The organism is Salipiger abyssi, from assembly GCF_017311415.1.
Taxonomy (GTDB): Bacteria; Pseudomonadota; Alphaproteobacteria; order Rhodobacterales; family Rhodobacteraceae; genus Salipiger; species Salipiger abyssi_A.
Genome location: NZ_JAEKIS010000014.1, coordinates 55279 through 110349 on the forward strand (window position 1 = coordinate 55279; position 55071 = coordinate 110349).

The following is a 55071-nucleotide window of genomic DNA, read 5'->3' on the forward strand; positions in this document are numbered from 1 at the left end:
TGCGGCGGAAATGCCCGAAACAGGCGGGCTTCTGGAACGGCTTGAAGAAGCGCAGCGGCTGGACGATCTCCAGACCGCAATCGAAGACCTGAGAGACCGCTACAGAGTTGATCATCTTGTCTATCATTGGGTCAGCGCCAACGGAACGCAATATGGCTGCGGCACCTACGATCCGGTCTGGGTGCAGCGCTATCTCGAGAAGGGGTATCTGCGCATCGATCCGGTGGTCATCGGCTGCTACCAGCACTTCCACCCGGTCGACTGGAAGCGCCTCGACTGGTCGTCGAAAGCGGCCCGCGCGTTCCAGAAGGATGCCATCGCGCATGGCGTAGGGAATCAGGGCTACTCGATTCCCATCCGGGGTCCGAACGGCCAATTTGCCGTCTTCAGCGTCAGTCACAACTGTGATGACGAAGATTGGGAAGAATTCACTGAGACCAATCGTCGCGACCTTATTTTGGTCGCACATTACTTCAATCAGAAGGCGCTGGAGCTCGAACCAGGCCGTACGCCAGAGCCCGCGCAGCCGCTGAGTCCGCGCGAAGTCGAGGCGATGACGCTGCTTGCGGTCGGCTATAGTCGTGCGCAAGTTGCTGAAACTCTTAGTATTTCTGAACATACGCTGCGCGTGTACATCGAAAGCGCCCGCTACAAGCTGGGCGCGATGAACACGACGCATGCGGTTGCAAGGGCTTTGTCGCGAGGCCTCATCGTCGTCTGAACGCCGCCACGAAATCGGGCATTTTTGTGGCAGAAGATTGTTTCAGGCGTGACCGAATTGCGGCTAAATTTTGCAACCTTAGCGAAAGTCGAGCAGCTTTCACTCCATCGGACCAAAAAGGAGTGAAGCTATGATCCGTTTTATCTACGCAGACCAACTGAATGCCTTCCCGCTGCTCAAGCGCACCATGTTCCTGGATCGCGCCGATCAGTTCAAAACCCGGCTCGGCTGGGACGTGCATGTCGATGCCAATGGCGAGGAGCGTGACGAGTACGATGCGCTCAACCCGCTCTATGTCATCTGGGAACGTCCCGACGGCACCCATGGCGGCTCCATGCGGCTGCTGCCCACCGTCGGGCGCTGCATGGTCAACGAGCACTTCCTGCACCTCACCGACGGCGTGCGCATCCAGAGCCCGATCATCTGGGAATGCACCCGCTTCTGCCTGGCGCGCGAGACCGATCCCGGCACCGCCGCCGCGCTGATGCTCGCCGGTGGCGAGGTCATGCAGGGCTTTGGCGTCGAGCATTACGTCGGGGTCTTCGATGCCCGCATGGTGCGCATCTACAAGCGTATCGGCTCTTCGCCCGAGGTGCTCGGCAGCGAAGGCGAGGGGCGCGAGCGCATCAGCGTCGGCCTGTGGGAGTTCAACCCCGAAGCCCAGGCCCGGGTCGCGCAGAGCGCCGGCATCCCGCCGATGCAGTCGCGCGCCTGGTTCGATGCCTCCTTCGGGGCCATGCCGCAAAAGGTCTCTGCTGCGGCGGCATAACGTCAGATGTGGCGGGGGCACGGCCCCCGCCCATATCGCTCGGGCAGGGGCATTGCGCGCTGGCGTCCCCCTGCCCGGAGCATTAGGGTCCGCCGCATGGATCTGCCCGCCCTCACATTTTCCGAAGATCAGGCCGAAGCCTGGGACCGCGTCTCGGCGATGTTGCGCGATGCGGGTGTCGATCTCGACGAGGGGCTCTGCCTGCCCGCCAAGGAGGGCAAGGGGCAGGTCATGGCGCTGATGGGCAAGGCCGGCTCGGGCAAGACGCTGCTGCTTTCGGAGCTCTGCAAGGCGCTCGACGCCGCCGGAGCTGAGATCGTCACGGGCGATTACGAAAGTCGCAAGCGCAAGGAAAAGCGCAATTTCGCGGTGCTGGCGCCGACCAACAAGGCCGCGAGCGTGCTGCGGCTGCGCGGTGTGCCGGCGACCACGATCCACCGCATCCTCTACACTCCGGTCTATGACCCCGAATATGAGCGCATCGCCGAATGGCTGATGGGCAACGACGAAAAGCCTGAGATTGAGGCGCTGACCGAAGAAGCGATGGACCGCGCCTTCGCCGCTTATCAGACCCACAAATCCGTGCCCGCGGCGCTTGCCGCCGCCGGCCTGCGCGGCAGCGATTTCATCACCGGCTGGAAACGCCGCGAGGAGCCGCTCGATATCGGTTTTGTCGATGAAGCCTCGATGCTCGATGATCGCCAGTTCGAGGATTTGCAGGAGATCTTCCCCAATCTCGTGCTGTTCGGCGATCCGGCGCAGCTCGCCCCGGTGAACCAGTCCGGCAAGATGGTGTTCGACGGTGTGAAGGACAGTCAGAAGCTCGAACTGCACCGCATCCACCGGCAGGAGGCCGACAATCCGATCCTCGATCTGGCGCATGCGCTGGCCGATCCCTCGCTGGAGTTCCAGGATTTCGAGCGCATGGTCGAGGACAAGGCCCGGCAGGACGACCGCGTGGTCTGGGGGCAGCGGGTCGAGGTCGATCTCATGGCGCGCTCTCCGGTGCTGGTCTGGCGCAACGCCACGCGCATCCGGCTGATCAACGCCTTCCGCGCCGTGCATGACGCCCCCGAGACCGAGCTGCTGCCCGGCGAGCCGCTCATCTGCGACGGCATCGAGCTGCCGCTGAAACATCGCAAGAAACGTCTGGATCTGGAGGCGCGCGGCCTGATCAAGGGCGCGCAGGTGATCTATCTCGGCCCGGGCCGCAAGCCGGGCTTTTCGCGGCTGCATGTGATGGGCGCGCCCGATCCGCAGGTCTCGGCGGCCTCCATCGTGAAAATCGAGAAACCCGACGAGGAAGAGCCCTTCATTCCCTTCGCCGCCCGCATGGGCGCGGCCTTCCTGCATGGCGCGGCGGTGACGATCCACAAGGCGCAGGGCTCGCAATGGGAGGCGGTGCAGGTCTTTGCGCCGGATCTGTTTGTCGCGGCGCGGATGGGGCGGATGGAGGCCGGCCAGCCGCTCTGGAAACGGCTCGCCTATGTGGCGATCACCCGCGCGTCCGAGCGTCTGCACTGGGTGGTACGCAACCGTCTGGCGCGTCCGACCGGGCCGCTGCGCGTCGACGACCTCAAGGCACCGGCGGCACCGCTGGAACTGGAACAGGAAGAACCTGGACTGATATGAGTGATTTCAACGAACCGCCGAGCCCCTTTTCGCGGCATCTGGGCTACGATCTGACTGACTGGCGCGAGGGCTATGCGCGCTATGAGATGCCGATCGTCGAGGCGATCGGCAACCGACAGGGGCTGCCGCATGGCGGGGTGCATGCGACGCTGCTCGACTCGGCCATGGGGCTCTCGGGCTGCTGGACGGGCGATCCGGACCGCCGCATCATGGCGCTGACCCTGTCGCTGAATGTGCAGTATATCGGCCGGCCTGCGGGCACGCGCTTGATATGCGAAGGGCGCAAGACCGGCGGCGGGCGCAGCACCTTCTTTGCCGAGGCGACGCTCACCGACGACACGGGCGTGCTGCTGGCAAAGGGCACGGGTGTGTTTCGGTATCGTTGATGAAATGGTGGGTTGGAAACCCACCCTACAGCACGACGATGCCGCTATGCTTGGCCTTGTGTTCGGGTTCCACATGGATGGTCACGCGGCTGCCTTCGAAGGCGCTGTGCAGCGCCGCCTCGATCCGGTCGCAGATCTCATGTGCTGCCTCGACGGTCATCCCGCCCGGAACCACCAGGTGAAACTCGACGAAGAGCGCCCGCCCGGCGCGGCGTGAGCGCAGATCATGTGCCTCGACGGCGCCCTCGGCATTGGCCGAGATCAGCGCGCGCATCTGCTCGATCTCGTCTTCCGGCGCGGCCTCGTCCATCAGCCCGCCGACCGAACCGCGCACCACCTGCCAGCCCGACCAGAGGATATTGAGCGCCACCAGCGCCGCAAGCGCCGGGTCGAGCCACCACCAACCGGTCAACACCGCCAGTACCACGCCGGCGGTCACGCCGACCGAGGAGACGACATCGGTCAGCAGATGCCGCCCGTCCGCTTCCAGCGCCGGCGAACGCAGCTCGCGCCCCGCGCGCAGCAGCACCCAGCACCAGACCCCGTTCAGTACGCTGGCGGTCAGGTTGACGCCAAGCCCGAGCCAGGGCGCGGAGATCACACGAGGGTTTTCCCAGGCGTTCCAGGCCTCGCGCAGGATCAGGATGGCGGCGACGACGATCAGCACGCCTTCGAGCACTGCGCTGAAATATTCCGCCTTGTGATGGCCATAGGGATGATCGGCATCGGCGGGCTGGGCCGCGATGCGCAGCGCGATCAGTGCGGCAAGCGCGGTGGCGACATTTACGATGCTTTCCAGCGCGTCGGAGAGCAGCGCGACAGAGCCCGTCAGCCACCAGGCCAGCGCCTTTATCGCGAGAACCGCGAGCCCCACGGCAACGCTGCCATAGGCGATGTTCATGGCACGGCTCATGCGCCTCTCTCCGCGTTTGCGGGCCTGATAGCGAAGCGCCCGGGCCAGTGCAACCGATGCGGTTGCCGGCCGGAGCAGGCCCGCCGCCGAGGGCGGGCCCGGCATAGATCACTTTTTCAGCGAGTCCCGGATCTCGATCAGGATGTCGAGTTCGGAGGGGCCGGTCGGCACCTCGGGGGCGACATCGTCGGGCTTTTCCGCTGCTGACTTGATCCGGTTTACGGTCTTGACGAGCATGAAGACGACAAATGCGATGATCAGGAAATTGATGATCGCCATGATGAAGCTTCCGATGGCAAAGACCGGTGCGCCGGCCTCTTTCGCGGCGTCGAGCGAGGCGTATTCGCCGCCGTCCAGCGCATAGAACCAGCCCGAGAAATCGATGCCGCCGGTAAAGAGCGCGATGATGGGGTTGATGATGTCGCCGACCAGCGAAGTGACGATGGCGGTAAAGGCCGCGCCCACGATGATGCCGACGGCCATGTCCATGACATTGCCCTTGGCGATAAAGTCTCTGAATTCCTGGATCATTCCATCTGTCCCACTATTATGAAATCGCGAGCGCGGTTTGCGCTTGCCCCGACCTTGTGCAAGGTATCACGAAAATCCCATGACACAGCAGGCCGTTCAACCGAAAGGGAAAATCGCGGCCGTCCTCTCCTCCTCCGATATGACATGGACCCGTTATGACCGATTTGTCCGCATTTCCGATCACCAAACGCTGGCCGGCCGCACATCCCGACCGCATCCAGCTCTACTCCTTTCCCACCCCCAATGGCGTAAAAGTCTCGACCGCGCTCGAAGAGATGGGGCTCGATTATGAGCCGCATAAGGTGAGCCTCGCCGATGTCGACGTGAAGGGCGCGGAATTCACCTCGCTCAACCCCAACGGCAAGATCCCCGCGATCATCGACCCGAACGGGCCGGGCGGAGCGCCTCTAGGGCTTTTCGAAAGCGGCGCGATCCTGGTCTATCTGGCCGAAAAGACCGGCAATTTCATCGGCGAGTCGGCGCGCGAGCGCTATGAGATCCTGCAATGGGTGATGTTCCAGATGGGCGGGCCGGGGCCGATGTTCGGCCAGCTCGGTTTCTTCTGGAAATTCGCCGGCGCCAAGGTCGAGGATCCGCTCCCGCGCGAGCGTTATATCGGCGAGACGCGGCGGCTGCTGGGCGTGATCGAAACCGCGCTCGAGGGGCGCGACTGGATCGCGGGCGCCTATTCAATCGCCGATATGGCGCTGGGGCCGTGGCTCAACGCCTTCGATTTCTACGATGCCAAGGAGGCGGTCGGCTGGGAGGAGCATCCGCGCTGCGTCGCCTATCTCGACCGCTTCCTCGCCCGACCTGCGGTGCAGGCGGCGCTGAACATCCCGCCGCGCGACTGAGCGGCGTTGCAATGTCCGCCGGGGGCAGGACGCCTCCGGTGGGAGTATTTTGCGAAAGATGAAGGCCGGGGGCATCTGCTGCTTTCATCTTTCCGGCAAATACTCGGGGGAGCGCGCCCCGGCGCGCGAGGGGCAACGCCCCACTTTGGAGCGATGTCAGCCGGGCAGGGTGCCGGTCAGCACGTAGCGGAAGATCTCCACGACCTCCTCGGGCTCGCGCGCCACGGCGAGGGCGGCGGCGTCGACCTCCTTCAGCGCGTGATCGTGCTCCGGCGGTTGCAGGATGATCAGCGATTTCCCCAGCGCGGCGGCATAGCCCGCGTCGAAGGCGGCGTTCCACTGCTTGTATTTGTCGCCGAAGCGCACCACCACCACATCGGCATCGGCGATGCCTTTACGGGTACGGATGGCGTTTATCTGCGCGCCCTTGCGGTCGTGCCAGAACTTGTTCTCCTCTGCGCCGAGGATCGCGACGCCGCAATCGTCGCTGGCGGCGTGATCGGTCACTGGCGCGGAAAAGGTCAGATCGAGCCCCTGCGCGCCCTCGATGATCCGGTCGCGCCAGTCGGTGTGGATTTCTCCGGACAGATAGACATTGAGCCCCATGGGCGGCCTCCCTCGTTGCGTTTCCCATGAGGTATGCGACCCGGTCGCGGAAACAAGGTATCGCGGCGCGCATCGCGCAGCGAAGACTCCCATTGCGCGAGCGGAGCGGCTAGACTTCGCGTCATTGATTTTACCGAAGGAGATTTCCCGATGGCCAAATTGCCCGTGATGAGCGCGGCGGAACTGATCCGCGATGCCTATGCCAATGATCTAGGCGACCGCGTGCATACCGCCATAGATATTCGCGGCGTCCAGGCGTTTTACCTCAAGGACGGCACGCTGGTGATCCCCGGCACCAACGAGCTGTCGGACTGGTTCGATTTCAACTTGCAATTCGGCGGCAGACCGATGGACGGTCACGGGTTCGAGGTGGTTCCGGGCGACAGCGGCACGCTCTGGCATGGCGGGTTTCTCGAACACGCCCAGATCGTCTACACCTTTGCCAAGGGGTTGCGGCCGAAATTCATCGTTGGCCACAGTCTGGGCGCGGCATCGGCGCAGATCGTCGGGGCCTCGCTCTCGACGCCCACCATTGCCTTTGCCTCGCCGAAAACCTGCAAGTCGCGCGGGCGCATGGCGGGCGAGGGCTGGGTGCTGAATATCTGCCGCATCGACGATACGGTCTGCCACGCGCCGCCGGCTTTCCTGGGCTTCCGAAATGTCGGCAGCCTTTACTGGCTGACCCCGGACGAGGCGAACCCGGGCGAGGATCACAAGATCGGCAACTACATGGACCTACTGAAGCTCAAACGCGTGCAAGAGCGGGTGCCCGCAGCCTGGCCGGCCTGAGCAAAGGCGGTTTCACGCTGATTTGCGCGGTCCTGCCCCTTTCGCGCAGGTAAAAGCGGTCCTATAAGGGCCCCGGCTTGGGCTCGGGGAGAGTCGCAGGCCCATCCTAGTATTCGGGGCAGGACGCAGCATGTTTGGACTGGACAGACTCATGGGCGCCTTTTCGGCGGACATGGCCATCGACCTTGGGACCGCGAACACGCTGGTCTATGTCAAGGGACGGGGGGTGATCCTGTCTGAACCGTCGGTCGTCGCCTATCACGTCAAGGACGGCGTGAAAAAGGTGCTGGCCGTGGGCGAGGACGCCAAGCTGATGCTGGGCCGGACGCCGGGCAGCATCGAGGCCATCCGCCCGATGCGCGAAGGTGTGATTGCCGATTTCGACACCGCCGAGGAGATGATCAAGCACTTCATCCGCAAGGTGCACAAGCGCTCGACCTTCTCGAAACCCAAGATCATCGTCTGCGTGCCGCATGGCGCCACGCCCGTGGAAAAACGTGCGATCCGCCAGTCGGTGCTGAGCGCCGGGGCGCGCAAGGCAGGGCTCATCGCCGAGCCCATCGCAGCCGCCATCGGCGCGGGCATGCCGATCACCGATCCCACCGGCAACATGGTGGTGGATATCGGCGGCGGCACCACCGAGGTGGCGGTTTTGTCGCTGGGCGACATCGTCTATGCGCGCTCGATCCGCGTCGGCGGCGACCGCATGGACGAGGCCATCGTCAACTATCTGCGCCGCCAGCAGAACCTGCTGGTGGGCGAATCCACCGCCGAACGTATCAAGACCTCCATCGGCACTGCCCGGATGCCCGACGACGGGCGCGGCAGCTCGATGCAGATCCGCGGGCGTGACCTGCTGAACGGCGTTCCCAAGGAAACCGAGATCAGTCAGGCACAGGTCGCCGAGGCGCTCTCCGAACCGGTGCAGCAGATCTGCGAGGCGGTGATGACCGCGCTCGAAGCCACGCCGCCGGATCTTGCCGCCGACATCGTCGACCGGGGCGTGATGCTCACCGGAGGCGGCGCGCTGCTGGGCGATCTCGATCTGGCGCTGCGCGAGCAGACCGGGCTTGCCGTGTCGATTGCCGACGAGAGCCTCAACTGCGTGGCGCTCGGCACCGGCAAGGCGCTGGAATATGAAAAGCAGCTGCGCCACGCCATCGACTACGATTCGTGATCCGCGTTTTGTGACGGCGGCCCCAAGCCTGCTATAAGGGGTTGAATGGCCAAGCAAGGAACCAATTCCGAGGATTATGCCGGCCCGCTGAAGCGTCTGCTTCTGGCGGTGCTGCTGTTGTGCCTCGTGGGCCTTTTCATCTTCTGGCGCATCGACAGCCCGCGGGTCGAGCGCTTTCGGGCGCAGATCGTCGATGCGGTGATCCCCGGGTTCGACTGGGCCATGGCGCCGGTGACCGGCGCTGTGGGCATCCTGCGCGATTTCCAGAGCTATCAGCGCATCTACGACCAGAACCAGGAGCTGCGGCGCGAGCTGCGGCAGATGACCGCCTGGAAAGAGGCGGCGCTGCAACTGGAGCAGGAAAATGCCCGGTTGCGCGATCTCAACAACGTGCGGCTCGATCCGCGCCTGACCTATATCACCGGCGTGGTGCTGGCCGACAGCGGCTCGCCCTTTCGGCAGTCGGTACTGATCAACGTGGGCTCGCGCGACGGCATCGTCGATGGCTGGGCCACCATGGATGGGATCGGGCTGGTGGGGCGGATCTCGGGCGTCGGGCCCAATACCTCCCGCGTGATCCTGCTGACCGATGCCACCAGCCGCATTCCGGCGATCATCCAGCCCTCCGGGCAGCGCGCGATGGTCACCGGCGACAATTCCGCCGCGCCGCCCATCGACTTTCTCGAAGACGCCGATCAGGTACGTCCCGGCGACCGTATCGTGACCTCCGGCGACGGCGAGGTGTTCCCGCCGGGCCTGCTCATCGGGCAGGTGGCTGAGGATCCGGGCGGGCGTCTGCGGGTGCGGCTGGCCGCCGACTACGAGCGGCTGGAATTCCTCCGCGTGCTGCGTGATCACGGCGCGCGCCGGGTGAGCGCGCCTTCGGCGTTGATCCTGCCGGAGATCGCGCCGGGCAGCGACAGTGCCGGCGTGGCGGAGCAGCCCGATGGCTGAGGCCCGCCCCGCGCGCATCTGGATCATGCGCGGCACCTTTGTCGGGCTTTCGCTGCTGGTGATGTTCTACCACCTGCTGCCGCTCGACATGATGCCGCCGCGCTATGCCGGGCCCGACCTGCTGGTCGCGCTGTGTTTTGCCTGGGCGCTGCGGCGGCCCGATTACGTGCCGGCGCTCTCCGTCGCTGGGGTGATGCTGCTGGCCGATATCCTGTTCCAGCGCCCGCCGGGGCTCTGGGCGGCGCTGGTGCTGCTGGCTACAGAGTTCCTGAAATCGCGCGACCGGCGCGACCGCGAGTCGACCTTTGCGATGGAGTGGATTGCCGTCGCCACGGTGCTGCTGGCGATCACGATTGCGTACCGGCTGGTGCTGGGCCTCTTGATCGTGCCCTCGGGAACGTCTTTCCTTGCGCTCATGCGATATGCGGTGACCGTGCTGTGCTACCCGCTGGTGGTCATCGTCTCGCAATATCTGCTCGGGGTCCGCCGCATGGCGCCGGGCGATTTCGATCATGCCGGGAGAAGCCTGTGAGACGCACGCCCCGCGACAGCGCCGAGAGCAACCGCAAGATCACCCGCCGCGGGCTGATGCTGGGGGGCGCGCAGCTTGCCTTTGGCGGCGCGCTGGCGCTGCGTATGCGCTATATGCAGGTCGATCAGGCCGACGAGTTCCGCCTTCTGGCGGAGGAAAACCGTGTCAATATTCACCTCATCCCGCCCTCGCGCGGGCGCATCTTCGACCGCGAGGGGCGGGTCATCGCCGAGAACGAGCAGACCTATCGCATCACCATGCGGCGCGAGGATGCCGGCGATGTGGAGGATGTGATCGGGCGGCTCTCGGCGCTGGTCGAGCTCGACCGCGACGAGGTGGAGCGCGCGCTCGAGGAGATGCGCACCTCGCCGCCCTTCCTTCAGGTGACGGTCGCCGACCGGGTGAGCTGGGAGGCGATCAGCCGTGTCGCCGTTAACGCGCCGGCGCTGCCCGGCGTGACACCCGAGGTCGGGCTCAGCCGGGTCTATCCGCAGCACGAGACCTTTGCCCATGTGGTGGGCTATGTCGGCCCGGTCTCGGAGCGCGATCTGGAACGCTACGAGGATCCCGAGCCGGTGCTGCGCATCCCGCGCTTCCAGATCGGCAAAGTCGGGATCGAGTCGAAATTCGAGGACCGGCTGCGCGGTTCCGCCGGTGCCAAGCGGGTCGAGGTCAACGCCGTGGGCCGTGTCATGCGCGAGCTCGATCGCCGCGAGGGCGAGGCCGGCGCCGATCTCCAGCTCACGCTGGACAGCGCGCTTCAGGACTACATCAAGGCGCGGCTGGGCGAGGAGAGCGCCAGCGCCGTGGTGATGGATCTGGAGCATGGCGACATCCTCGCCATCGCCTCGGCGCCGTCCTACGACCCCAACAAGTTCGTCCGTGGCATCTCGGTGAAGGATTACGGCGAGCTGCGCGACAACAATCACCGCCCGCTGGCCTCCAAGACCGTGCAGGACGCCTATCCGCCCGGCTCGACCTTCAAGATCGTCACCGCGCTGGCGGCGCTCGATGCGGGGCTCATCACCCCCGACGAGACGGTCTATTGCCCCGGCTACATGGAGGTGGGCTCGCGCCGCTTTCATTGCTGGAAACGGGCGGGGCACGGCCATGTGAACCTGGAAAACAGCCTGCGCGACAGCTGCGACGTCTATTACTACGATCTGGCGCTCAAGGTCGGCATCGAGAACATCGCCGCCATGGGACGCAAGCTCGGGCTGGGCGCCGCGCCCGAGGTGCCTATGTCGGCGGTCACCGCAGGGCTGATGCCCGATAAGGACTGGAAGCGGCGCGAGCGCGGCGCGGAATGGCTGATCGGCGACACGGTGAACGCCTCGATCGGGCAGGGGTTCGTGCTGACCTCGCCCTTGCAGCAGGCGATCATGGTGGCCCGCGTCGCCACGGGGCGGGCGGTGACGCCGCGCCTCGTGCGCAGCGTCAACGGTATCGCGGCGCCCTCGGGCGGCGGCGAGGCGCTCGATCTCTCGCCCAGCCACCTGCGCTATATCCGCAAGGCGATGTTCGCGGTTTCCAACAGCCGGCGCGGCACCGCCTATCGCTCGCGCATCATCGCCGACAATATGCGCATGGCCGGCAAGACCGGCACCAGCCAGGTGCTGAACCGGGTGGTGCGCAACCAGGACGTGCCCTGGGAAGAACGCGACCACGCGCTGTTCGTCAATTTCGCGCCCTATGATGCGCCGCGCATCGCGGTATCCGTTGTGGTCGAGCACGGCGGCGGCGGCTCGTCTGTCGCCGCGCCCATCGCCCGCGATATCACGCTTCAGGCGCTTTACGGAGGCGATCCGCCTCTCGACGCCTATCCCACCGCCGACCGTGGCCGCATCAAGTCCCAGCAGGAGCGGCTCGAACGCGAACGTCAGGAACGCGCGGCCGAGCTGGGGAGACGCGCGTGAGCTATCTCGAATACACGGTCAAGACGGTCCCGTCGGGCTGGCGCAAGATCCTCTATCTCAACTGGCCGCTGGTGATCCTGCTCAGCGCCGTGGCCGGCGTCGGCTTCCTGATGCTGTATTCGGTGGCCGGTGGCTCGCTGAACCCCTGGGCCGAACCGCAGATGAAGCGCTATGCGCTCGGGCTCGCGGCGATGTTCGTGGTAGCGATGGTGCCGATCTGGCTCTGGCGCAACCTTTCGGCGCTGATCTATCTGGCGGCGCTGCTGATGCTGGTGGCGGTGGAGCTTTTCGGGTCGGTGGGCATGGGCGCACAGCGCTGGATCGATATCGGCTTCATGCGGCTCCAGCCTTCAGAGGTGATGAAGATCGCCCTCGTCATGGCGCTGGCCGCCTATTACGACTGGCTGCCGATGAAACGCGTGTCGCGGCCGATCTGGGTGCTGGCGCCCCTGATACTGATCCTGCTGCCGACCTTTCTGGTGCTGACCCAGCCCGATCTCGGCACCGCCATCCTGCTGATGACGGCGGGTGGGCTGATGATGTTTCTCGCAGGCGTGCACTGGGCCTATTTCGCTGTCGTGATCGCCGCTGGTGTGGGCGCGGTCTATACCGTGTTCCTGTCTCGCGGCACCGACTGGCAGCTGCTCAAGGAATACCAGTTCAAGCGGATCGACACCTTTCTCGATCCCTCCACAGATCCTCTGGGTGCGGGTTATCACATCACTCAGGCCAAGATCGCCATGGGCTCCGGCGGCTGGACCGGGCGCGGCTTCATGCAGGGCACGCAATCGCGGCTGAACTTCCTGCCCGAGAAACATACCGACTTCATCTTCAACACGCTCGCCGAAGAGTTCGGCTTTGTCGGCGGCGTCTCGCTGCTGGCGCTCTACGTGCTGATCCTGGTGTTCTGCATCGTCGCCGCCATGCAGAACCGCGACCGCTATTCCTCGCTGCTGATCTTGGGCGTCGGGCTGACCTTCTTCCTCTTCTTCGCGGTGAACATGTCGATGGTGATGGGGCTGGCGCCGGTGGTCGGCGTGCCGCTGCCGCTGGTCAGCTATGGCGGCTCGGCGATGCTGGTGCTGATGATCGCCTTCGGCCTGGTCCAGAGCGCACAGATCCACAGGGCACGCTGATGATCGAGATCCTTTTTTCCGCCGGCCCAGAGAGCTGGGCCGAATACGGGGCGCCGCTGCGCGAGGCACTGGACGGGCACGGGCTGTCCTATCGGCTGAGCTGCGAGGCGCCGCCAGAGAGCGTCGATTACATCGTCTACGCGCCGAGTTCCGGGCTCAAGGATTTCACGCCCTACACGCGGCTTAAGGCGGTGCTGAGCCTCTGGGCCGGGGTCGAGACCATCACCGGCAACGAGACGCTGCGCGTGCCGCTGGCGCGCATGGTCGACGAAGAGGGGCTGACCACCGGCATGATGGAATATGTCGCGGGCCATGTGCTGCGCCACCATCTCGGGATGGATGCCTATATCGTCAATCCATCGCATGAGTGGGCGCCGGTCGTGCCGCCGCTGGCGCCGGAACGCCCGGTCTCCGTGCTGGGGCTCGGCGCGCTGGGCAGCGCCTGTGCAAAGACGCTGGCTGGGTTGGGCTTTCCGGTCACCGGCTGGTCGCGCAGCCCCAAGGATGTGGCGGGCGTCACCTGCCTGCATGGCGAGGAGGGGCTGGAAACGGCGCTGGCACGCGCGCAGATTCTCGTGCTGCTGCTGCCGAACACGCCCGCGACGCAGAACATCCTGAACGCCGAGACGCTGGCGCGGCTGCCGCGCGGTGCCGCCATCGTCAATCCCGGTCGCGGGCCGTTGATCGACGATGCGGCGCTGATCGCGGCGCTGGACAGCGGCCAGGTGGGGCATGCGACGCTGGACGTGTTCCGCACCGAGCCTTTGCCCGCCGAGCACCCGTTCTGGGCGCATCCCGGCGTGACGGTCACGCCGCATATCGCCGCCGAGACCCGCGTGTCGAGCGCCGCCCGCGTTGTCGCCGAGAACATCCGCCGCGGCGAGGCGGGCGCGCCGCTGCTGCATCTGGTGGATCGCGACGCCGGGTATTGAGGCTAAGGCGGAACGCTAGCTGGGCCCGGGGATCGAGACCCAGCTCAGATCTCCAGCGCCTCGACCGGCGTGATCGCCTCGCGCGACAGCGCCTCGCCGACGGCGGCATTGGTCAGCCGGCCCGCATGCACGTTCAGCCCGGCCAGAAGATGCGGATCCTCGGCGCAGGCCTTGCGCCAGCCCTTGTCCGCCAGCGCCAGCACGAAGGGCAGGGTGGCATTGCCGAGCGCGATGGTCGAGCTGCGCGGCACGGCGCCGGGCATGTTGGCGACGCAGTAATGCTGGATGCCGTCCACCTCATAGACCGGATCGTCATGGGTTGTGGCGCGCGAGGTCTCGAAGCAGCCGCCCTGGTCGATGGCCACATCCACGAGCACCGCGCCGGGCTTCATATCCGCCAGCATCGCGCGCGTGACCAGCTTGGGCGCCGCCGCGCCGGGGATCAGCACCGCGCCAATCACCATATCCGCCTGCGCCAGCAGCTCGTTCAGCGCGCCTTCGGTCGAGTAGCGGTTGCGGAACACGCCGCCAAACACGTCGTCGAGATAGCGCAGGCGCGGCAGCGCGCGGTCGAGCACGGTCACATCGGCGCCCATCCCGGCGGCGATGCGCGCCGCATGGGTGCCGACATTGCCGCCGCCGATCACGAGCACATTGGCCGGCCCTACGCCGGGCACGCCGCCCATCAGCACGCCGCGCCCGCCATTGGGCTTTTGCAGCGCCCAGGCGCCCATCTGCGGTGCCAGCCGGCCGGCGACCTCCGACATCGGCGCCAGCAGCGGCAGCCCGCCCTGCGCGTCGGTCACCGTCTCATAGGCGATGCAGGTGGCGCCCGAGGCCAGCAGGTCGTCGGTCTGCTCGGGATCGGGGGCGAGATGCAGATAGGTGAAGAGCAACTGATCCGCGCGCAGCATGGCGCGCTCGGCGGGCTGCGGCTCCTTCACTTTCACGATCATGTCGCTCTCGGCGAAGACCTCTGCCGCGCCGGGTGCCAGTCGGGCGCCGGCGGCGAGATAGGCGGCATCGTCAAAGCCCGCGCCCAGCCCGGCGCCGCTCTGCACCAGAACCTCGTGGCCATGCGCCACAGCCTCGCGCACGGCATTGGGCGTCAGCCCGACACGGTGTTCCTGCGGTTTGACTTCGGTGGGGCATCCGATCTTCATTTGCGACTCCTCCCGTCTGCGTTCTTCGGAATTTTGCCAAGCGTCGCTTGCAATTTCCCAGCGGATTTGATGCGTTGATCTGCGCGCCGTTCGCAAAATCTTCGACAATTTTCCCAATCCTTGAAAGAAACCGCCATGGAGCTTGACGATCTCGACCGCCGCATCCTGCGGGTGCTCCAGAAACAGGGGCGGATCTCCAATGCCGAGCTGTCCGAGCAGGTGCATCTGTCGCCCTCCGCCTGCCACCGCCGGGTGCAGCGGCTCGAGACCGAGGGCTATATCCGCGGCTATGTGGCGCTGCTCGACGCGCGCAAGATGAACATGCCGACCACGGTCTTTGTCGAGATCACCCTCAGCGCCCAGGCCGACGAGGTGCTGGAGGCGTTCGAAAAGGCGGTGGCGCGGGTGCCGGATGTGCTGGAATGCCACTTGATGGCGGGCAGCGCCGATTACATCCTGAAGGTGGTGGCGGAGGATACCGAGGATTTCGCGCGCATCCACCGCCAATACCTGACCCGCCTGCCGGGTGTGGCGCAGATGCAGTCGAGCTTTGCCCTGCGCACCGTCTTCAAGACCACCGCCCTGCCGGTCTGAGCGCGGTTGCGCCATGCAAAAATCTCTGGGATATCAAGTATCAGGCAATTGAACCCCCGGTTGCCGGCGCAGGAGGAGGAGGGGCCATGTCCTGGGATCACGTCATTATCGGCGCGGGCAGCGCGGGTTGTGTGTTGGCCAAGCGGCTGTCGGAGGCCGGGCGGCGCGTGCTGCTGCTGGAGGCGGGTGGGCGCGACACCTACCATTGGATCCACATCCCGATGGGTTATCTCTACTGCATCGGCAACCCGCGCACCGACTGGTGCTACCGCACCGCCGAAGAGCCGGGGCTGAACGGGCGCTCGCTGCTCTATCCGCGCGGCAAGGTGCTGGGCGGCTGCTCCTCGATCAACGGCATGCTCTACCTGCGCGGCCAGGCGGCGGATTACGACGGCTGGCGCCAGATGGGGCTGCCCGGCTGGGGCTGGGACGATGTGCTGCCCTATTTCCGCAAATCCGAGGATTACGTCGAGGGTGCCAGCGAGATGCATGGCGCCGGCGGCGAATGGCGGGTGGAGAACCAGCGGCTGCACTGGCAGGTGCTGGATGACTGGATGGAGGCCGCGTATGAGGCGGGGCTGCCGAAGGTCGGTGATTTCAATACCGGCGACAATGAAGGCGTCGGCTATTTCCGCGTGAACCAGCGCAATGGCTGGCGGATGAACACCGCCAAGGCCTTCCTGCGCACCACCGAGAGCGACACGTTGCGGGTCGAGACCCATGCGCATGTCACGGGGCTGCTCTGGGAGGGCCGCAAGGTCGTCGGTGTGGCCTATGAGCAGGGCGGGCAGGCGCGCGAGGCGCGCTGCGGCGGCGATGTGATCCTGTCGGCGGGGGCGGTGAACTCGCCGCATCTGTTGCAGCTTGCAGGGGTCGGCCCGGCGGATCTGCTGCGCGGGCACGGGATCGAGGTGAAGCACGAGGCGCCGGGCGTGGGTGGCAACCTTCAGGACCATTTGCAACTGCGCTGCGCCTGGAAGCTCACCGGGGCGAAGACACTGAACACGCTGGCCAATTCGCTCTGGGGCAAGGCGGCGATCGGGCTGGAATATCTGGCGCGCCGCGCCGGGCCGATGTCGATGGCGCCCTCGCAGCTCGGGGCTTTCGCGAAATCGCGGCCCGATCTGGCGACGCCGGATCTGGAATACCACGTCCAGCCGCTGTCGCTCGACGCGTTCGGCGAACCGCTGCACAGCTTCCCGGCGGTGACCGCCAGCGTCTGCAACCTGAGGCCCGAGAGCCGGGGCAGGGTGACGCTGGCCTCCTCCGATCCGAAGGCGCCGCCGGTGATCGCGCCGAATTACCTCGCGACCGAGGGGGACCGGCGCGTGGCGGTGGACAGCATCCGCCTGACCCGTCGCATCGTCTCGCAGGGCTCGATGGCGAAATACGCCCCCGAAGAGATCAAGCCGGGGCTGACTTATGAGAGCGACGCGGATCTGGTGCGGGCGGCGGGGGAGGTCGGCACGACGATCTTCCACCCGGTGGGCACGGTGTGCATGGGTGCGGGCGATGAGGCCCCGCTCGATGCGGAGTGCCGGATGAAGGGGATCGGCGGGCTGCGGGTGGTGGATGCCAGCGTGATGCCGGCGATCACCAGCGGCAACACCAACGCGCCGACGATCATGATCGCCGAGAAGGCGGCGGATATGATCCTGCGGGGGTAATGGCGAAGCGGCGTTGCGAGCAAGGCCTGCGCGGAACAAGCCGAAGGCGCCGCGCATCGCCTGCCCGTCCCGGCGGGCTGGCGATTTGGTTCCGCCCGCGCGAAGTGTCGAGGCCTTTCGGATTTGGCCGGGATAAATCGAGAGGTTCAGATGGGGCATCGCCACCCCACGGGCAGGCGATGCGCGGCTCATGGCGCGCTGAGCCCTCAGTCCTGTTTCGGCGCGTCGTCGTACTGGCCCGAGAGGATGCGCTGGGCGTTGCCCTCGGGGTCGTCATATTGCTTGGTGCGCACGGTGATGACGAAGAACAGCAGGCCCATGCCGCCGAGGAACAGCGAGATCGGGATCAGGTAGAGAAGGATATTCATCGGATCACCTCAGCCGCAGCGCGTTCAGCGACACTGTAATCGACGAGGCGGACATGGCCAATGCGGCGATCAGTGGCGAACACAATCCCGCGATGGCCAGCGGAACGGCGATGACATTGTACCAGGTGGCGATGCCGAAATTCTCGCGGATGCGTCTGGTGGCGCGGGTGGCGGTGGCGATCGCGTCGGGGACCGGGGCCAGAGAATTGCCGAGCAGCACGATATCGGAGGCGACCCGGGCGGCGTCGAGCGCCGAGGCGGGGGAGATCGAGACATGCGCGCCGGCCAGTGCTGCTGTGTCGTTGAGCCCGTCACCCACCATCAGCACCTTGCGGCCCTCGTCGGAGAGCGCCCTGACGCGCGCCGCCTTGTCCTGCGGCAGCGCCTCGGCAATCCAGTGCGGGATGCCCAGCCGGCTGGCGAGCGTTTCCACCGCGCGGGTGGTGTCGCCAGACATCAGGATGACGCGGTGACCGGCTTCGATCAGCCCGCGCACCGCCTCTTCGGCGCCGTCGCGCAGGCTGTCGGTGAAGGTGAAGACCTGTGCCGGCCCGTCGCCCACGCGCAGCCAGGCGGAGGTCACGTCGGACTGCCCGCCGCCGACCCAGGCGGCGCGCCCGAGCCGCACCTGCTGGCCGCGCCAGAGGCCCCGGGTGCCGTGGCCGGGCACCTCTGCGATATCGCTCAGCGTGGCGGGGGCGATGCCGGCCTCGCGCAGGGCTGTCGTCAGCGAGGCCGAGAGCGGATGCGCGGAGCCCGCGGCCAATGCCAGGGCGATTTCCAGATCGTTGCGGGTGAAATCGCCGATATTGGTGACCTGCGGCGCGCCGGCGGTGAGCGTGCCGGTCTTGTCGAAGACCACCGTATCGACCTCGGAGAGCCGCTCCAGCGCGGTGCCGTCCTTGATCAGCAGGCCCTTCTTGAAGAGCCTGCCCGAGGCGGCGGTGGTCACCGCCGGCACGGCCAGCCCCAGCGCGCAGGGGCAGGTGATGATCAGCACGGCGGCGGCGATGTTGAGCGCCACGCGGAAATCCTGCGTGTAGAGGAACCAGCCGATGAACGCCAAGGCGGAGAGGATATGCACGCCCGGCGCGTAGAGCTTGGCCGCCTTGTCGGCGAGCGGCGTATAGTTGGCGCGGCCCGATTCCGCCACGGCCACCAGATCGGCCATGCGGTGCAGCGAGGTCTCGCGCCCCACCGCCGTGGCGCGCACCACCAGCGGACCGGTGAGGTTGACCTCGCCGGCGCTCACGCTTGTGCCGGGGGCGGCATAGACGGGCAGGGTTTCGCCGGTGAGCAGCGAGCGGTCGAGCTCCGACTGGCCTTCGGTGATCTCTCCGTCCACCGGCATCCGCCCGCCCGGGCGCACGCGCAGCAGATCGCCCACCGCCAGATCGGCGACGGAGACCTGTTCCTCGCCGTCCTGAGTGACCCGCCAGGCGCGGGGCACTTCCAGCGCCGCCAGCTCCTCGGCGGCGGAGCGCGCGATGGAGCGGGTGCGGTGGTCGAGATAACGGCCTGTCAGCAGGAAGAAGGTGAGCGCGATGGCGGCGTCGAAATAGGCGTGCTCGCCGGAAAGCGAGGTCTCCCAGAGCGAGGTGACCACCGCGAGCAGGATCGCCAGCGAGATCGGCACGTCCATGTTCAGGCGCCCGGCCTTCAGCGCGCCCCAGGCGTTGCGGAAAAAGATCTGCCCGGAAAAGGCGATGGTCGGCAGGGTGATCGCCGCCGAGATCCAGTGGAACATGTCGCGGGTCGGCCCCTCGGCGCCGGACCAGACCGAGATCGACAGCAGCATGACGTTCATCATGGCAAAGCCCGCGACCGCCAGCCGCATCAGCAGATCGCGCCCCGCCTTGTCGGTCTGCGTGGCCGAGAGCGCGCCGGTGTCGAGCTCATGCGCCTCATAGCCGGCACCGGCGACCACGGGGATGAGATCATCGGCGCTAAGGCCGGGATCGGCCTCGATACTGACCCGCTTCATCGTCAGATTGACCCGGGCGCTGTGCACCCCCGGCACCGCGCTCAGCGCCGTCTCCACCGCGCGCATGCAGTTGGCGCAGTGGATCGTCGGCAGCGACAGCACCACATGCGCATCCGACGGCGCCTGCGCGGCGGCGAGCGCCTCGGCGGCCGGGGCGGCGGAGCAGGCGGGGCAGGCCGAGGCCGGCGGGCGCATCGCGGCGGTCATGGGCTTATTCCTTGACGTAGAGTTCCAGGCGCTGCTCGAAGCGGGTGCCGTCGAAGGCCTCGGCGCTCAGCCATACATTCCAGTAGCCGGGCGCCAGATGATCCTCGGCCACATAGGCGCGCCCGTCGAAGGTGAAATCCGGCGTGCGGTCGTCCTTGACGTTGGTGGTGCGCCCGATCTTGGCGGAGAGCGTTTTCGGCTGCACCGGATAGCCCTTCTCGTCGGTGATGGCGAGCACCACATGGCCCTCGTCATGGCTGGTCTTGACCGTCCAGCCGAGCGCCTCCTGCGCCTCGCGGCGGGCGTCGAACGTCTGGCTCGCGACATAGGAGTTGTCGACCTCGAGCCCGGGGAAGGTGGCGACGGCATTATAGGCCAGCGCGATATTCACCCCGATGATGACGCCGAAGGCGCCCACGAAGATCGCCAGTACGTGCCAACCGGTAAGCCTGCGTTCCTTGGTCATCAGTTGTCCCGTCCGTTAAAGACCGTATCGTTTTCCGCCCGCGTGCCATTGGTCAGATCCTCGACCCAGAGGCTGAAGGCGGTGCGCTCGTCCTGCGCCTCCTCGGTGCCGTTGGGCGCGGTGACATAGACTCGCTGAAGGTAGGTCTCGTTGGCGGGCACGTCGACGGTGGTGTCGTCCTCGCCCTCGAGCGACAGGGTCAGGTTGTCATTGCCGGTGAGCGTCAGCTCGAAGGGCCGCGCCTCGCCGTGCTTGTTGAGCAGGCGCACATCGTAGGTGTTGCGCACCGAGCCGTCGGAGAGCACCACGAAGGTCGGGTTGCGCACCGGGGCGACGGTCATCTCGATCTCGGGGCGCAGGAAGAGCGCAAAGACCAGACCGATGCCCACCAGCGACCACAGCGCGGTGTAGAGGATGACGCGCGGGCGGAAGACGTGCTTCCAGACCGCGCGCGGCGTATGGCCCTCGCGCTCGCGGGTTTCGTCGGAGAGCGCCAGATAGTCGATGAGCCCGCGCGGCTTGCCGATCTTTGCCATGACGTCGTCGCAGGCGTCGATACAGAGCGCACAGGTGATGCAGGCCAGTTGCTGGCCGTCGCGGATATCGATTCCCATGGGGCAGACATTGACGCAGGCGCGGCAGTCGATGCAATCGCCGAGGTTCTCGGCGCCGGCGCCCTTGCGGTGCTTGCCGCGCGGCTCGCCGCGCCAGTCGCGATAGCCGACGGTGAGCGTGTCCTCATCCATCATTGCCGCCTGAATGCGCGGCCAGGGGCAGGCATAGATGCAGATCTGCTCACGGGCGAAGCCGCCGAAGGCGAATGTGGTGCCGGCGAGGATCAGCATGGTGGTATAGGCGACCGGGTGAGCGTTGCCGGTGACCAGATCGACCGCGAGCGTGGGCGCGTCGGTGAAATAGAACACCCAGGCGCCGCCGGTGGCCAGCGCGATCAGGAACCAGGCCACCCATTTGGTGACGCGCAGCCGGGCCTTGCGGAAATCCCATTTCTTCTGCCGGTGCAGGCGCAGCCGGGCGTTGCGGTCGCCCTCGATCCAGCGCTCGACCAGAATGAAGAGATCCGTCCAGACGGTCTGCGGACAGGCATATCCGCACCAGACCCGTCCCAGCGCCGAGGTGAAGAGGAAAAGCCCGAGCCCCGCCATCACCAGCAGACCCGCGACAAAGTAGAACTCGTGCGGCCAGATCTCGATCATGAAGAAGAAGAAGCGTCGCCCGGCGAGATCGAGCAGCACCGCCTGATCGGGCAGTTCCGGGCCGCGATCCCAGCGCAGCCAAGGCGTGACATAGTAGATGCCCAGCATCACCGCCATCAGCACCCATTTGAGATTGCGGAACTTTCCGCTCACGCGCCGGGGAAAGATCGGCTCGCGTGATTCGTAAAGGGAGGGGGCGGGAGTCTCGGTATCAGCCACGGGGAATCGCTCCGGTGTCAGGTTGCCTGGTTGCGGTCCTTTTCGCGCCGCCGCGCGGCTGCAACATTGACCTGCATCAATCATTATATCTCGGATGAAGCTTTTGCAGCCTCGCGACGCAGCCACGTTACGAAGTGACGCAGGGGCGGACGGGCGACCCCGGGGCGGGTGACGAGCCAGTAGCCTTTCTTGCGCCGGTCCTCAAAGAGGATGCGCAGCCGCCCGGCGGCAAGATCGGGCTCGGCAAAGAGCCGGGCGGTGATCGCCACGCCCTGACCCTGCCGCGCCGCTTCGAGCATCAGGTTGCCGGGCAGGGCTGTGAGGCCGAGGCTGCGGTCATGCTCGACGCCGTTCTCGGCCAGCCAGTCCGTCGCCTCGTTGGTGCCGAGCTCCTGCAACCACGGGAAGGGGCGCAGGTCGTCAGGGGTCTCGATCTTGCGGTCGCCGACCAGCGAGGTGGCGGCGACCACGGCGATGGGCGAGCTGACCAGCAGGTGGCTTTCCAGCCCCGGCCACTCGCCATTGCCGTAACGGATCGCCACATCGAGCCCGCCCGGCTCCAGCGTGCGGACAGCGGCGGAGGGGTCGATGGTCAGGCTGATCTCGGGGTGATGCGCGCGAAAGCCCGGCAGGCGCGGCATCAGCCATGTGGCGGCAAAGCCGGGCGTGGCCGAGATCTCCAGCGGGCGGTCGGTATCGCGCCCGGTCAGCTCCTGCGTCGCGACGAGGATCGCGCCGAAGCCTTCGGCCAGCGCGGTGGCGAGCCGCTCGCCCTCATGGGTGAGGCGCATCTTGCGGCTGCTGCGGTCGAGCAGCGACACGCCGAGATGGGTTTCGAGATTGCGGATCTGCTGGCTGATCGCGGCGTGAGAGACATTCAGCGCGCTGCCCGCCTCGGAAACCGAGCCGGTGTCGGCATAGGCGGCAAAGGCGCGCAGGGCGGAGAGCGGCGGCAGGCTGGACCAGTCCATGTTACCTCAGCTTACATGTCGGCATTATTCCTGACTCGCCTGAAATGGCCCGATGGTCAATATTCATTACAGGAACACGAACAGGATGGAGAGAAACGATGCTTGGTATCTACGCTCAGACTTTCATGACGGCGACGCGGATGGAACCCGGAGAGCGCCGCTGGACCCCGCCCGCGCAAGGGGCGATCGACGATCCGCGCGCCAAACCGCGCCGCGGCTGGCTGCGCCGCTGAGGGGAGTGGCCCGGGCTTGAAGGGCTCACGTTTTGGTGTGGCGGGGTGGGGCTGCCTTGATCTGCCGCAAAGCCGCGCCCTAAGCTCGCGCATCCCTCGAAAGGCCGCTCCGCGAGGAGCAATAAAAAACGCCGGTGCCCCTGGAAACGCGCGAACAGGATGGGGCACCGGCGCCGGCCTTCGGGCCTTGCGGCCCGAAGGTGTTCTGTGAGGGGCTCACTCTTCCGAAGCTTCGCCCCCGCCGAGACCGTGGACATAGGTCACCACGGCACGGATTTCCGCCTCGCTCAGCTCTGCGCCACCCATCGGGGGCATGACGCCGAAGCGCGCATTGGTCACGGTCTCGTGGATCGTGTCGTAGTCGCCGCCATAGAGCCAGATCGCGTCGGTCAGATCCGGCGCGCCCTGCCAGCGGTCGCCGGTGCCGTCTTCCATGTGGCAGGAGGCGCAGTTGATGTCGAACACCTCTGCACCGGCCTCGACCAGCTCCGGCTCGGGCGGGGTTTCGCCCGAGAGCGTCATGACGAAGTTCGCCACCTGCGCGATCTCTTCCTCGCTCAGCAGCTCGTCGCGGCCGAAGGCGGGCATCTCGCTATAGCGCGCGTCCGGGTCGTCCTCGTTCCGGATGCCGTGCGACACGGTGTAGTGGATGTCCTCCATGGTGCCGCCCCAGAGCCAGTCGTCGTCCAGCAGGTTGGGGTAGCCGGTGGCCCCCGCAGCGCCCGAGCCGTGGCATTGCGCGCACCAGGTGCGGAACACGGCGGCGCCGGCATTCAGCGCGTAGGTATTGAGCTCCGGATCGCTGGTGATCGAGGTCAGCTCGACCGAGGCGAGCTGCTCGTTGATCGGCGCCAGCTCGGCCTCGTGGTCCTGGATGGCCTGCTCCACGTTGCCGCGGGTCGACCAGCCGAGCAGGCCGGCAGTTGCGGTGCGCACGCCGGGCCAGGCCGGGTAGGCGATGGAATAGCCGATGCCCCAGACGATGCAGGCGTAGAAGATCATCAGCCACCATTTCGGCAGCGGCTTGTTGTATTCCTGAATGCCGTCCCAGGAATGGCCCGTCGTCTCGTAGTCGAGATCGTCTTGCTTTTTGTTGTCACTCATGTCCCGTCTCCTCAATCCTGGGCGGGTTTGTCTTCGTGCCGGAACGGAATGTTGGCGACGTCCGAGTGCGTCTTGCGGCTGCCCGGGCGGAAGGCCCAGACAATCACGCCGACGAAGAAGACGAACATGGCCAGCAGACCCCAGCTGTCTGCGAAATGCCGGAGGGCGTTATAGGTTTCGTGTCCCATTCAGTCCTCCTCAGCGGCTTGCGTCGGGCTCGAAGGTCGAGAAATCGACCAGCGTGCCCAGCATTTGCAGATAGGCGATCAGCGCATCCAGCTCCGAGATACCCGGCTGGCCGTCGAAGTTGCGCACGTTGACGGCATCGCCGTAGCGCTCGAACAGCCCGTCGACATCGCCGAACGGATCGGTCTGCACCAGGAAGTCCTCGTGCCCAGCCTCGATCATCTCGTCGGTATAGGGCACGCCGAGGAACTTGTGCGTCGACATGAGATCCTGGATGTGCTCGCCGTCGATCAGCTTGGCTTCGAGGAAACCGTATTTCGGCATCACCGATTCCGGCACCACCGATTGCGGGTTGCGCAGGTGATCGACGTGCCATTCGTCCGAGTAGCGGCCGCCGACGCGGGCGAGGTCGGGCCCCGTCCGCTTAGAGCCCCACTGGAACGGGTGGTCGTATTGCGACTCCGCCGCCAGCGAGTAGTGGCCGTAACGCTCCACCTCGTCGCGCATCGGGCGGATCATCTGGCTATGGCAGACATAGCAGCCCTCGCGGATGTAGATGTCGCGCCCCGCCAGTTCGAGCGGCGTGTAGGGGCGCATGCCCTCCACGTCCTCGATGGTGTTCTCGAGATAGAACAGGGGCACGATCTGCACCAGGCCACCGATGGTCACCACGAGGAAGGCAAAGATCGCCAGCAGCGTGATGTTTTTCTCGAGGATACCGTGTTTGTCGAGAATTCCCATAATCTCGGCCCTCCTTATTCGGCCGGGGTGGCATGAGCCGCGGCGGCGCTGGCTTCGACAGCCGGGGCCCGTTTCACGGTCATCCAGAGGTTGTAGCACATGATCAGCGCGCCGGTGATATAGAGACCGCCGCCGAGGGCACGGACCACATACATCGGGAACTTGGCGGAGACCGTGTCGGCAAAGCTGTTCACCAGGAAGCCGTTGGCGTCGACTTCACGCCACATCAGGCCTTCCATGATGCCGGTCACCCACATGGACGCCGCGTAGAGCACGATGCCGATGGTGGCGAGCCAGAAGTGCCAGGAGACGAGGCTCAGGCTGTACAGCCGTTCGCGGTTCCACAGTTTCGGCGTCAGGAAGTAGAGCGCGCCGAAGGTGATCATGCCGTTCCAGCCGAGTGCGCCGGAGTGGACGTGACCGATGGTCCAGTCGGTGTAGTGCGACAGCGAGTTCACCGCGCGGATCGACATCATCGGGCCTTCGAAGGTGGACATGCCGTAGAAGCCCACCGAGATCACCAGCATCCGCATGATCGGGTCGGTGCGCAGCTTGTCCCAGGCGCCCGAGAGGGTCATCAGGCCGTTGATCATGCCGCCCCAGGAGGGCATCCACAGGATCACCGAGAACACCATGCCGAGGGTCGAGGCCCAGTCGGGCAGGGCGGTGTAGTGCAGGTGGTGCGGGCCGGCCCAGATATAGATGAAGATCAGCGCCCAGAAGTGCACGATCGACAGCTTGTAGGAGAACACCGGGCGCTCGGCCTGTTTCGGGACGAAATAGTACATCATGCCGAGGAAGCCAGCGGTCAGGAAGAAGCCCACGGCGTTATGGCCGTACCACCACTGCGTCATGGCATCCTGCACGCCCGAGAACACCTGCACCGATTTGGAGCCCCAGATCGAGACCGGAATCGACAGATTGTTGAAGACGTGCAGCATGGCGACGGTGATGATGAAGGAGAGGTAGAACCAGTTGGCCACGTAGATGTGGGGTTCCTTCCGCTTCACGATGGTGCCGACGAAGACCGCCAGATAGACCAGCCAGACGATGGTGAGCCAGAGGTCGATATACCATTCGGGCTCGGCATATTCCTTGGACTGGGTAGAGCCCAGCAGATAGCCGGTCGCGGCTAGGACGATGAACAGGTTGTATCCCCAGAACACGAACCAGGCGAGGTTGCCGCCCCAGAGCCGCGCCGCGCTGGTGCGCTGCACCACGTAGAACGAGGTCGCAATCAGCGCGTTGCCGCCAAAGGCGAAGATCACCGCCGAGGTGTGCAGCGGGCGCAGGCGGCCGAAATTCATGTAGCCATGCGCCCAGTCGAAATTGAGCGCCGGAAAGGCGAGCTGCGTGGCGATGAAGGTGCCCGCGAGAAAGCCCACGACGCCCCAGAAGGCGGTTGCGATCACGCCGGCGCGCACGACGCCGTCGAGATAGGATTTTTCCGCGACCGCAGCGGGCACGGGTTCATCGGTGCGGCGCAGGGTCCACAGGAAAAGTCCCGACGCCACCAGAAAGATGATGATGGCGTGAACCATGTAAGCCACATCTCGTGCGTAATTGGCCGCGATCAGCGCAAATACCGCGATCACGCCCAGCACGATGAGCTTGATATAGTTGATCATTGTTCGTCCCTTCGTCTGACCCGCACGATTCGCGTGCCGCACGGGCGGTTTTAGACTGAGCGGTTAATGGCTATAAGCCTGCCTCTACTCCTTGATCTGTATCAAGGCTTTCCCTTCAGGCCATTGACCATTGTCAAAGTGCGTCCATTCGCGCAGGCGTAGAAAGACGGGGACAGGTCAATAACCTGAGGAGACAAAGACCATGGGCTATAAAACCATTTTGACGGTCGTGACCGACGAAGCACTTGCTCAGCCGACAATCGACCATGCCGCCGCGGTCGCCGCAGGTTGGGACGCGCATCTCGATGTGCTCTGCTTCGGCGTCGATCGTACGCAGACCGGCTATTACTACGCCGGTGCCAACGCGATGATCCTGCAAGAGACCATCAGCCGTGCGACCGCGGATGCGGAGAAGCTTGCCAAGACCGTTCGTGAGGCGCTGGGCCGCACCGAGTGCCGCTGGTCGGTCGAGGAAGGTGTCGCACAGCTTGCCGATATCGGGCGCCATGTGGCCGGACGGGCGCGCTTTGCCGATCTGGTGGTGCTGCCGAAACCCTATGGCGCGGAACACGGCGTCGAGCTTGAGCCGGTGACCGAGGGCGCGCTGTTCGAAGGGCAGACGCCGGTGCTGATCGTGCCCGAGGGTGTGGCGCCGAAATCCGCGCCCTCGCGGATCGTGATCGGCTGGAATGAGAGCAATGAGGCGCTGCGCTCGGTGCGCGCGGCCCTGCCGCTGCTGCAAAGCGCCGACAATGTGCATCTGGCGGTGATCGACCCGCCACAGCACGGGCCCAACCGTTCGGATCCGGGCGGCGCGTTGTCGCAATATCTCGCCCGGCACGGTGTGAAGGCGGAGATCGACGTGCTGTCGAAAACCATGCCGCGGGTCTCTGATGTGCTGCGCCGCCATGTGCAGGATGTGGATGCCGACATGGTGGTGATGGGGGCCTATGGCCATTCGCGCTTCCGCGAGGCCATCTTGGGCGGCGCGACGCGCAATATGCTGGAACAGGCCGAAGTGCCGGTGTTCCTGGCGCATTGACGGAACCGGGGCAGGGCGCCGTTGCGGCGTCCTGACAGGAGAGGGGAGGGCGGTGCCGCCGGCGCCGCCCTTTTCCGTTGCGCCGCGGTACGCGGGCATGCTCGCGGGCGGTCGGCGGGGGGTGCGTTGCGGCGTGGCGCCTTCAGTCTATTTCTGTTGGTGCGAACCGGCTGCGGCGCTACGCTCGGGACACGTCGTTTGGAGGATGCTGCGATGAGCTACGTTTCTGGATTTCTGACGCCGGTGCCCGATGCCAACAAGGCGACCTATCTCGAATCGGCCCGTAAGGGCTGGTCGCTGTTCAAGGATTACGGCGCGCTGGCGATGCGTGAATGCTGGGAATCGGATGTGCCGGAGGGCGAGCTGACCTCGTTCCCACTGGCGGTGCAGCGGAAAGAGGGCGAGTCGGTCGTGTTCTCTTGGATTCTCTGGCCGGACAAGGCGACGGCGGATGCATGCTGGGCCTCGATGGAGACCGATCCGCGCTGGCGCGAGATGATGGACATGCCGTTCGACGGAAAACGCATGATCTTCGGCGGGTTCGATACGCTGTTCGAAGCCTGACCGCCGGTAGCGGCGCTCAGGCGAACATCCCGCCGTCGGAATCGTCGCCGGCCTCGTCGAGCAGCCGTGTCATGTCGGGGACCGTGACATGGCGCTTGCCCTCGAGCTCGATCACCCCGTCCTTTTTCAGCGCCGACACCTGCCGGCTGACGGTTTCCAGCGTCAGGCCGAGGTAGTCGGCCATCGCCTCGCGGGTCAGCGGCAGATCGAAGGTAACCGTACTGGAGGCCGCGCGCATATTGATCGAGGCGTCGCGCCGGGCGATGATCGACAGCAGCGAGGCGATCTTTTCGCGCGCCGTCTTGCGCCCGAGCACCAGCATCCATTCGCGCGCCGCATCCAGCTCGTCGAGCGTCATCTCCAGCAGGCGCTGGGCGATATGCGGGGTCTGGCGCATCATCTCCTCAAAGGGCGACTTGCGGAAGCAGCACATCACCAGATCGGTGGTCGCGACCACATCGTAGGCGGCGGAGGCGCGGCCCGGACGGCCGACGAAATCGCTGGGCAGCAATAGGCCCACCATCTGCGTGCGCCCGTCTTCCATCGTCTGGGTCAGCGTCGCGATCCCCGACACAACCGAGCCCACGAAATCCATCCGGTCTCCGGACCAGATCACCGTCTGCCCGGCCTCGAACTTGCGGTAGTACTTGATCTCTTCCAGCCGCTCCAGCTCGTCGGATTCGCAGCGCGCGCAGACGGCCCGGTGCCGGATCGGGCACTCGGCACAGTCTTGCGAGACGGTGATGGAGCGTTCGTTCAGCATGATATGTTCACAGTCCTGTTAGCGGGTCACCCAAATCACCAGCTCTCTGGCGGTACTCTTGATCTGGGTCAATGTTCCAACCCTCGCGCCTTCTTAAGTGTAGGCGCATGATCACGCGAAAACAACTCTCCCGCCTGGGGCTCTTCGACGCGAAAGTCCCCCGGTACACCAGCTATCCGACGGCGCCGCATTTCTCGAATGCAGTGTCACCGGGCGATTTTGCCTCATGGATCGAAGCGGTGCCCGAGGGCGGCACGGTTTCGCTCTACCTGCATGTGCCGTTCTGTCGCAGGTTGTGCTGGTTCTGCGCCTGCCGGACGCAGGGCACGGCGACGCTCGGGCCGGTCGAATCCTATGTGCAGACCTTGCTGTCCGAGCTCGATCTGCTCAAGGCGCATCTGCCGCGCGGCGTAAAGCTGTCGCGGCTGCACTGGGGCGGGGGCACGCCGACGCTGCTGTCGCCCGGCCTGATGCGTGCGCTTATCGACAAGGTGGCCGAGGTGGCGCCCTTTGCCGAGCATGCGGAGTTCTCGGTCGAGATCGACCCCAACGAGATCGACGGCGAGCGGCTCGACGTGCTGGCCGCCGGCGGCATGAACCGCGCCTCCATCGGGGTGCAGGATTTCGACGAGCAGATCCAGGCCACCATCGGCCGGCCGCAGGGCTATGACGTGACCCGCCGTGCCGTCGAGATGATCCGTGAGCGCGGCGTCGCCAGCCTCAACGCAGATATCCTCTACGGGCTGCCGCATCAGACCCGCGCCAAGATCACCGAGACGGTGCAGAAGCTGCTTTCCTTCGCGCCCGACCGGGTGGCGCTTTACGGCTATGCGCATGTGCCCTGGATGGCCAAGCGCCAGCAGATGATCCCCTCCGACGCGCTGCCCACCCCGGCGGAGCGGCTGGATCTCTTCGACACCGCGCGGCGGCTCTTTGCATGGGACGGCTATGCCGAGATCGGCATCGATCATTTCGCCACGCCGGACGACGGGCTCGCCATCGCACAGAAGACCGGCAAGCTGCGGCGCAATTTCCAAGGGTATACCGACGACACCTCCGAGGTGCTGATCGGGCTGGGCGCCTCGTCGATTTCGAAATTCCCGCAAGGGTATGCGCAGAACGCGCCGGCGACCTCCGCCTATACCGCTGCGGTGCGCGAGGGGCGCTTTGCCACGTCGCGCGGCCACGCCTTCGGCGGCGACGACCGGCTGCGCGCGCGGATGATCGAAATGCTGATGTGCGATTTCCGCATCCGCTCGGAAGAGCTGGAGCAGGATTACGGCGTATCGCCCGCGGCGCTGAAGGCGATGTTCAGCCGCGCCAACGAGCAGTTCGAAGGGCTGCTGGAGATCACCGAGGACGGGCTTTTCATCCCGCCCGAGGCGCGTCCGCTGACCCGGATGATCGCGCGCAGCTTCGACGCTTACGATCTCTCCAAGGCCGGGCACAGCTCAGCCATCTGAGCCCTCGAAGACCGTAAGCCATGTGCCGAGGAGCGCGTCCAGTGCGGCGCGCTCTTCGTTGTTCAGCGCGGCGACAAGCCGATGCTGATTGGCGACGTGATCTGTCACCGCCGCGTCGATATCCGCCCGTCCGCGCTCGGTCAGCTGGACCACGAAACCGCGCCCGTCCTCGGGGTTGGGCACGCGCCGCACCTGGCCCGCCGCCTCCAGCCGGTCGAGCCGGTTGGTCATCGTGCCCGAGGTTACCATGGTTGTGGCCAGCAGATCCTTGACCGTCAGCGCATGGGGCGGGCCGGCCCGGCGCAGCGTGGCCAAGACGTCGAACCCGGCGGGGCTGAGCCCGTGGGTCGCGAAACACTCCGCATGCGCCTGCGCCAGATGCCGCGCCAGCCGCCCGAGCCGCCCGATCGTGCCCATCGGCCCGACATCGAGATCGGGGCGTTCGCGATTCCACTGCGCCTTGATTTTGTCGACCTGATCCATGTCCATGATTTGCGGAAATATTGTCTTGACGTCAAGGCATCCTTAATTATCTTGATGTCAAGATTTGTATCTCGACATCAAGATAATGAGGCCCCAATGTCCCGCCCAACCGATATCGCGCTGACCGCGCTGGCTCCGATTGTCTGGGGCAGCTCCTATTTCGTCAGCACCGAGTTCCTGCCGGGCGCGCCACCGCTGACGGTGGCGGCGCTGCGGGCGCTGCCGGCGGGCCTGCTGCTGCTCGCGGTGACGCGGCAATTGCCCGGGCGCGACTGGCTCGGCCGCGTGGCGGTGCTGGGGCTGCTGAACTTTGCGCTGTTCTGGAGCGCGCTGTTCATCGCCGCCTACCGCCTGCCGGGCGGTGTGGCCGCGACGCTGGGCGCGGTGCAGCCGCTGGTCGTGCTGCTGCTCGCGGCGCTCTGGCTGGGCACGCCGCTGCGGCTGGCCTCGGTGCTGACCGCCCTGGCGGGGCTGTTCGGGGTGGGGATGCTGATCCTCGGTCCCGAGGCGCGGCTCGATCCGGTGGGGATCTCGGCGGCGCTGCTGGGGGCGCTCTCGATGGCGGCGGGAACGGTGCTCAGCCGCCGCTGGCAGCCGCCGGTGCCGCCGCTGAGCTTTGCCGCCTGGCAGCTCACGGCGGGCGGTGTGCTGCTGGTGCCACTGGCGCTGATCATCGACCCGCGCCTGCCGCAGATGGATGCCGCCGCTCTGGGCGGGCTGCTCTGGCTGGGCCTCGTGGGCGGCGCGCTGACCTATTGGGTGTTTTTCCGGGGCATCGCCAAGCTCGGCCCCGCCGCCGTTGCGGGGCTCGGTTTTCTCAGCCCGCTCTCGGCGGTGGGTCTCGGCTGGGCCGTTCTGGGGCAGGGGCTGTCGCCGCTCCAGGCGACGGGGGCGGTCCTGGTGCTGGGCTCGGTCTGGCTCGGGCAGAAAGCGGCGGCGCCGGGGCCCAAGAAATTTCGTACGAAATTTCTTGGGCGGGCCTAACCGGCCAGATCGAAGGCCGCGGCGAAAAGCTTGCGCGTATACTCGGTTTCGGGATTGGCGAAGACGGTTTCCGCATCGCCCATCTCGACCACATCGCCCTGGTTCATCACGATGATCTTGTGGCTCATGGCGCGCACCACTTTCAGGTCATGGCTGATGAACAGATAGGCGAGATCGTATTTGCGCTGAAGCTCGCGCAGCAGCGTCACGATCTGCACCTGCACCGTCATGTCCAGCGCCGAAGTCGGCTCGTCCAGCACCAGCAGCCGGGGCCGCAGCACCATGGCCCGCGCGATGGCGATGCGCTGGCGCTGGCCGCCGGAGAACTCATGCGGATAGCGGTGCTTGGTCGCCGGGTCGAGCCCGACCTCGCGCATCACCTCCTCCACCGCCTGCGCCTTGGGCTTGCCGTCGGGCGAGCCGTGCACGCCCAGCCCTTCGGCGATGATCTGTTCGCAGGTCATGCGTGGCGAGAGCGAGCCGAACGGATCCTGAAACACGATCTGCATCTCCGAGCGCAGCCGCCGCAGCTCCCGCGTCGACCAGCCGCGCACATCCTGCCCGCGATAGGTGATGCCGCCCTCGGACTGGATGAGCCGCATCACCGCCAGCGCCAGCGTGGTCTTGCCGGACCCGGACTCGCCGACGATGCCCACGGTTTCGCCCGCATGCACCGCGAAACTCGCGTCGTTCACCGCCTTCACATGGCCCACGGTCTTTTTCAGAAAGCCCTTCTGGATCGGGAACCAGATCTTGAGGTGATCGGTGCGGGCGATCTCCTCGGCGCCGGGCGTCACCGGATCGGGCTGGCCGGTGCTTTCGGCGGAGATCAGCATGCGCGTGTAGTCGTGCTGGGGATTGCCGAAGATCTCGGCGGTCTTGCCCTGTTCGACGATCTCGCCATTCTTCATCACGCAGACCCGGTCGGCGAATTTGCGCACGATGTTCAGATCGTGCGTGATGAAGAGCAGGCTCATGTCGCCCGATTGCTTGAGCTCGGCCAGCAGGTCGAGGATCTGTGCCTGAATGGTCACGTCGAGCGCCGTGGTGGGCTCGTCGGCGATCAGCAGGTCCGGCCCGTTGGCCAGCGCCATGGCGATCATCACCCGCTGCCGCTGCCCGCCCGAAAGCTGGTGCGGATAGGCATTGAGCCGCGTCTCCGGATTGCGGATGCCCACCCGACTCAGCAGGTCGAGGATCCGCGCCCGCGCCGCCTCGCCGGTCAGCCCCTGATGCAGCGCCAGGCTTTCGCCGAGCTGCTTTTCCAGCGTGTGCAACGGGTTGAGCGAGGTCATCGGCTCCTGAAAAATGAAGCTGATATCGTTGCCGCGCATGTCGCGCAGCAGCTTGTCGGGCGCGCCGACCATCTCATGGTCCTTGTAGCGCACCGAGCCCGCGACCTTTGCCGCATCGCCCAGCAGCGACACGGTGGAGAGCGCCGTGACCGACTTGCCCGAGCCGCTTTCGCCCACCAGCGCAACCGTCTCGCCCTTCTGGACGTCGAAGCTCACGCCCTTCACGGCGCGGATCTCGCGGCCGTCCTGATGAAAGGTGACGGCGAGATCTTTCACCTCAAGCAGCGGGCTCATGAAAAGGTCTTTCTCGGGTCGAAGGCATCGCGCACGCCTTCGAAGATGAAGACCAGCAGGGAGAGCATCAGCGCGAAGACGGTGAAGGCGGTGAAGGCGAGCCAGGGCGCCTGGAGGTTCTGCTTGGCCTGAAGCGTCAGCTCGCCCAGCGACGGCGCCGAGGAGGGCAGGCCGAAGCCGAGGAAATCGAGCCCGGCGAGCGTCGAGATCGTACCGGTGACGATGAAGGGCAGCATGGTCAGCGTGGCCACCATCGCGTTGGGCAGCATGTGGCGGAACATGATCGTCATGTTCGACACGCCGAGCGCCTTGGCGGCGCGCACATATTCGAGGTTGCGCGCGCGCAGGAATTCCGCCCGCACCACTCCCACCAGCGCCGTCCAGCCGAAGAGCACGGTCAGGATCACCAGCAGCCAGAAACTTCGCCCGAGGATCGCGAAGAGGATGATGATCACGTAAAGCGAGGGCGTCGCCGACCAGATCTCGATCACCCGCTGAAAGATCAGGTCGAGCCAGCCGCCGAAATAGCCCTGAAGCGCGCCGGCGACGATGCCGATGATCGAGGCGAAGACGGTGACGATCAGGGTGAACAGGATCGACAGGCGAAACCCGTAGATCACCCGCGCGGTGACATCGCGCTTGGTGTCGTCGGTGCCGAGCCAGTTCTGCGCGTTGGGGGGCAGGGGGGCGGCGCCGGGCCGGTCCACGGGGGTGTTGAAGCTGTAGGGGATCGGCGGCCAGATCATCCAGCCGGCCTGCACATCCGCGCCGAGATCGTCACCGGCATCGACCGCGGCGATCAGCTCGTCGGGCGTGTCGAAACAATCCTCCAGCCCGCCGGTCTTGATCAGGCATTGCACCTCGGGGTCGCGATAGACCGCCTCGGTGCGGAAATCGCCGCCAAAGGCGGTCTCCGGATAGAACTGGAAGATCGGCATGCGCAGCTCGCCGCGATAGCTGACGAGGATCGGTTTGTCATTGGCGAGGAACTCGGCAAAGAGCGAGCCGATGAACAGGATCAGGAAGATCACCAGCGACCAGAAGGCGCGGCCGTTCCTGCGGAAGTTGCGCCAGCGGCGCTTGTTCAGCGGCGAGAGCGCAAAGCGACCGGGCCTTGGCTGCGGTTCGACCGCCATGCCGGGCTCGGGCTGGGGGCGGATGCCGCCCACGGTGTCGGGCTCGTAGCTCATCTCAGCCCTCGCGTTTCTCGAAGTCGATGCGCGGATCGACCAGCACATACATCAGGTCGGAGATGATCCCCACCACCAGCCCGATCAGGCCGAAGATGAAGAGCGTGCCGAAGACCACCGGATAATCCCGCGCCACCGCCGCCTCGAAGCCGAGCCGGCCCAGCCCGTCGAGCGAAAAGATCGTCTCGATGATCAGCGAACCGGAGAAGAACACGCCGATGAACACCGCCGGAAAGCCCGCGATGACGATCAGCATGGCGTTGCGGAAGACATGGCCGTAAAGCACCCGCCGCTCGGTCAGCCCCTTGGCGCGGGCGGTCATGACGTAGTGTTTCTTGATCTCGTCGAGAAAGCTGTTCTTGGTCAGCAGCGTCAGCGTGGCAAAGGCCGAGATGGTCGAGGCCAGCACCGGCAGGGTGATATGCCAGAAGTAATCGCCGATCTTTGCCGGCCAGCTCAGCGTCTCCCAATTGTCCGAGGTCAGCCCCCGCAGCGGGAAGATCTGCCAGTAGGAACCGCCGGCAAAGAGCACCAGCAGCAGGATCGCAAAGAGGAAGCCGGGGATCGCATAGGCCACGATGATCGCGCCGGAGGTCCAGGTGTCGAAGGCAGAGCCGTCCTTTACCGCCTTGCGGATGCCCAGCGGGATCGAGACGATATAGGCGATCACCGTCGACCAGAGGCCCAGCGTGATCGAGACCGGCATTTTCTCCAGCACCAGATCGGTGACCGAGATCGAGCGGAAATAGCTCTCGCCGAAATCCAGCCGCATGTAGTTCCACATCATATTGAGGAAGCGCTCCAGCGGCGGCTTGTCGAGTCCGAACTGCCGTTCGAGATCCTCGATGAACTCCTTGGGCAGGCCGCGTGCGCCGACATAATCGCTGTCGGAGCCGAAGGTCTGCTCGCCGGTGTCGTTGCTGCCGCCGGAAAACCCGGAGAACACGTCGCCATCGCCCTGCATTTGGGCCAGAACCTGCTCGACAGGGCCGCCGGGCACGAACTGGACGAGGGCGAAATTGATGATCATGATCCCCAGCAGCGTGGGGATGATGAGCAGCAGTCGTCTTAGGATATAGGCGCCCAACGGGTTACCTCAGCACGCCAGCGGCTTTGAGAGCCTGGTGTTTTTCCTGATTGAGCCACCAGAAATCCAGATAGCCCACGGCATAGGGGGGCAGGGTCTCGGGATGCTCGTACATGTCATACGACGCGATCCAGGTCTCGGCGACATAGCCCGCGGGCACAATCACCCGGTGCCAGCGCAGGGCGCGGTCGAGCGCGCGCAGGGCGACGATCTCGTCCTCGCGGGTCTCGGTCATGAGCGCCGCCTCGATGATCGCATCGACCATCGGGCTTTGAAGTGAGGCGGGGTTGTAAGAGGACACCACCGCCGCCTCCGAGCCGAACATCTGTTTCAGCCCGGTGCCCGCCGCGAGGAAGGTGTTGTAGCGGAAAAAAACGATGTCGAAGTCTTTGTCGTAGTAGCGCTGCGCGTATTGCGCAGAATCGACCTTGTCGATCTCGATGGTGACGCCGAACGTGGTCAGCGTGCCGACATAGGTGGTGGCCATCGCCTCTACCGTGTCCGAGGTGCCCGAGGACAGCATCAGCTTGAGAGTCAGGGGTTCGCCCGCCGCGTTGCGTAGCTTGCCATCGTCACCGACCTCCCAGCCGGCCGAGGCCAGCAGGCGCAGCGCGCGGCGCATATTGCGGCGGTCCGCCGGTGTGGCCGGATCCGAGGTATGGGCCATGACGGCCTCTTCCTCGAAGATCTCGGGCGGAATCACGTCGCCCAGAGATTCCAGGAACGCCTTTTCGGCGCCTTCGGGCACGCCCTTGGCCTCGATCTCGGTGCCCTCGACAAAGGAATTGCGCTGGGTGGTGAGGCCGTATTGCAGCGACTCGCGCGTCCATTCGAAGTTGAAGGCCAGCGCCAGCGCCTCACGGACGGTCTTGTCGTCCATCGGTGCGCGCAGCGTGTTGAAGACAAAGCCGGTGTTCGTGGGCGGCGCGCCGTCGGGCAGGGATTCGCGCTTGATCGTGCCGTTCTCGACCGCCGGGAAATCGTAGCCGGTGGCCCAGCGTTTGGTGCTGCCCTCGGGACGGAAGGTGTAGATGCCCGCCTTGAACGCCTCGAACTCGGCGGCGTCGTCGGCGAAATACTCGATCCGCACGCGGTCGAAATTGTGCCGCCCCTTGTTGATCGGCAGATGCCAGCCCCAGTAATCCGGGTTGCGCTCATACACCACGTAGCGGTTGATCTCGTAATCGCCCACCAGCCACGGGCCGGTGGCCATCGGCGACAGCAGGCTCGGTTCGTCGAGCCGCTCGCCGGTCTCTTCGTACCAGGCCTGCGAGAACACCGGTGTGCCGCCGACCTGACTGATCAGGGAGCGGCGCGAGATGCCGTCGACAAAGCGGTACTTGATGGTCAGATCGTCGATCACCTCGACGCCGGCGATGCGTTCCTTGACGCCGCGCGCATAGCTGCGGATGCCCTGTTCGAGAAACAGGTTATGGGTGAAGAGCGCATCCTGAGCAGTGACCTTCTCGCCATTGGAAAAGCGCGCCTCGGGGCGGATGTGAAACACGCACCATTCCTGCGAGACCGGGTATTCCACGCTTTCGGCCAGCAGGCAGTAGGCATCGGTGATGGAATCCGCCGGCAGCCCGCCCTCGAAGGGCATGTCGCCGAACATCGCCTCGGCCACCACGTTGGAATTGCCCTCGGCGCGGCCCTTGCTGGCCCAGCGGTTGAACCCGTCAAAGGTGCCCCGCGCGCTGAGCGAGATTTCCCCGCCTTTCGGCGCGTCAGGATTCACATAGTCGAAATGGGTGAAATCGGCGGCGTATTTCAGATCGTTGTAGAAGGAGTAGCCGTGGCTGCGGATCATCTCCTGCGCGGCATCGGTGGCGGCCCAGCCGGTGCGCGGCAGACCTCCGAAACCGGTCGCCATCGCGCCGCCCCCGATCAGGCCCATGGCCTGGCGTCTGGTGAGAAGGCTTGCCGGGTCTTTGGTCATCGTGCTCTCTCCTGTTGCGGGCCTTGGAACGGGCGCCTGTCTGCGTCTCTTGTCACTTAGGCTAGGATGACGCGCAGCGGATGTTCAAGTTTCGAAAACGTGATCTTTGCGGATGCCTGCCGTGCGATACGAAGAACCGCCGCTCCCTGCGGAGGCGGCGGTTCGAAAAGCGGCGTCATGCACCTGCGGCGGGGCGCGCCGGTGCGAAAGCCCGGCTCAGCCGCCCAGGCTTTCCAGATAGGCGATCAGGTTCACGCGGTCCTCGGGCTTGTTGAGGCCGGCAAAGCTCATGATCGTGCCCGGCGCTGCGTTGCGGGGGCTTTCCAGGAAGTGGAAGAGGTTTTCCGGCGTCCAGGTCTCGCCCACCTGCTCCAGCGCGCCGGAATAGGCAAAGCCGTCCACCGCGTCGATCGCGCGACCGACGACGCCGTCGAGATGCGGGCCGGTGGCGTTGCTGCCGTCGATCTTGTGGCAGGCGCGGCATTTGCCGAAGACGCGCTCACCTTTGGAAGCGTCAGCGGAGGCCATCAGCGTGGCGAAATCCATCGGCTCTTCCTCGGCACCGCCGGCATCGCCGTCATCGGTCTCGATCACATAGGACGCCACCTGTTCGCCGCCGTGACCGCCACCCATGCTGAACAGCGTGTCGCCGACCCAGCTGCCCAGCAGATAGATCAGAAGCGCGCCGCACACGCCGCCCACGGCTTTGGTAATCGTCATCGTGTCAAGCATTTGTCGCGTACCCCAAAGATATCCCTCGCGCGGGTGTCTACGGCTTCCCTTGCCGTCTGGCAAGGTATAGAAGCCGCGACCAAACGCGCAAGGGCTCTTGCGTCGAAAAAAGTTGAACGGACACGACCATGAAGAACCGCATCGCCTTTCAGGGAGAACTCGGCGCCTATTCGCATCAGGCCTGCCGCGACGCCCGTCCGGACATGGAGGCGCTGCCCTGCCACACCTTCGAGGACGTGATCGGCGCGGTGCGCGAGGGTGAGGCGCGGCTGGCGATGCTGCCGGTGGAGAACACCACCTATGGCCGGGTCGCCGACATCCACCGACTGCTGCCGGAAAGCGGGCTGCGCATCGTCGACGAGGCCTTTGTGCGGGTGCATATCAGCCTGATGGCGCTGCCCGGCGTCGCGCTGGAAGAGCTGGAGGTCGTGCGCGCGCATCTGGTGCTGATTCCGCAGGCGGCGGGCTTTCTCTCGCAATACGGCATCCGCGGCGAGGCCGCCGCCGACAGCGCAGGTGCTGCGGCGGAGCTTGCGGCGGAACAGTCCCGCGAGGTGGGGGTGCTGGCCTCGGACCTCGCGGCGGAGATCTACGGGCTCAATATCCTCGCCCGCCATATCGAGGATCATTCGCACAACACCACGCGGTTTCTGATCATGGAGCCCGAGGCGGATTTCTCGCGCCGGGGCGAGCATGGCATGATGACCACCTTCGTGTTTCAGGTGCGCAACATTCCGGCGGCGCTCTACAAGGCGATGGGAGGTTTCGCCACCAACGGGGTGAACATGACCAAGCTCGAAAGCTACATGGTCGGCGGCTCGTTCACCGCGACGCAGTTCTATGCCGATATCGAGGGGCACCCCGAGGATCCGCCGGTCAGGCGGGCGCTCGAGGAGCTCGACTATTTCACCGAGAAACTGGAGATCCTTGGCGTCTATCCCCGCGATCCGCGGCGGGACTGACGCGCGAGGGCAGGGGGGCGCATGACGGATGGCGAGATCATCGCGAGGGTAAAGGCGACGGGGCCGCGCCGGGCAATCGGTGTTGGCGCGCTGAGTGCGCTGGGGCTGCTGCTGCTCTGGCTCGCGGTCACAGAACCGCCTTCCGGGCTGCTCTGGCAGCTGTTCCTCGTTCTGCTGGGCGCCGGAGCGCTCTGGATGGCGCAGCTCATGTGGCGCGCGACTGGACACACGCTGCTGCTCACCGAAGAGATGCTCTGCGACAGCACCGGTGCGGTTCTGGCGCGGGTCGAGGAGATCGAGAAGGTCGATCGCTCGATGTTCGCGATGAAGCCGTCGAACGGGTTCCTGGTGCGGCTGCGGGCGCCGGCGCCGCGCGCCTGGCAGCCCGGGCTGTGGTGGCGGCTGGGCCGGCGCCTTGCGGTGGGCGGGGTGACCGCCGGGCGCGACACCAAGCCGATGGCCGATGCGCTGGCGCTGCTGGTGGCACGGCGCGACGGCACCTTGCCGCCGCAGTGATCCCGCATGAAAAAGCCCGGCCACGCGGGGCGTGGCCGGGCTCCGGGTCTGTGGTTCGGCGGGCTTAGCCGTCGTAGCCGTAGTAATCGTACCCGCCGTTCGGCTCGATATTCTGAGAGCCGTCTTCGTTGTTACAGTCGGTGGCGTTCTCGGCGTTGTTGTTGCACAGCGAGTTGCCCGGCGCGTCCTGGTCGCCATTGCCCCAGCCGTTGTTCTCGCCGGCCCACAGCACCTGCGGCGCATAGCGCGGATGGGTGAAGCTGTAGGTACGGATCACCAGCGGATCGAGGCCGACATTGAAGACCGGGAAGTAATCCTCCCAGGTTTCGACCAGAATGATCTGCCCCGAGTCCATCATGCTCGGCAGACGGGGCAGGTAGGGGTCGAGATCCTGGGTGCGGAGCAGCTCTGCGTCGCCGCGCGCCGCAGACCACTCCACCGAGTATTTGTCGTTGCTCTCGCGATAGCTCACGATGGTGATCCGCATGTCGAGCGGGTATTCGGCTTCGTTGCCGACATATTCGACCGAGTTTCTGGTCAGCAGGCCGAGCAGGCGATAGGTGTTGTCGATATAGCCGGCGTCGATGGCTTCGGTCTCGCGCGAGAGCATGTCGCCGATGGCGTAATTCGCCTTCTGGTCGACCGCGTTCTGCCGGAAGGCATCGAACAGCACCCAGGACGCCGCGAAAAGCACGAACAGGATCGGGATCATGATCGCGACTTCGACCGTGATGTAGCCCTCGGAGTCGCGGGTGAACCGGCGCAGGCGGGGGGCGATCTTGGTTTTCAGCATCTCACTACCCTCACTGCGGTTCGTGAACGAAGGTGCCGGTCGACACCAGTGCGGTATAGCCCTGCGAATCTGTGTGCAGCGTGCTGCCGAGATAGGAGGTCGGGCTGACGGGCCGGTATTTGTAGCAGGCGCGCAGCAGCATCATTTCCTGCTCGCGCCCGGCTTCGAAGGTGCGCTGGGGCGTGACATCGCGGTTGGTGTCGACGCAGTCGGCATTCTCCGGAGGCTGTACCCAGTTGCGCAGATCCAGCACGACCATTTCCAGTTGCAGCATGTCCATGCAGTCCGGAAGCGCGCTGGCATTGTCGCAGATGCTCTGTTTAAGCTGGTCATGGGTGTAGACCGTGCCGGTGCCGAGCTTGACCTCACGGATGGTCTGGTCGAGCGCGCGTTCCAGCTGCGTGTGGCGGATGGTCAGAGCGCCCATTTCGATCGTCGAGAGCGCGATGCCCACCATCAGCGGGGTCCAGAGGGCGAAGGGAACGACCACAGATCCCTCTTCGCCGTTACGGAAACGGCGCAGAGTGTTTTTGATGAAGCCGATCATTGCGTGAGCCTCAGCTGGTTGAGCGTGTGGGCGATGGTCGAGAACGCATCAGAGATCTCGACGCCTTCGACACGGAAGAAGTGAGCCGGCGAGGAGGCGCAATTGCGCATCACATTGGCGCCGTGGTCGCTGACCTCGAAGCCGATGGACCAGATCAGGATGCCCTGATCCTTGGCGGCGGTGCAGATATTGCTCAGCAGCCGGTCGCCGGTGGTGGCATCGTACTTCTGGTAGTAGAAGCTGCTGCGCTCCCAGTAGTTCACATAGCGGTCGAGATAGTACCAGAGGTTGTACCGCTCCCACTGGGCGTATTCCGCCTCGGAATTGTAGGCCCAGTCCTGGATGCGGTTCGACCGGTCGTGCTGGCCGTCGGTCATCAGCACGACGGTCTTGAGCACCTCGTCATCGTCGTAATCGACCGGGCGCCCCTCGAACACCGCGTCGACGGTGCCGTTCTGGATCATGCCGCTGGCGATAGAACGGGTGGAGGGATCGAGCAGAGCGGTGGCCCATTTCATGCCCATGAAGATCGAGGTGCCGGCGCGCGGCTGAAAGCGGCCGATCTGGCGCTTGATCGCATCGGCATCCTGGCTCCACGCGCGGATGCGCTCGTAATCGTAACGCGGGCACACCGTGTCGGTACGGGTGTTGTGCCCATCGTAGTTCCACTGGAAGTGCTGCATCTGATCGTATCTGCGGGACAGATCCAGCGCGGCAGAGCTGAAGACGCTGTCGGGCATCTCGATGCAGTGCGAATAGCCATGCTTCCAGTTGACGTTAAGATAGCTCAGAAGCTCCGGGCCGGCATTGACATGCTCGGAGTAGGGAACCAGCGAGATCGACACCAGATCTTCGGACCCGTCGTTGAGCAGCGTATCGACGAATTCCTCGGCGGCGTCCTGAAGCTCTTCCATTTTGTTGCCGTCATCCATCGAGCCCGAAATATCGAGCACCATGGAAATCTCGACCTTGTTGATGCGCTCTGAGGCTTCGGACAGGCCATAGGCCTGGAGCGTGTCGGCGCCGATCATGTACATGAAGTTCGAGGGCATGGTCGAATAGCCCTCGGCGGTGACGGTGCGGTAGTTCAGACCCTCGTCGACGTTGACCGAGATCAGCGCATCCCCGAGCGCCATCTTGTCCATATAGTCTTCGACAAGGTCTTCGGCATCCAGTTGGTTGTCGAGGTCAGCCGCGGCGAGCACGGCGCGGTCGAGCGTATTTTGGATCTTGTTGCGTTGCAGCTCGGCATGGATCATGTCGATGCCGACGCCGCCGAAGACGATCATCAGCAGAGCCAGGGCCGCCGCCATAAAGGTCATGCTTCCCTCGTCTTCTCCCGAGAAGCGGCGGAGTCGGCTCGTCAGGGCCGAAACGGCGGTCGCTGTCCGTGGGAAATGAGCGCTCTTTTCGATAGAACGTTTTTGTTTCATCCCGATTCCTTCCGATCCGGGAAAACCCGGAATATGCCCCCACAGACACACATTTTGCTGACGCGATATTTGCTCCCCCAAGATGGCCAAATTAGGGCGCATTTAATGGGAAATTCGGGAATTTCTTTCATTTCTCATGAACAGATCGGGTGGCCTAGCAGCTCTGTTGCGGGGCCTGCAACAATCCCCCGGTCCAGGGTTAACGGAGTGCTGCCGTAGCATGGCAAATCAGGCGAAAAAGGGATTTGCCGCGGAAATGGGCGGCTCTAAGGTTAAAAGGTGAGTCCGTAAGATATGACCCGTAACGGGCGGTCGGACGAAAGGGAGGAAAGAAAATGAGCGCTGCACCGGCGAATGAGCCGACGTTCCGTCAGAGCGTCGATCTGATGTTCAACCGGGCGGCGGCCCTGATGGATCTGCCGCCGGGGCTGGAGGAGAAGATCCGGGTCTGCAACGGCACCTATACGGTGCGCTTCGGCGTGCGGCTGCGCGGCCAGATCCAGACCTTCACCGGCTACCGCGCGGTGCATTCCGAACATATGGAGCCCGTGAAGGGCGGCATCCGCTATGCCTCGGCGGTCGATCAGGACGAGGTCGAGGCGCTGGCCGCGCTGATGACCTATAAATGTGCGCTGGTTGAGGCGCCCTTCGGCGGCTCCAAGGGCGGGCTTTGCATCGACCCGCGCGAATACGACGAGTACGAGCTGGAGCAGATCACTCGGCGCTTTGCCTATGAGCTGATCAAGCGCGATCTGATCCATCCCAGCCAGAACGTGCCGGCCCCCGACATGGGCACGGGTGAGCGCGAGATGGCCTGGATGGCCGATCAATACGCCCGGATGAACACCACCGATATCAATGCCCGCGCCTGCGTCACCGGCAAGCCGCTGAACGCGGGCGGCATCGCGGGACGGGTCGAGGCGACGGGGCGCGGGGTGCAATACGCGCTGCGCGAGTTCTTTCGTCACCCCGAGGATGTGCTCGCCGCCGGCATGACCGGCGGGCTCGAGGGCAAGCGGATCATCGTGCAGGGGCTCGGCAATGTGGGCTACCACGCCGCCAAGTTCCTCTCGGAGGAGGATGGCGCGCTGATCACCGGGATCATCGAACGCGACGGCGCGCTTTACGATCCCAAGGGGCTGAACGTGGAGAAGGTGCGCGACTGGCTGATCCGCCATGGCGGGCTTGCGGGCTATCCCGATGCCAACAGCTTCGCCGATGGCGCGGCGGTGATGGAGAGTGATTGCGACATCCTGATCCCGGCGGCGCTGGAAGGCGTCGTCAACCTCACCAATGCTCACAACATTCAGGCGAACCTGATCCTGGAGGCGGCGAACGGGCCGATCACCGCCGGCGCCGACGATATCCTGCGGTCGCGCGGGGTGGTGATCATCCCCGATCTCTACGCCAATGCCGGCGGTGTGACGGTGAGCTATTTCGAATGGGTCAAGAACCTCTCGCATATCCGCTTCGGCCGCATGCAGCGGCGTCAGGAGGAGGCGCGCCACCAGCTCGTTCTCGATGAGCTGGAGCGGCTCGATACCGCGATGGGCGATGCCTGGAACCTCTCGCCGAGCTTCAAGCAGAAATACCTGCGCGGCGCCGACGAGCTGGAACTGGTGCGTTCGGGGCTCGATGACACGATGCGCATCGCCTACCAATCGATGCGCGAGGTCTGGCACGGGCGCAACGACGTCACCGATTTGCGCACCGCCGGTTTCATCGTCGCCATCGAGCGCGTCGCCAAGAGCTATCGCGCGAAGGGCCTGTGACCGCCACCTAAGCGCGCACGCGCCCCGCGTGACATTGGCTGCGCGGGGCGGTAGGGCAGGGCGGAAAATGCGATAATTGCGATAATGACGGAGCGAAAGCGATGCTGAGAGCGGGATTGATCCTGGCGGTGGCCATGGCGGTGGCCGGTCCTGTGTTGGCGCAGAGCAAGACAGAGCAATGTGCGACCAGCGCAGGCATCGTCATGACCGCTGTGCAGGCGCGCAAGGACGGCGAATCGAAGGCCAAGGCGCGCCGCGCGCTGCGCGAGGCGCTCGACCGCACCGCGGGCGACATGTTGGCCGAATGGATCTGGGAGCTGCCCGAAGAGCAGCTGACCGAAGAGGTCGGCGCCGCCTGGGAGGCGCAGTGCCTTGCGCAATAGCCGCAACCGCGCGGCGCGCCTGCGGCGCACAGGATTTGTGCGCGCAGGTGGCGGGCTGACGCCTCTGCCGGGCGGGGATGCATGTGGCACCGGCATGCCGTGCGTATTTCTCAAGAGAAGAAACACGGGCTTCTGGACTCGGGGGCCGCGCGGCCCGATATTCAGGCCATGAGTCTGCCCCCCGGTTTCCTGGATGAACTGCGCAGCCGCACGAGCCTGACACAGGTCGTGGGGCGCAAGGTGCTGTGGGACAACCGCAAGTCGAACCAGGCCAAGGGCGACATGTGGGCGCCGTGCCCGTTCCATCAGGAAAAGAGCGCCTCGTTCCATGTCGATGACCGCAAGGGCTTTTACTACTGCTTCGGTTGTCAGGCGAAGGGCGACGCCATCTCCTTTGTGAAGGAGACGGAGAATGTCGACTTCATGGAGGCGGTGGAGATCCTCGCGCGCGAGGCCGGGATGACCATGCCCGCCCGCGACCCGCAGGCGGCGAAAAAGGCCGACCGACGCGAGCAGCTGGCGGCGGTGATGGAGCAGGCGACGCGCTGGTTCCGCATGCAGCTGCGCAGCGGTGCGGCCTCGGAGGCGCGGGCCTATCTCGAACGGCGCGGGCTGACCGGGCCGGTGCAGGACCGGTTCGAGCTGGGATTCGCGCCGGAAGGCTGGCAGAATCTCTGGGATCACCTGCGCGGGCAGGGGGTGGCGGAGGATCTGATCCTCGGCGCCGGGCTGGCCAAGCCCTCGGATCGCGGCAAGGCGCCTTATGACGTGTTCCGCAACCGCATCATGTTCCCGATCCGCGACGCGCGCGGCCGGGCCATCGCCTTTGGCGGGCGCGCCATGGATCCGCGCGACAATGCGAAATACCTCAACTCGCCCGAGACTGAGCTCTTCGACAAGGGCCGCAATCTCTATAACCACGCGCCGGCGCGCGAGGCGGCGGGCAAGGGCGCGCCGCTGATCGTGGCCGAGGGCTATATGGATGTGATCGCGCTCAGCGAGGCGGGGTTCGGCGCCTCGGTGGCGCCTCTGGGTACGGCGGTGACCGAGACGCAGCTGCAACTGCTCTGGCGGATCTCCGACGAGCCCATCGTGGCGCTCGATGGCGACAAGGCCGGGCTGCGCGCCGCGTACCGGGTGGTCGACCTGGCGCTGCCGCTCTTGCAGGCGGGCAAATCCCTGCGTTTCGCGCTGATGCCCGAGGGCAAGGATCCGGACGATCTGCTGCGCGCCGAAGGGGCGGGGGCGGTGAAGAAGGTACTCGACGCGGCGCTGCCCATGGTGCAGCTGCTCTGGCGACGCGAGACGGAGGGCAAGGTGTTCGACAGCCCCGAGCGCAAGGCGGCGCTCGACGCGCAGCTGCGCGAGGCGCTGCGGCGCATTCAGGACCCCGGGCTGCGGCGCCACTACGGCGACGAGATCAAGGAGCTGCGCTGGCAGCTCTTCCGCCCGCAGCGTCCGGCACGACGCAAGGGCTTCGGCAAGCGCGCCTGGAACGCGCCGCCGCCGCCCACCTCCAGCGCCAAGAGCTCGCTGCTTGTGGCGGCAGGCGAGGCGGCGGAGCTGGAGCTGCGCGAGGCGGTGATCCTCGCGGTGCTGCTCTGCACGCCGGAGCTGATCCCGGAATTCGAACATCAGCTCGACGCGCTGCGCTGCGCCGATCCGCAGCGCGCGGCGCTGCGCGACGTGCTGCTGGGCACGCCCGCCGGGTCGCCGGAGGCGTTGCGTGCCGCCGCGGAGGAGAGAATCGGCGCCGAGGCCCTTGAAACCCTGCTCTCGGCACGCCATGTCGCCATCGTTCCCTGCCTGCGCCAGCCCGGAGACACGACGCTTGCCCGGCTGACCGTGGCCGAGGAGCTGGCTAAGATCGCCGCGCAGACCGGGCTCGATGCCGAGATCGCCGAGGCCGCGGAGGACCTGGCGGATCTGGCCGACGAGGCGCTCACATGGCGGCTCGCGCAGGCGGCACAGGCCCGCAATCAGGCGGTGCTGCGCAAGGACGAGGACGAGATGGACTACGATTTCGGGCCCAACGGGGCGCGGATCGACAAGGACGAACGCAGCGCTTTCGAGGCGCTCATGCAACAGATTCGCTTTTCCAAGCACGGGAACTAGCTGTGCAGGTAGGGAAAACTGGAGGAAAACGGGGTAAACGGGTGGCCGAATCAGTTGATTCGCCTCATGATTCGGGGAATCGAATCACTTCACCCGCGCGACCGCCGGCCCATCGGGCCGCCTCCCTTTGACGGAGCACTTCATGGCAGCCAAAGATAACGACGACGCCAAGCCCGAGACTCAGGACGATGCGCACAGCCTCGACATGAGCCAGGCGGCGGTCAAAAAGATGATCGCCGAGGCGCGCGAGCGTGGCTACATCACCTATGACCAGCTGAACCAGGTTCTGCCGCCCGATCAGGTCTCTTCCGACCAGATCGAGGACGTGATGTCGATGCTTTCCGAGATGGGCATCCAGGTCACCGAGGACGACGAGGAAGGCGAGGGCGAGGACGACGCCAACAAGGGCTCGACCGAGCTGGTCGACGCCTCCAAGGGCCGCGATGTCGCGCTCTCCTCGGGCGGGGCCGAAAAGCTCGACCGTACCGACGACCCGGTGCGCATGTATCTGCGCGAGATGGGCTCGGTCGAGCTGCTGAGCCGCGAGGGCGAGATCGCCATCGCCAAGCGCATCGAGGCCGGTCGCAACACGATGATCCTCGGGCTCTGCGAAAGCCCGCTGACCTTCCAGGCGATCACCATCTGGCGCGAGGAACTTCTCTCCGAAGAGATCCTGCTGCGCGACGTGATCGATCTCGAGACGACTTTCGGCAACCAGATGGACGAGGACGGCGATCTGGAAGAGCCGGTGGTCGACGCCTCGGCCGCGACCTCGGAGAAGCCTAAGAAGGACGAGCCCGAGCTCGATGCCGACGGCAATCCCATTGCCCGCGAGGACGACGAGGACGACGACGAACAGGCCAACATGTCGCTGGCCGCGATGGAGACCGCGCTCAAACCGCGCGTGCTTGAAACGCTCGACCGCATCGCCCGCGACTACGAAGAGCTCGCCGAGATGCAGGACGCCCGTATCAGCGCCACGCTGAACGAGGATGGCACTTTCTCGGAAGGCGACGAGGCGCGCTATCAGAAGCTGCGCTCGGAAATCGTCGAGCTGGTGAACGGTCTGCACCTGCATAACAACCGGATCGAGGCGCTGATCGACCAGCTTTACGGCATCAACCGCCGGATCATGTCGATCGACTCGAGCATGGTGAAGCTGGCCGATCAGGCGCGCATCAACCGCCGCGAATTCGTCGACGAGTACCGCAACCACGAGCTCGATCCGAACTGGATGGAGCGCATGGCCGAAAAGCCGGGCCGTGGCTGGCAGATGTTCATCGAGCGCTTTGCCGACAAGGTCGAGGATCTGCGCGCCGACATGGCGCAGGTCGGGCAGTATGTCGGTCTCGACATCAGCGAATTCCGCCGCATCGTGAATCAGGTGCAAAAGGGCGAGAAAGAGGCCCGTCAGGCGAAAAAGGAAATGGTCGAGGCCAACCTGCGCCTGGTGATCTCGATCGCCAAGAAATACACCAATCGCGGCCTCCAGTTCCTGGATCTCATCCAGGAGGGCAATATCGGCCTGATGAAGGCGGTGGACAAGTTCGAATACCGCCGCGGCTACAAGTTCTCGACCTATGCCACCTGGTGGATTCGGCAGGCGATCACCCGCTCCATCGCGGATCAGGCGCGCACCATCCGTATTCCGGTGCACATGATCGAGACGATCAACAAGCTGGTCCGCACCGGCCGCCAGATGTTGCACGAGATCGGCCGCGAGCCGACGCCGGAAGAGCTGGCCGAAAAGCTCCAGATGCCGCTGGAGAAGGTTCGCAAGGTGATGAAGATCGCCAAGGAGCCGATCTCGCTCGAAACGCCCATCGGCGACGAGGAAGACAGCCAGCTCGGCGATTTCATCGAGGACAAGAACGCGATCCTGCCGCTGGATTCCGCCATTCAGGAGAACCTGAAGGAAACCACGACGCGGGTGCTCTCCTCGCTCACCCCGCGTGAGGAGCGGGTTCTGCGGATGCGCTTCGGCATCGGTATGAATACCGACCACACGCTCGAAGAGGTGGGCCAGCAGTTCTCGGTGACCCGTGAGCGGATCCGCCAGATCGAGGCCAAGGCACTGCGCAAGCTCAAGCATCCGAGCCGCTCGCGCAAGCTGCGGTCGTTCCTGGATCAGTGATCGCGTTGGGCTGCTGAGCATGTCGTTCTGGAAAAAACTCTTCGGCGGCGGCGCGGATGACAGCGCGGCGGCGCCGCAGGCTGAGGCGGTGGAATACAAAGGCTTCCGCATCGTGCCGGAGCCAATCGCTGCCGATGGGCAGTTCCGTGTCGCCGCGACGATCTCGGGCGAGGTGGATGGCGAGGCGAAGACCCACAAGCTGATCCGCGCCGATGTGCTGCGCGATCACGACGACGCGGTCGAGGCCTCGCTGCGCAAGGCGAAACAGATGATCGACGAGCAGGGCGCGCGGCTTTTCGGCTGAACGTCGCCCTTTCGATAACAAAAACGCCGTCCCGGATCGGGGCGGCGTTTTTGTTTGTCCGCCCGGGAAATCGTGGTGCGGGCGTCGGTATTGGGCGCGGAGTGCGTACCCATCAAAGACGCTCACGGAACATTCACGGTCGTTGTGGCGTTCTATCCGCAAGCCGAAAGGAGATCTCGATGACCCGCCTTATCGTTCTGACCGCCGCTGCCATCTGCGTTTCCGTCGCTGCCTATGCCGCGTCCGAAGCGCTGACGAGTGATGAACAGGAGGTGATCTTGATCAAGGTGGCGCCCGAGGAACTGGCCGAATGCGAGGCGACCCTGCGAGAGGTCGGGCAGATGCCCGCCGTCACCGATTCCGGCTCGCCCATGCTCATCGACCGTACCGACGATTTGCCGAGCGTGGCCTGCGAGGCCTAATCCTCCGCCCTGATCGCTGGCGAAACGCGGCCCAACCCGCTATCGAGAGTGAAACGGGGGCGGCGATGCAGACGACTTTCACGATTTCGACGAACGGGCCGGGGCTCTACGAATTCACCCAAGAGGTGGATGACTGGGTCGAGGGCACGGGGCTGCTGACGCTGTTCATCCGCCACACCTCCGCATCGCTGCTCATTCAGGAAAACGCCGATCCCGAGGTGCAGAGCGATCTCACCGCCTATTTCCACCGGCTGGTGCCGCCCTCGGACGATCCGTCCATGTCCTATCTCACACATACCTATGAGGGGCCCGACGACATGCCCGCCCATATCAAGGCGGCGCTGCTGCCGGTGTCGCTTTCAATTCCGGTCGCCGACGGGCGCCTGGCGTTGGGCACATGGCAGGGGATTTATCTGTTCGAACACCGCCGCGCGGCGCACAGACGCCAGGTGGTGGCTCATCTGAGCCGCTAAGCCGCGCCCTGAACGGCTTTCGTCTCGGCGGGCCTCATAAACAAAGCGCAGCGGTTTTGGTATTTTTTCCTATTGTCATCGCCCCCTATCTTGTTGCCTAAATTCTCCTCTACCCAATGTCTGGCGGCTCCCCTATAGTGGCTGTGGATAAGTGGGGGCAAAGCCCACGACCGAGGCAGATAAGAACAGATTAGGGGAACGGCCATGCGCTGCCCATTTTGCGGACATATGGATACGCAAGTGAAAGATTCCCGACCGGCCGAAGAGCATGTCTCGATCCGGCGGCGGCGGTTCTGCCCGGCCTGCGGAGGCCGGTTTACCACCTATGAGCGCGTCCAGCTGCGCGATCTCGTGGTGATCAAGACGAACGGGCGGCGCGAGGATTTCGACCGTGACAAGCTCGAACGCTCGATCCGCATCGCGCTGCAAAAACGCCCGATAGAGCCCGAACGCATCGACCAGATGATCAGCGGCATCGTGCGGCGGCTGGAGAGCCTCGGCGAGACCGACATTCCCTCCAAGCAGATTGGCGAGATCGTGATGGAGACGCTGGCCCGGATCGACACCGTCGCCTATGTGCGCTTTGCAAGCGTCTACAAGAACTTCCAGGCCGCCGACGATTTCGACAAATTCGTCAGCGAGCTGCGTCCAGAGACCGCCCCGGCGGAGAAGTGAGCGACGACACCCGCCACATGGCCCATGCCCTGCGGCTGGGCCGGCGACGGATGGGCCAGTGCTGGCCCAACCCGGCTGTGGGCTGCGTGATCGTCAAGGACGGGCATGTGGTGGGGCGCGGCGCCACCGCACCCGGAGGGCGCCCGCATGCGGAACCGCTGGCGCTCTCGCAGGCCGGCGACGCGGCGCGCGGCGCCACCGCTTATGTCACGCTGGAGCCCTGCGCTCATCACGGCAAGACCCCGCCCTGCGCCGAGGCGCTTGTGCGCGCCGGTATCGCACGGGTCGTGGCGCCTCTGGCCGACAGCGATCCGAGAGTGTCGGGCAAGGGCTTCGAGCATCTGCGCCGGCACGGCGTCGAGGTGACCACCGGCGTGCTGGCCGAAGAGGCGGCGCGCGATCATGCCGGCTTTTTCCTGCGCGTCGATCAGGGGCGCCCGCTGGTCACGCTGAAACTCGCCAACAGTTTTGACGGGCGCATCGCCACCGCCACCGGCGAAAGCCAGTGGATCACCGGCCCGGAGGCGCGCCGCGTCGTGCACGGGCTGCGCGCGGCGCATGATGCGGTGATGGTGGGGGCGGGCACCGCGCGCGCCGACGATCCGGCGCTGACGGTGCGCGGCTGGGGAGATGTCCGGCAGCCGGTGCGGGTGGTGGTCTCGCGCCTCATCGACGTGCCGCTGATGAGCAAGCTCGCCAGCACCGCGCGCGAGGTGCCGGTCTGGCTGGTGCACGGTTCCGACGCGGCGCCCGAGACGCGCCGCGCCTGGGACAGTTGCGGCGCGCGGCTGCTGCAATGCGAGGTGTCGGGCGGTCGCATCGACCCGCAGGCGCTGCTCGCGGCGCTTGGTGCGCAGGGGCTCACACGGGTGTTCTGCGAGGGTGGGGGGCAGCTCGCCGCCTCGCTGCTTGCCGCCGATCTGGTGGATGAGCTGGTGGGCTTCACCGCCGGCATCGCGCTGGGTGCCGAGGGCCGCCCGGGCATCGGCGCCATGGGCGTCGACCGTCTGGCGGAGGCGCCGCGTTTCGTGCTGGAGGAGGTGCGGGCCACCGGCGCGGATGTCATGCATCGCTGGCGCCGGGGCTGAGCGCTGACGCCGGGGCTGAGCGCGGGCGCCCGGCGCGGGGCCGGGCGATGCGGGATTAGTGGACCGTCACCGGGGCAAAGTCGTTCTGCCGCGCCAGCACGAAGGCGAGCTTGCGGTCCTTGACCAGCGCCAGCCGTTCGCCATCGGAATTGTGCACGGCATAGAGCGTTTCCAGCCCGCCGAGCTGGCTCTGCATTTCCTCGGGCAGATCCACGGCGGCGACGGGGCGGACATAGACGATGCGGTCTTCGCCCGGGAGTTTGAATTCGAACTTAGTATTCATGGCTTACCCCTTTCTGATCTGGATCGTCTGAACCACCGTCTCGGGACGGGACAGCGTGAGATCTACGTGTAGCAGGCCGTTCTCAATCACAGCCTCACCCACTTCCACGCCATCAGCCAAGACGAAACTGCGCTGAAACTGTCGTGCCGCAATGCCGCGATGCAAAAAGATGCGTTCGGGGCCGTCGTCCCGCTGACGTCCACGGATCACCAACTGGCGGTCCTCGACGGTGATCGACAGGTCATTTTCCGAGAATCCGGCCACGGCGAGGGTGATCCGGTAGGAATCTTCCGCAGTTTGTTCGATATTGAAAGGCGGGTAGCCTTCGCTCGACTTGGCAGTGCGTTCGAGCAGGCGCTCGAGCTGCTCGAAGCCGAGCATATGCGGGTAGGAACCCAGGGTCATTTTGCTCATCGACATGTCCTTAACAGAAAGCGACCGTCCATGCCGGGCCCCGAATTTCGGCAACCCGACCACATGAATATGGGAAGCGCGCGGATTATGCGCAAGGGCTTTGCCAAAACGTGGGGAGTTGCTATTTTGAACGCCTGCACTGCAAGGAGATCCCCCGCATGGACGCGCCGCAAGATATCTCGATGAAGACCGAGGAGGTGTTGCGGGTCGAGCTGGAGGTGTTCAGACGCGAACACCGCGATCTCGACGATGCGATTGCCGCCCTGCACGAGCGCGGCGTGGCCGATCAGCTGACCTTGCAGCGGCTGAAGAAGAAGAAGCTGTTTCTCAAGGACAAAATCGCCCTGATCGAGGACCGGCTGACCCCCGATATTATCGCCTGACCGCGCTGCCTGCGCGAATGCGCAGGAAACGGATCGCGCAGGCCGCCGCCATTGGCCGACAAGCTCCCCATGTCCGGATGAGGGAGGTCGCATGGCCGAGATGGTTCTGTCGCTGATCGTGTTTCTGTTGCCGCTGGCCTACAGCCCCGGGCCGGCCAATATGGTGTTCGCCGCAACCGGCGCGCGCTTCGGCCCGCGCGCCACGATTCCGATGAGCCTGGGCTATCATCTGGCCACCTGGGCGGTCACTCTCGCCATCGGGCTGGGCTTTGCCGGCGCTGTCGGGCAGATGCCGCTGCTGCTCAAGGCGCTGAGATGGGCGGGCGCGCTTTATGTGCTCTATCTCGCCTGGCGCCTCGCCCGCGCCGGGGCGTCTTCGGCAAAGGCCATCTCGGGCCTGTCGGGGATGCGCGACGGTGCGCTCCTGCTGCTGCTGAACCCCAAGGCCTATGTGATCATCGCGCTGATGTTCGCGCAGTTCCTTGGCCGCGCGCCGCTCGGCCAGGTTGCGGAGGTGGTGCTGATCACCACGGTCTTCACCCTGAACAACCTGCTGGCCTTCATCTGCTGGACGGTGGTCGGCGACCGGATCGCGGCGCTGTTTCATAGCGAGCGGGCGGCGCGGCGGCTGAATACCGGGTTCGCGCTCCTCCTCGCCGGTGTCGCCCTGTGGATACTGTTCGGATGACGCCCTGTAGGGTGGGCAATCTGCCCACCGCCGCGCTGCTCAGCCAAGCGCCTCCGCCGTCTCCTTCAGCATCTCCGCCGAGCGCCGCAGCGCCGCCGCCTCGTCAGGCGCAAGCTCCGGCATCAGCGTCGCCAGCACGCCGGCGCGGCCCACGACGCGCGGCATGCTGAGCGCCACGTCGCGCACCCCCTCAACCTCCTGCGTCGCCATCGAGACCGACAGCACTGCGCGCTGGTCGTCGCGCACCGCCTGAACGATCCGCGCGAGCCCGGCACCGATGCCGTACCAGGTGGCGCCCTTGCCCTCGATGATGCGATAGGCGGCGCGGCGCACACCCTCGTCGATGCGCGTGCGCACCTCGCCGGTGATCGCGGCGCCCACCTGCACCGCAAAGCGCTCCACCGGCTCGGATCCCGCCCGCGCCGCCGCCCAGGCCAGCACTTCCGAATCGCCGTGTTCGCCCAGCACATAGGCATGCACCGATTGCGGCGCCACGCCGAGTTGCCCGCCGAGCAGGCTGCGGAACCGCGCGGTGTCGAGAATCGTGCCGGAGCCGATCACCCGTTCCGGCGGCAGTCCCGAGGCGCGCAGCGCCACATCGGTCATGACGTCCACCGGGTTCGAGGCGACCAGCAGCATCGCCTCGGGCGCGGCACGCATCACGCCGTCGATCACCTGGGCAAAGACATCGGCATTGCGCGACAGCAGGCTCAGCCGGTCCTCGCCGGGTTTCTGCGCGACACCGGCGGCGAGGATCACCAGATCGGCGCCCTCCAGCGCGTCGTAATCGCCGGCAGAGATGCGGCAGGGATGCGCGAAGGGCACGGCATGGGCGATGTCCTCCGCCTGCGCGGTGGCAAGCGCGAGATTGCGGTCGACCAGCACCACCTCGCTGGCGCCGCCGCGCAGCGCCAGCGCATAGCCCGCCGCCGATCCGACCATTCCCGCGCCGACAATTCCGACCTTCATGGCAGTTCTCCCGTGTCCGGTGCTTGGCGTCAGCCTTGCACGGGGGAGGGGAGATGAACAGGGGGATAAGGCGCGCATGACGGAAGCCGCGCCATCGCCGGCCCGTGGGTTGGCGACCCTTGTATGCGAGCCTCTTGATTTATCCGCGCCAAGTCCGAATGACCTCAACACGAAGTGCGGGCGTTACCAAATCGCCAGCCCAGGGGGCGGGCCGGCGATGGCGCGGCGGCTTCGCCTTGTTCCGCGCCGGGCAATGCTCGACCGTAGGGTGGGTTTCCAACCCACCGT

General features: G+C 65.5%; 59 protein-coding genes (2 of these 59 cut by a window edge). 33 read left to right on the forward strand and 26 right to left on the reverse strand.

Translation table 11 applies throughout. The features are described from left to right. Positions 1–45: the 3' end of a hypothetical protein gene (locus I6N89_RS17915; RefSeq protein ID WP_236016710.1), read on the forward strand. Its footprint begins 156 nt before the window's first position; 45 of the gene's 201 nt are visible here — the last part of the coding sequence; its start codon lies off the left edge, out of view; it ends in the stop codon at positions 43–45. After that, positions 1–721, forward strand: partial view of a helix-turn-helix transcriptional regulator gene (locus I6N89_RS17920; protein WP_207019887.1) — the 3' portion only. It extends 14 nt beyond the left edge of the window; only the last 721 of its 735 coding nucleotides appear in the window; its start codon lies beyond the left edge, outside the window; it ends in the stop codon at positions 719–721. Before I6N89_RS17915 ends, I6N89_RS17920 begins: the two co-directional genes overlap by 59 nt. A 130-nt stretch (positions 722–851) precedes the next feature. Then, on the forward strand, positions 852–1490 hold the full coding sequence (locus I6N89_RS17925; protein WP_207019888.1) for an acyl-homoserine-lactone synthase: 639 nt from the start codon (positions 852–854) through the stop codon (positions 1488–1490). A gap of 96 nt (positions 1491–1586) precedes the next feature. Next, positions 1587–3122: an ATP-dependent DNA helicase gene (locus tag I6N89_RS17930; RefSeq protein WP_207019889.1), complete on the forward strand. Its 1536-nt coding sequence runs from the start codon at positions 1587–1589 to the stop codon at positions 3120–3122. Further along, positions 3119–3508, forward strand: coding sequence for a PaaI family thioesterase (locus I6N89_RS17935; protein WP_207019890.1), 390 nt, complete (start codon positions 3119–3121; stop codon positions 3506–3508). The genes I6N89_RS17930 and I6N89_RS17935 overlap by 4 nt, the downstream gene beginning before the upstream one ends. 25 nt (positions 3509–3533) lie before the next feature. Here the strand turns inward: I6N89_RS17935 and I6N89_RS17940 are convergent, their stop codons facing one another. Together I6N89_RS17940 and mscL are read right to left on the reverse strand one after the other, a co-directional pair. Next, positions 3534–4421 (reverse strand): cation diffusion facilitator family transporter, encoded by an 888-nt coding sequence (locus I6N89_RS17940; RefSeq protein ID WP_207019891.1) that lies wholly within the window; start codon positions 4419–4421, stop codon positions 3534–3536. 108 nt (positions 4422–4529) lie between these two features. Next, positions 4530–4952: a large conductance mechanosensitive channel protein MscL gene (gene mscL / locus I6N89_RS17945; protein WP_207019892.1), complete on the reverse strand. Its 423-nt coding sequence runs from the start codon at positions 4950–4952 to the stop codon at positions 4530–4532. Positions 4953–5107: 155 nt separating this feature from the next. On the opposite strand from mscL, the gene I6N89_RS17950 reads away from it, so the two are divergent. Beyond that, positions 5108–5806, forward strand: a complete 699-nt coding sequence (locus tag I6N89_RS17950; RefSeq protein ID WP_207019893.1) for a glutathione S-transferase family protein — start codon at positions 5108–5110, stop codon at positions 5804–5806. Positions 5807–5962: 156 nt separating this feature from the next. On the opposite strand, the gene I6N89_RS17955 is transcribed toward I6N89_RS17950, so the two are convergent. Beyond that, complete coding sequence (locus I6N89_RS17955) at positions 5963–6412, reverse strand: YtoQ family protein (protein ID WP_207019894.1); 450 nt, start codon at positions 6410–6412, stop codon at positions 5963–5965. A 150-nt stretch (positions 6413–6562) separates the two neighbouring features. Here I6N89_RS17955 and I6N89_RS17960 point away from each other — a divergent pair, with 150 nt between their 5' ends. The 7 genes from I6N89_RS17960 to I6N89_RS17990 all read left to right on the forward strand — a co-directional run bounded on the left by I6N89_RS17960 (position 6563) and on the right by I6N89_RS17990 (position 13848). After that, on the forward strand, positions 6563–7201 hold the full coding sequence (locus I6N89_RS17960) for a hypothetical protein (protein ID WP_207019895.1): 639 nt from the start codon (positions 6563–6565) through the stop codon (positions 7199–7201). 130 nt (positions 7202–7331) lie between these two features. Continuing rightward, positions 7332–8378, forward strand: a complete 1047-nt coding sequence (locus I6N89_RS17965; RefSeq protein ID WP_207019896.1) for a rod shape-determining protein — start codon at positions 7332–7334, stop codon at positions 8376–8378. A gap of 45 nt (positions 8379–8423) precedes the next feature. Continuing rightward, on the forward strand, positions 8424–9332 hold the full coding sequence (gene mreC, locus I6N89_RS17970) for a rod shape-determining protein MreC (protein ID WP_207019897.1): 909 nt from the start codon (positions 8424–8426) through the stop codon (positions 9330–9332). Further along, a complete protein-coding gene (locus I6N89_RS17975; RefSeq protein ID WP_207019898.1) occupies positions 9325–9864 on the forward strand; it encodes a rod shape-determining protein MreD in 540 nt (179 codons plus the stop codon). The genes mreC and I6N89_RS17975 overlap by 8 nt, the downstream gene beginning before the upstream one ends. Then, positions 9861–11780 (forward strand): penicillin-binding protein 2, encoded by a 1920-nt coding sequence (gene mrdA, locus I6N89_RS17980; RefSeq protein WP_207019899.1) that lies wholly within the window; start codon positions 9861–9863, stop codon positions 11778–11780. The genes I6N89_RS17975 and mrdA overlap by 4 nt, the downstream gene beginning before the upstream one ends. Next, a complete protein-coding gene (gene rodA / locus I6N89_RS17985) occupies positions 11777–12916 on the forward strand; it encodes a rod shape-determining protein RodA (RefSeq protein WP_207019900.1) in 1140 nt (379 codons plus the stop codon). Before mrdA ends, rodA begins: the two co-directional genes overlap by 4 nt. After that, positions 12916–13848, forward strand: a complete 933-nt coding sequence (locus I6N89_RS17990) for a 2-hydroxyacid dehydrogenase (protein ID WP_207019901.1) — start codon at positions 12916–12918, stop codon at positions 13846–13848. The genes rodA and I6N89_RS17990 overlap by 1 nt, the downstream gene beginning before the upstream one ends. A gap of 44 nt (positions 13849–13892) precedes the next feature. Here the strand turns inward: I6N89_RS17990 and ald are convergent, their stop codons facing one another. Continuing rightward, positions 13893–15011, reverse strand: a complete 1119-nt coding sequence (ald, locus tag I6N89_RS17995) for an alanine dehydrogenase (RefSeq protein WP_207019902.1) — start codon at positions 15009–15011, stop codon at positions 13893–13895. 135 nt (positions 15012–15146) lie between these two features. On the opposite strand from ald, the gene I6N89_RS18000 reads away from it, so the two are divergent. Both I6N89_RS18000 and I6N89_RS18005 read left to right on the forward strand, forming a co-directional pair. Then, on the forward strand, positions 15147–15605 hold the full coding sequence (locus I6N89_RS18000) for an Lrp/AsnC family transcriptional regulator (RefSeq protein WP_207019903.1): 459 nt from the start codon (positions 15147–15149) through the stop codon (positions 15603–15605). An 86-nt stretch (positions 15606–15691) separates the two neighbouring features. After that, positions 15692–17272 (forward strand): GMC family oxidoreductase, encoded by a 1581-nt coding sequence (locus tag I6N89_RS18005; RefSeq protein ID WP_207019904.1) that lies wholly within the window; start codon positions 15692–15694, stop codon positions 17270–17272. Positions 17273–17478: 206 nt separating this feature from the next. Here I6N89_RS18005 and ccoS read toward each other — a convergent pair whose 3' ends face one another. From ccoS to I6N89_RS18030, 5 genes are all read right to left on the reverse strand, one after another. Next, the gene (ccoS, locus tag I6N89_RS18010) at positions 17479–17640 is read right to left on the reverse strand and encodes a cbb3-type cytochrome oxidase assembly protein CcoS (RefSeq protein WP_076701937.1); all 162 of its coding nucleotides are present in this window, start codon (positions 17638–17640) and stop codon (positions 17479–17481) included. Between the two features lie 4 nt (positions 17641–17644). Continuing rightward, positions 17645–19831, reverse strand: a complete 2187-nt coding sequence (locus I6N89_RS18015) for a heavy metal translocating P-type ATPase (protein ID WP_207019905.1) — start codon at positions 19829–19831, stop codon at positions 17645–17647. A gap of 4 nt (positions 19832–19835) precedes the next feature. Then, the gene (locus I6N89_RS18020) at positions 19836–20297 is read right to left on the reverse strand and encodes a FixH family protein (RefSeq protein WP_207019906.1); all 462 of its coding nucleotides are present in this window, start codon (positions 20295–20297) and stop codon (positions 19836–19838) included. Next, positions 20297–21730 (reverse strand): cytochrome c oxidase accessory protein CcoG, encoded by a 1434-nt coding sequence (gene ccoG, locus I6N89_RS18025; RefSeq protein WP_328805898.1) that lies wholly within the window; start codon positions 21728–21730, stop codon positions 20297–20299. Before ccoG ends, I6N89_RS18020 begins: the two co-directional genes overlap by 1 nt. A gap of 83 nt (positions 21731–21813) precedes the next feature. After that, entirely contained in the window at positions 21814–22701 is an 888-nt protein-coding gene (locus I6N89_RS18030; RefSeq protein WP_207019908.1) for a LysR substrate-binding domain-containing protein, read from the reverse strand. A 98-nt stretch (positions 22702–22799) separates the two neighbouring features. Here I6N89_RS18030 and I6N89_RS25700 point away from each other — a divergent pair, with 98 nt between their 5' ends. Further along, on the forward strand, positions 22800–22934 hold the full coding sequence (locus I6N89_RS25700; RefSeq protein WP_257787896.1) for a hypothetical protein: 135 nt from the start codon (positions 22800–22802) through the stop codon (positions 22932–22934). 216 nt (positions 22935–23150) lie between these two features. Here I6N89_RS25700 and ccoP read toward each other — a convergent pair whose 3' ends face one another. Genes ccoP through ccoN form a run of 4 tightly spaced genes read right to left on the reverse strand, consistent with a single transcriptional unit; the run spans position 23151 to position 26593 of the window. After that, on the reverse strand, positions 23151–24038 hold the full coding sequence (gene ccoP / locus I6N89_RS18035; RefSeq protein ID WP_207019909.1) for a cytochrome-c oxidase, cbb3-type subunit III: 888 nt from the start codon (positions 24036–24038) through the stop codon (positions 23151–23153). 11 nt (positions 24039–24049) lie between these two features. Then, a complete protein-coding gene (locus tag I6N89_RS18040; protein ID WP_076701963.1) occupies positions 24050–24226 on the reverse strand; it encodes a cbb3-type cytochrome c oxidase subunit 3 in 177 nt (58 codons plus the stop codon). 10 nt (positions 24227–24236) lie between these two features. Further along, complete coding sequence (gene ccoO, locus I6N89_RS18045) at positions 24237–24965, reverse strand: cytochrome-c oxidase, cbb3-type subunit II (protein WP_076701967.1); 729 nt, start codon at positions 24963–24965, stop codon at positions 24237–24239. 14 nt (positions 24966–24979) lie between these two features. Then, positions 24980–26593, reverse strand: a complete 1614-nt coding sequence (ccoN, locus tag I6N89_RS18050; RefSeq protein WP_076701971.1) for a cytochrome-c oxidase, cbb3-type subunit I — start codon at positions 26591–26593, stop codon at positions 24980–24982. 202 nt (positions 26594–26795) lie between these two features. On the opposite strand from ccoN, the gene I6N89_RS18055 reads away from it, so the two are divergent. Both I6N89_RS18055 and I6N89_RS18060 read left to right on the forward strand, forming a co-directional pair. Further along, positions 26796–27635: a universal stress protein gene (locus tag I6N89_RS18055; RefSeq protein WP_207019910.1), complete on the forward strand. Its 840-nt coding sequence runs from the start codon at positions 26796–26798 to the stop codon at positions 27633–27635. 213 nt (positions 27636–27848) lie between these two features. After that, entirely contained in the window at positions 27849–28199 is a 351-nt protein-coding gene (locus tag I6N89_RS18060) for a DUF1428 domain-containing protein (protein WP_207019911.1), read from the forward strand. A gap of 16 nt (positions 28200–28215) precedes the next feature. On the opposite strand, the gene fnrL is transcribed toward I6N89_RS18060, so the two are convergent. Continuing rightward, on the reverse strand, positions 28216–28962 hold the full coding sequence (fnrL, locus tag I6N89_RS18065) for a transcriptional regulator FnrL (RefSeq protein ID WP_207019912.1): 747 nt from the start codon (positions 28960–28962) through the stop codon (positions 28216–28218). Between the two features lie 107 nt (positions 28963–29069). On the opposite strand from fnrL, the gene hemN reads away from it, so the two are divergent. Further along, a complete protein-coding gene (hemN, locus tag I6N89_RS18070; RefSeq protein WP_207019913.1) occupies positions 29070–30425 on the forward strand; it encodes an oxygen-independent coproporphyrinogen III oxidase in 1356 nt (451 codons plus the stop codon). On the opposite strand, the gene I6N89_RS18075 is transcribed toward hemN, so the two are convergent. Further along, positions 30414–30908 (reverse strand): MarR family winged helix-turn-helix transcriptional regulator, encoded by a 495-nt coding sequence (locus tag I6N89_RS18075; RefSeq protein WP_207019914.1) that lies wholly within the window; start codon positions 30906–30908, stop codon positions 30414–30416. The two genes, hemN and I6N89_RS18075, sit on opposite strands and share 12 nt — an antisense overlap. A 96-nt stretch (positions 30909–31004) precedes the next feature. Here I6N89_RS18075 and I6N89_RS18080 point away from each other — a divergent pair, with 96 nt between their 5' ends. Beyond that, positions 31005–31892, forward strand: a complete 888-nt coding sequence (locus I6N89_RS18080; RefSeq protein WP_207019915.1) for an EamA family transporter — start codon at positions 31005–31007, stop codon at positions 31890–31892. Here I6N89_RS18080 and I6N89_RS18085 read toward each other — a convergent pair. The 5 genes from I6N89_RS18085 to I6N89_RS18105 all read right to left on the reverse strand — a co-directional run bounded on the left by I6N89_RS18085 (position 31889) and on the right by I6N89_RS18105 (position 38429). Beyond that, on the reverse strand, positions 31889–33481 hold the full coding sequence (locus I6N89_RS18085) for an ABC transporter ATP-binding protein (RefSeq protein ID WP_207019916.1): 1593 nt from the start codon (positions 33479–33481) through the stop codon (positions 31889–31891). The genes I6N89_RS18080 and I6N89_RS18085 overlap by 4 nt on opposite strands. Next, on the reverse strand, positions 33478–34617 hold the full coding sequence (locus I6N89_RS18090; RefSeq protein ID WP_207019954.1) for an ABC transporter permease: 1140 nt from the start codon (positions 34615–34617) through the stop codon (positions 33478–33480). The genes I6N89_RS18085 and I6N89_RS18090 overlap by 4 nt, the downstream gene beginning before the upstream one ends. 55 nt (positions 34618–34672) lie before the next feature. After that, positions 34673–35758, reverse strand: a complete 1086-nt coding sequence (locus tag I6N89_RS18095) for a microcin C ABC transporter permease YejB (RefSeq protein WP_076702005.1) — start codon at positions 35756–35758, stop codon at positions 34673–34675. Positions 35759–35762: 4 nt separating this feature from the next. Next, on the reverse strand, positions 35763–37697 hold the full coding sequence (locus tag I6N89_RS18100) for an extracellular solute-binding protein (RefSeq protein ID WP_207019917.1): 1935 nt from the start codon (positions 37695–37697) through the stop codon (positions 35763–35765). Between the two features lie 216 nt (positions 37698–37913). Continuing rightward, complete coding sequence (locus I6N89_RS18105) at positions 37914–38429, reverse strand: c-type cytochrome (RefSeq protein WP_207019918.1); 516 nt, start codon at positions 38427–38429, stop codon at positions 37914–37916. Positions 38430–38557: 128 nt separating this feature from the next. Between I6N89_RS18105 and I6N89_RS18110 the strand changes: the two genes are divergently transcribed. Then, positions 38558–39391, forward strand: a complete 834-nt coding sequence (locus I6N89_RS18110) for a prephenate dehydratase (RefSeq protein WP_207019919.1) — start codon at positions 38558–38560, stop codon at positions 39389–39391. Positions 39392–39412: 21 nt separating this feature from the next. After that, positions 39413–39907, forward strand: coding sequence for a hypothetical protein (locus I6N89_RS18115; protein ID WP_207019920.1), 495 nt, complete (start codon positions 39413–39415; stop codon positions 39905–39907). 64 nt (positions 39908–39971) lie between these two features. On the opposite strand, the gene I6N89_RS18120 is transcribed toward I6N89_RS18115, so the two are convergent. From I6N89_RS18120 to I6N89_RS18130, 3 genes are read right to left on the reverse strand one after another with little or no spacing between them, the layout of a single operon-like run. Beyond that, on the reverse strand, positions 39972–40700 hold the full coding sequence (locus tag I6N89_RS18120) for a TadE/TadG family type IV pilus assembly protein (RefSeq protein WP_207019921.1): 729 nt from the start codon (positions 40698–40700) through the stop codon (positions 39972–39974). 10 nt (positions 40701–40710) lie between these two features. Next, on the reverse strand, positions 40711–41190 hold the full coding sequence (locus tag I6N89_RS18125) for a pilus assembly protein (protein WP_328805899.1): 480 nt from the start codon (positions 41188–41190) through the stop codon (positions 40711–40713). Between the two features lie 53 nt (positions 41191–41243). After that, on the reverse strand, positions 41244–42569 hold the full coding sequence (locus I6N89_RS18130; RefSeq protein ID WP_236016711.1) for a TadE/TadG family type IV pilus assembly protein: 1326 nt from the start codon (positions 42567–42569) through the stop codon (positions 41244–41246). 446 nt (positions 42570–43015) lie between these two features. On the opposite strand from I6N89_RS18130, the gene I6N89_RS18135 reads away from it, so the two are divergent. The 9 genes from I6N89_RS18135 (at position 43016) to ribD (ending at position 52046) form a co-directional block, all read left to right on the forward strand. After that, entirely contained in the window at positions 43016–44452 is a 1437-nt protein-coding gene (locus I6N89_RS18135; RefSeq protein WP_207019924.1) for a Glu/Leu/Phe/Val family dehydrogenase, read from the forward strand. Between the two features lie 101 nt (positions 44453–44553). Further along, positions 44554–44835 (forward strand): hypothetical protein, encoded by a 282-nt coding sequence (locus I6N89_RS18140; RefSeq protein ID WP_207019925.1) that lies wholly within the window; start codon positions 44554–44556, stop codon positions 44833–44835. A 168-nt stretch (positions 44836–45003) separates the two neighbouring features. Further along, entirely contained in the window at positions 45004–46950 is a 1947-nt protein-coding gene (gene dnaG / locus I6N89_RS18145) for a DNA primase (protein WP_207019926.1), read from the forward strand. A gap of 142 nt (positions 46951–47092) precedes the next feature. Next, a complete protein-coding gene (gene rpoD, locus I6N89_RS18150) occupies positions 47093–49084 on the forward strand; it encodes an RNA polymerase sigma factor RpoD (RefSeq protein ID WP_207019927.1) in 1992 nt (663 codons plus the stop codon). Between the two features lie 19 nt (positions 49085–49103). Then, positions 49104–49388, forward strand: a complete 285-nt coding sequence (locus tag I6N89_RS18155; protein ID WP_207019928.1) for an HlyU family transcriptional regulator — start codon at positions 49104–49106, stop codon at positions 49386–49388. A 179-nt stretch (positions 49389–49567) separates the two neighbouring features. Beyond that, positions 49568–49810, forward strand: a complete 243-nt coding sequence (locus I6N89_RS18160; RefSeq protein WP_207019929.1) for a hypothetical protein — start codon at positions 49568–49570, stop codon at positions 49808–49810. Between the two features lie 65 nt (positions 49811–49875). Continuing rightward, entirely contained in the window at positions 49876–50283 is a 408-nt protein-coding gene (locus I6N89_RS18165; RefSeq protein WP_207019930.1) for a secondary thiamine-phosphate synthase enzyme YjbQ, read from the forward strand. A gap of 204 nt (positions 50284–50487) precedes the next feature. Continuing rightward, positions 50488–50958, forward strand: coding sequence for a transcriptional regulator NrdR (nrdR, locus tag I6N89_RS18170; protein ID WP_207019931.1), 471 nt, complete (start codon positions 50488–50490; stop codon positions 50956–50958). After that, positions 50955–52046 carry a bifunctional diaminohydroxyphosphoribosylaminopyrimidine deaminase/5-amino-6-(5-phosphoribosylamino)uracil reductase RibD gene (gene ribD, locus I6N89_RS18175; protein WP_328805900.1) on the forward strand — a complete coding sequence of 364 codons (1092 nt, stop codon included), beginning with the start codon at positions 50955–50957 and terminating at the stop codon, positions 52044–52046. Before nrdR ends, ribD begins: the two co-directional genes overlap by 4 nt. A gap of 55 nt (positions 52047–52101) precedes the next feature. Here the strand turns inward: ribD and I6N89_RS18180 are convergent, their stop codons facing one another. Together I6N89_RS18180 and I6N89_RS18185 are read right to left on the reverse strand one after the other, a co-directional pair. Continuing rightward, entirely contained in the window at positions 52102–52329 is a 228-nt protein-coding gene (locus I6N89_RS18180) for a DUF1150 family protein (RefSeq protein ID WP_076702061.1), read from the reverse strand. 3 nt (positions 52330–52332) lie between these two features. Further along, complete coding sequence (locus tag I6N89_RS18185; protein ID WP_207019932.1) at positions 52333–52743, reverse strand: Hsp20 family protein; 411 nt, start codon at positions 52741–52743, stop codon at positions 52333–52335. Between the two features lie 158 nt (positions 52744–52901). On the opposite strand from I6N89_RS18185, the gene I6N89_RS18190 reads away from it, so the two are divergent. Together I6N89_RS18190 and I6N89_RS18195 are read left to right on the forward strand one after the other, a co-directional pair. Further along, on the forward strand, positions 52902–53126 hold the full coding sequence (locus I6N89_RS18190; RefSeq protein ID WP_076702070.1) for a YdcH family protein: 225 nt from the start codon (positions 52902–52904) through the stop codon (positions 53124–53126). Between the two features lie 91 nt (positions 53127–53217). Beyond that, positions 53218–53814, forward strand: coding sequence for a LysE family translocator (locus I6N89_RS18195; RefSeq protein ID WP_207019933.1), 597 nt, complete (start codon positions 53218–53220; stop codon positions 53812–53814). Positions 53815–53853: 39 nt separating this feature from the next. On the opposite strand, the gene I6N89_RS18200 is transcribed toward I6N89_RS18195, so the two are convergent. After that, positions 53854–54783, reverse strand: a complete 930-nt coding sequence (locus tag I6N89_RS18200) for an L-lactate dehydrogenase (protein WP_207019934.1) — start codon at positions 54781–54783, stop codon at positions 53854–53856. Positions 54784–55071 lie beyond the last annotated feature (288 nt).

Coding starts and splice junctions, on each gene's coding strand:
- I6N89_RS18110 (WP_207019919.1), top strand. CDS start 38,558: ATGAAGAACCGCATCGCCTTTCAGGGAGAACTCGGCGCCTATTCGCAT.
- I6N89_RS18195 (WP_207019933.1), top strand. CDS start 53,218: ATGGCCGAGATGGTTCTGTCGCTGATCGTGTTTCTGTTGCCGCTGGCC.
- I6N89_RS18080 (WP_207019915.1), top strand. CDS start 31,005: ATGTCCCGCCCAACCGATATCGCGCTGACCGCGCTGGCTCCGATTGTC.
- hemN (WP_207019913.1), top strand. CDS start 29,070: ATGATCACGCGAAAACAACTCTCCCGCCTGGGGCTCTTCGACGCGAAA.
- I6N89_RS17935 (WP_207019890.1), top strand. CDS start 3,119: ATGAGTGATTTCAACGAACCGCCGAGCCCCTTTTCGCGGCATCTGGGC.
- ccoP (WP_207019909.1), bottom strand. CDS start 24,038: ATGAGTGACAACAAAAAGCAAGACGATCTCGACTACGAGACGACGGGC.
- I6N89_RS18130 (WP_236016711.1), bottom strand. CDS start 42,569: ATGACCTTTATGGCGGCGGCCCTGGCTCTGCTGATGATCGTCTTCGGC.
- I6N89_RS18040 (WP_076701963.1), bottom strand. CDS start 24,226: ATGGGACACGAAACCTATAACGCCCTCCGGCATTTCGCAGACAGCTGG.
- fnrL (WP_207019912.1), bottom strand. CDS start 28,962: ATGCTGAACGAACGCTCCATCACCGTCTCGCAAGACTGTGCCGAGTGC.
- dnaG (WP_207019926.1), top strand. CDS start 45,004: ATGAGTCTGCCCCCCGGTTTCCTGGATGAACTGCGCAGCCGCACGAGC.
- I6N89_RS18055 (WP_207019910.1), top strand. CDS start 26,796: ATGGGCTATAAAACCATTTTGACGGTCGTGACCGACGAAGCACTTGCT.
- I6N89_RS17965 (WP_207019896.1), top strand. CDS start 7,332: ATGTTTGGACTGGACAGACTCATGGGCGCCTTTTCGGCGGACATGGCC.
- I6N89_RS18120 (WP_207019921.1), bottom strand. CDS start 40,700: ATGCTGAAAACCAAGATCGCCCCCCGCCTGCGCCGGTTCACCCGCGAC.
- I6N89_RS17975 (WP_207019898.1), top strand. CDS start 9,325: ATGGCTGAGGCCCGCCCCGCGCGCATCTGGATCATGCGCGGCACCTTT.
- I6N89_RS18185 (WP_207019932.1), bottom strand. CDS start 52,743: ATGAGCAAAATGACCCTGGGTTCCTACCCGCATATGCTCGGCTTCGAG.
- I6N89_RS18105 (WP_207019918.1), bottom strand. CDS start 38,429: ATGCTTGACACGATGACGATTACCAAAGCCGTGGGCGGCGTGTGCGGC.
- I6N89_RS17955 (WP_207019894.1), bottom strand. CDS start 6,412: ATGGGGCTCAATGTCTATCTGTCCGGAGAAATCCACACCGACTGGCGC.
- ald (WP_207019902.1), bottom strand. CDS start 15,011: ATGAAGATCGGATGCCCCACCGAAGTCAAACCGCAGGAACACCGTGTC.
- I6N89_RS18030 (WP_207019908.1), bottom strand. CDS start 22,701: ATGGACTGGTCCAGCCTGCCGCCGCTCTCCGCCCTGCGCGCCTTTGCC.
- I6N89_RS17960 (WP_207019895.1), top strand. CDS start 6,563: ATGGCCAAATTGCCCGTGATGAGCGCGGCGGAACTGATCCGCGATGCC.
- I6N89_RS18000 (WP_207019903.1), top strand. CDS start 15,147: ATGGAGCTTGACGATCTCGACCGCCGCATCCTGCGGGTGCTCCAGAAA.
- I6N89_RS17950 (WP_207019893.1), top strand. CDS start 5,108: ATGACCGATTTGTCCGCATTTCCGATCACCAAACGCTGGCCGGCCGCA.
- I6N89_RS18075 (WP_207019914.1), bottom strand. CDS start 30,908: ATGGATCAGGTCGACAAAATCAAGGCGCAGTGGAATCGCGAACGCCCC.
- I6N89_RS18180 (WP_076702061.1), bottom strand. CDS start 52,329: ATGAATACTAAGTTCGAATTCAAACTCCCGGGCGAAGACCGCATCGTC.
- I6N89_RS18190 (WP_076702070.1), top strand. CDS start 52,902: ATGGACGCGCCGCAAGATATCTCGATGAAGACCGAGGAGGTGTTGCGG.
- I6N89_RS17930 (WP_207019889.1), top strand. CDS start 1,587: ATGGATCTGCCCGCCCTCACATTTTCCGAAGATCAGGCCGAAGCCTGG.
- rpoD (WP_207019927.1), top strand. CDS start 47,093: ATGGCAGCCAAAGATAACGACGACGCCAAGCCCGAGACTCAGGACGAT.
- ccoS (WP_076701937.1), bottom strand. CDS start 17,640: ATGAATATCCTTCTCTACCTGATCCCGATCTCGCTGTTCCTCGGCGGC.
- I6N89_RS18005 (WP_207019904.1), top strand. CDS start 15,692: ATGTCCTGGGATCACGTCATTATCGGCGCGGGCAGCGCGGGTTGTGTG.
- I6N89_RS18140 (WP_207019925.1), top strand. CDS start 44,554: ATGCTGAGAGCGGGATTGATCCTGGCGGTGGCCATGGCGGTGGCCGGT.
- I6N89_RS17990 (WP_207019901.1), top strand. CDS start 12,916: ATGATCGAGATCCTTTTTTCCGCCGGCCCAGAGAGCTGGGCCGAATAC.
- ccoO (WP_076701967.1), bottom strand. CDS start 24,965: ATGGGAATTCTCGACAAACACGGTATCCTCGAGAAAAACATCACGCTG.
- nrdR (WP_207019931.1), top strand. CDS start 50,488: ATGCGCTGCCCATTTTGCGGACATATGGATACGCAAGTGAAAGATTCC.
- I6N89_RS18020 (WP_207019906.1), bottom strand. CDS start 20,297: ATGACCAAGGAACGCAGGCTTACCGGTTGGCACGTACTGGCGATCTTC.
- I6N89_RS17940 (WP_207019891.1), bottom strand. CDS start 4,421: ATGAGCCGTGCCATGAACATCGCCTATGGCAGCGTTGCCGTGGGGCTC.
- ccoN (WP_076701971.1), bottom strand. CDS start 26,593: ATGATCAACTATATCAAGCTCATCGTGCTGGGCGTGATCGCGGTATTT.
- I6N89_RS18115 (WP_207019920.1), top strand. CDS start 39,413: ATGACGGATGGCGAGATCATCGCGAGGGTAAAGGCGACGGGGCCGCGC.
- I6N89_RS17925 (WP_207019888.1), top strand. CDS start 852: ATGATCCGTTTTATCTACGCAGACCAACTGAATGCCTTCCCGCTGCTC.
- I6N89_RS18155 (WP_207019928.1), top strand. CDS start 49,104: ATGTCGTTCTGGAAAAAACTCTTCGGCGGCGGCGCGGATGACAGCGCG.
- mreC (WP_207019897.1), top strand. CDS start 8,424: ATGGCCAAGCAAGGAACCAATTCCGAGGATTATGCCGGCCCGCTGAAG.
- I6N89_RS18100 (WP_207019917.1), bottom strand. CDS start 37,697: ATGACCAAAGACCCGGCAAGCCTTCTCACCAGACGCCAGGCCATGGGC.
- I6N89_RS25700 (WP_257787896.1), top strand. CDS start 22,800: ATGCTTGGTATCTACGCTCAGACTTTCATGACGGCGACGCGGATGGAA.
- I6N89_RS18015 (WP_207019905.1), bottom strand. CDS start 19,831: ATGACCGCCGCGATGCGCCCGCCGGCCTCGGCCTGCCCCGCCTGCTCC.
- I6N89_RS18160 (WP_207019929.1), top strand. CDS start 49,568: ATGACCCGCCTTATCGTTCTGACCGCCGCTGCCATCTGCGTTTCCGTC.
- I6N89_RS18135 (WP_207019924.1), top strand. CDS start 43,016: ATGAGCGCTGCACCGGCGAATGAGCCGACGTTCCGTCAGAGCGTCGAT.
- I6N89_RS18165 (WP_207019930.1), top strand. CDS start 49,876: ATGCAGACGACTTTCACGATTTCGACGAACGGGCCGGGGCTCTACGAA.
- I6N89_RS18090 (WP_207019954.1), bottom strand. CDS start 34,617: ATGGCGGTCGAACCGCAGCCAAGGCCCGGTCGCTTTGCGCTCTCGCCG.
- mscL (WP_207019892.1), bottom strand. CDS start 4,952: ATGATCCAGGAATTCAGAGACTTTATCGCCAAGGGCAATGTCATGGAC.
- I6N89_RS18085 (WP_207019916.1), bottom strand. CDS start 33,481: ATGAGCCCGCTGCTTGAGGTGAAAGATCTCGCCGTCACCTTTCATCAG.
- I6N89_RS18200 (WP_207019934.1), bottom strand. CDS start 54,783: ATGAAGGTCGGAATTGTCGGCGCGGGAATGGTCGGATCGGCGGCGGGC.
- I6N89_RS18060 (WP_207019911.1), top strand. CDS start 27,849: ATGAGCTACGTTTCTGGATTTCTGACGCCGGTGCCCGATGCCAACAAG.